Origin of the sequence: Maribellus mangrovi (genome assembly GCF_037646455.1) — a bacterium.
GTDB lineage: Bacteria > Bacteroidota > Bacteroidia > Bacteroidales > Prolixibacteraceae > Draconibacterium > Draconibacterium mangrovi_A.
This window is the reverse complement of the sequence record NZ_JBBIXN010000001.1, coordinates 1,699,739-1,757,409: the sequence shown is the minus strand read 5'-3', so window position 1 is coordinate 1,757,409 and position 57,671 is coordinate 1,699,739. Positions and strand designations below refer to the sequence as shown.

Genomic DNA, 57,671 nt, shown 5'->3' with positions numbered 1-57,671 from the left:
TTGCACAAGACAATTCGGCTGCCGCTGCTCTTTATCCATACAACAACTGGCTTTTTCTCGCTCTTGCCTTAATTTCGTTAACGCTGATATTTGTATTGAACAGATCTCACAAAGCATTGTTTTTTGCATCCATTTATATGCTTAGCATTTTTGCTGCGTGGAAACACGGAATGGCCCGAGAAGACTTTTACCACGTAAAAGGAATGCTGATTTACCTCGTTATTCTCTTTTCTGCTTTCATATTGTTCGAACGAAAAAAATGGCTGGTTACAGCAAGTTTGGCTGCCGTTGCTATTGTGCTTTTTGGACTGAACATGAAGAACAGCAGAAATTACCGGCCTCTTGAATTCCAGGTCTGGCAGGGAAAGCATTTATTCGAATTTGCTACTCATTTTAAAGAATTAAAAGCGCATGCGCACCAAAAAACGGCTGAGAACCTGGTTTCAAACCGGCTGTCGCAAGCTATGTTGGATAGTATTTCTGACGCTACAACTGACATCTACCCCTGGGATTACTCAGTAGCTGCCATTAATAACCTCAACTGGCAACCCCGCCCGGTTATACAAAGTTATGCAGCTTATACTTCGTGGCTCGATCAGCAGAACACCGAACACTGGGCTTCAGAATCGGCACCTAAATTTGTCATTTGGGACAAACAAAAGATTACTGCAGACATTAACAATGGCGATTTTAACAGCATTGACTCCCGTTACCTGTTGAACGACGAACCACAAAGTCTGCTTGCCATGTTGAATCAATACCAACCTTGTTGCTCGGATGAAAAGTTTCTGTTACTAAAAAAACGGGCATCAGCTTTAATATTTCAAAAGAATGAGCTGAAAGAAACGGAAACCACCTGGAACACATGGATTGATGTTCCTAATAATGCGAGCGGTTTGTTGCGTTGCAAACTTCGTTTCAACAAAAGCCTAATACAACAACTTAAAAGCTTTTTTTATAAGGATGAACAGGTTTGGATCTACCTGAAACTTACGAACGGGATGATTCACAAATACCGAATTGTTCCGAAAAACGCTGCAGACGGATTGTGGATCAATCCTTATCTATTCGATTTTAAACACAGTTTTCAGGTTCAGCAAATCATGCTAAAAGCATCTAACCGGAAAATTTTAGCCACCAATTTAAAATTGGAATGGGAAGGTGTAAATTGTGATGAATCTCCAGACGTTTTTACCGACTTTTTCAAAATTCGTAATTCTTCTGATACACTGATTTTTGAATCAGTCAACACTTTTGAGAACCTGCAAACCGAAGACTGGCAAAAACTGACTGATGAGCAACTAACAAAAAACGCCTGGTCAGGTGAGCACGCACATCAACTTATTGACAATGCATATTCTTGCACTTTTAGACTCGAGTTGGATCGTATCCCAAAAAAGAATGTAGTGATAAAGGTCGATGCCTGGGTTTTGGTACCGGGTTATAAAGGCCAATCAAACATTTCACTGGTTATCGATTTCAAAGCTGAAAATGGTCGGAATATTTATCAGTCAAAGAACATTGAGCAGCAAATTATCGATGAGAAAGGCTGGAATCATGTCCTCAGCTCAATTGATATTGACAATGTTAAACCCGGTAGCCGGCTCACTGTTTATTTCTGGAGCCCTGACAAAGAGCCTGTTTATATCGACGATTTTCGCGTGCGATTGAGTAGCTCTTCAAGTCACTGAAATACATCTCGCAACACATTCAGTGATTTTATTTCACCGAGGCTTTCGAAATGAAGCTGGTAATAGTCAACCAGAGTTTGTAACAGCGAATCGCGCAAACTTCTCGATACTTTAAAGGTTTCTAATTCGCTTATTTTTAGAACTGAAAGTTCTACTATTTTTTTAGTAATTTCCTTGTTTGCAAACAAAGGATGTGATGGTTCATAGGGAACCAAAGCTCCTTTTTTAAGGTCGAACCACGCTTCAAAGCTCAGTTTCTGGGTATCGGGTAAAAAGCCAAAATACTCGGTTAGGCGAAACAAAAAATAGATATGAAAATTTTGCCAGCCGGTTTCCATTAAATCGAAATACAGCAGCGCGCTTTTTATAAAGTCGTATAATTCGGGATAACTTTCCTGTTCGTGAATGGTTTTATACAGCATCTCGGCAAGGAAAATGGCTTGCGTTGATTTTGCAACATCAAAGGGAATATTCTGGTAGGTATTCAGGCTTTTAAGTTCTTTTATCCGCTGTATTTCGCGGCTTTGCTTTTGGTACACTTCCAAGTCGAGTAAAAAGAGTGGTTGCAGCAAGCCGGCTTTGTTCTTCGCTTGTCGGCTACGTGAAGCATTTACCATGTAGCTCTGCCGGCCAAATTCCTGTGTAAAAATCGTGGCAATTACACTGCTTTCGCCGTATTTAATATGATGCAGAACAATTCCTTCGGTGGCAGCAAGCATACGATGAGTTTAAATTCTAAAGTTCAATGTTAAAAGTAAGCAAGAGCAGTTGGCAACAGAATTCATAATTCGCACAATTTTGTTTTCGCCTTAAAGCATTGCTTTATTCAAACATAATGGGAATCAATACTTCAATCTTTAATGGATGAACAAGAGCTTTGCAATTTTGGTTTCTTCGCCAAATTTGTCGTTACAGAACACCAGATAAACACCGGTTTTTACCCGGTTGCCATTCAGGTTTCTCCCGTCCCAAACAGCTTGACCGCCCAGTGAAGTTGTTTTATAAACGAGGTTTCCGGCAATATCGGTAACTTTAACATCGGTCTCCGAAATTAAACCGGTAATGGTAACCGGTCCTTCATAGGTTTCGCGGACAGGATTCGGATACACATAAACACCGCTGTAATCGGCTTTCCCTCCAATGGCGTCGCCCTGATAAGAAATCAAACCTTTGTCGGTCCCAAAAAATACTTCGCCACTTTTTTCATCGATGGCAATGGATTTGATGGTATTTGATAAAAGCGGACTGTTTTCTGCCGTAAAGTGCAGCACTTCCTCTTCACCTGATTCCGAGACAAGGTAAACACCCGAATTACTTGTTCCTAACCACTTTCTGTTGGCTCCATCAATGGCTATAGCGGTTACTGTTTCGGTTGAAAGCAAAGGATGATAAATTCCATCATTTAAATCGAGGCCGGGTTGTGAGGCATAGAAATTCTCGCTTTCCCAAATCCTGGATGGACTGCTGTATACAGCCACGCCTTGCGAAGTTCCGATCCAAACAGCTCCTTCTTTATCTTCGGCAATGGAATAGACATCGCTCATACGCGTAAAATATTCATCATTCCCGCTACTGAAATAGGTGGTTACCAAAAGCGATCTTTTATTTCCGCCTGTGCGATCCACGACGTAGGCATCGTTACCACGCGGTATCAGGACCCATTTATCATCATTTTCGGTAACCAGCACCTGCCCAATTGTTTTGTTTGTGACAGTACTCATTGTAAAGGATTCCCAATCACCTGTCATGGTCAGTTTGTGCAAATTATTTCTGGAAACCGCTGTATTTGTAATCCATAGGTTTCCCTCCGAATCGAAATCGAGACCACCTATTCGTACGTAAGGAGCTGTGGGATTATCGGGTAAGGCTGTTTCCAAAGGACTATTCAGATTGGTGTACCTGTTAACCAACTCATCGTTTTTGAACTCGAGTAGTCCGCCTCCCCAGCTACCGGCGTAAAAATGATTATCGTCGGCCGGATCAACTGCGATACATACGATATCTTTAAAACCCGTCATCTCGGGAATTTCATTTTTAGTGAAATTGGTCCAACTCTCTGACGAATATCTTTTAATACGCGGTTCCAAATTGCTGTTATTCCAGGCATCGTTTCTTCCGCCCGGAGCAATATAGAGGTTTGAGTTTGCAATTTCGAGGTCAAAAACTTCGTTATCGAGGGGGCCATTCGGAAAGATCGATTCAAAAGTGTTTCCATCATAACGAATCAGCGCATTATCGTAATCCGCGATCCAGATCATACCGTTATCGGCCACCAATGCACTGCGCGTATTGATGTATGTAATTTCGGTACCTTCCAGGTTGTAAGCATTTATTTTCCCAATCATCGTGTGGCTGTTATCGAACAGGGCCACCTCGCGATTGGCAGTCATGGTCAGGTAAGTTCCGTTCGACTCCATTTCCATAACAATGTTGAGCCCTGAAAAATAAGGCACCCAGCTGTTACTTTCGAGTATAAAAGCTTCATCGCTACTTGATGACCCATTGGAATAATTGGCTATAAATTCGCCGTTATGCACTACAAGTTGTGTAAACGGTTCAGTTGAATGCGGGATGGTATTGTCTTTCACCCAGCTTGTGTAATCGAGCAAATTCGATCCGCTTTCGGGTGCCCACAAAAGACCTTCGGCGGTTGCTGCATAAATGCGGTTATTAAAAAATTCAACGTCGTAAACGGCAAGCGGCAAACCGTCGTCGCCAATAATGTAGGTATCTTTTATTTCATTCCTGTCGAGGTTCACCACTACAATGCCAAAACCACAGGAGAGATAAGCCTCGCTGCCTTTAAAAGTAATGTTGTGGATGGTTTTGCTGGCGGTCATCGATTTCCGCTTAATGTCCGACAGGTTCTGCACATTTCCTTCTCGAATGATATCGATATTGCTGTTGGAGTAGGCCAGCACAAGCAATTGTCCTTCCCGGCTGTAAGCCATGGTTTCAATTCCAAAGTCCGACAATCCGGTAACTTTGTTTACACTGTTGTCTTCCGTATCGAGATAAAAAAGTCCGCCATCGGTGGCACAAAAAATTTCGCTCCCCGAATCGGCAACTTTAATAGCGTTCGAATACGAAAGGTAGTCTTTCCAAGACCCGCCTTCGCGTTGCGCAAACAACTGAAGCCCCAACAAAAAACTTAGCAACAGCACGGTAAAACTTCTCATAAATTCCTTTTATTCAATTTCTTTCAGGTAGTTTACAAGCTTTTCAACCGCATGCCCACGATGACTGATCTTGTTTTTATCCGCCAAACCCATTTCTGCAAACGACTGGTTCAAACCTTCGGGTTGAAATATGGGATCGTAACCAAAACCTGAATTACCTCTTTTTTCTTTTAAGATCTCGCCGCTAACGATGCCTTCAAAACGCTTTTCTTCACCTCTTATTATCAGCGATATCACAGTCCTAAAACGAGCTTTTCGCTGATTTATTTTGGCCATCCTTTCGAGCACTTTTTTCATGTTGGCCTCGGCACTTTTTTCTTTACCTGCATACCTTGCAGAAAAAACACCCGGCTCACCGTTTAACGCTTCAATTTCAAGCCCCGTATCGTCGGCAAAACAATCGTACCCGTACTTATTAAAAATATAAAATGACTTCTGACTGGCATTTCCTTCCAGGGTTGGTTGCTCTTCAGGAATTTCCTCATTGCAGCCAATATCTTTAAGACTTAGAAGGTGAAAATCCTCTCCTAAAATGGCCTGCAGCTCTTTTAATTTATGTTGATTGTTTGTGGCAAAAACAAGATCCATATTTCGAATTTTGTGTAAAAATAACCAAAAGTACGGGCTTGCCGCATTTCAGGATTATTCTTTAGTAATTCCGAATAGTCACTATAAATAACTTTTGTTTTGGGAGAATACAAAGAAAGAATCGAAATTATTACGGTATTAGATTACTCGCAGGTGCAGGTTTCCAGGCAATCGACGATCTGGCTCAGGATCTCGTATTTCAGGTAGTAAAACGTATTCTTGCCTTCGCGCTGCGAGCACAGCACTCCTTTATCCTTCAGAATACCCAAATGATGCGATGTGGTAGATTGTTCAATTTTCAGGTGCTCGTGAATTTCAGTCACTGTAAGTTTTTTACCTCCTTCCAGATGCTTTAATATGGCTATGCGCATAGGATGGGCCATTGCCTTAAGCATGCTCGCCGCAACTTCCAAGCGCTCAACATTTAACTCCTTGACTTCTACCATTGTTCTAGATTTAAAAATGCAAATATATAAATATTTAAGGATAACAAATTAAATGGGTACCAAACATTTTAATATGTGGCCCTGTTAAAGATTTCTTATGAAATGTCTTTTTTTAGGCGAAAATGTTTTATGTTCGCTCAGTCAAGAAGAAAGGAGCACTCCGGTAAATGTCCACAATTAGTAAGATAAAAAAACCCATTGAACAGGATTTAAAAGACTTTGAACCGTACTTTAAAAATTCGCTGCAAAGCGATGTACCGCTTTTGGCTACCATTTTAAATTTTTTGTACCGCACCAAAGGAAAACAGCTACGGCCCATGTTTGTGTTTTTATCGGCCAAACTGCACGGCGATACCAATGAATACACAAAACTGGCTGCCTGTTCGGTTGAATTACTACATACTGCTACTTTGGTTCACGACGATGTAGTGGATGAATCGTACGAACGCCGCGGGTCTTTTTCGGTAAAGGCATTGTGGAAAAATAAGCTGGCTGTTTTAGTGGGCGACTACATCCTTGCCAAAGGATTGCTACTTCAGCTCGAAAATAAAAAATACAACTTTCTTCACCTCATTTCGCGTGCGGTTCAGGATATGAGCGAGGGAGAGATCCTGCAAATGAAGAAAAGCCGAAAGCTGGATATTGATGATGAAACCTACTTTGATATCATCCGTAAAAAAACGGCTTCGCTAATCGCAACCAGCATGGCCATCGGCACTGCATCGACTACCGACGATGAGGAATTGGTGGAAAAAATGTACCGGGTCGGGCAGGATGTTGGAATTGCTTTCCAGATTAAGGATGATATTTTTGACTACCAGGCCAAGGGCATTCTCGGAAAACCAACCGGTAACGATATAAAAGAAAAGAAAATAACACTCCCGCTTTTGCATGTGCTGAATTCAGCCGACCGAAGCGAGCGTAAACGCATTCTTCGTTTGGTGAAACGCCGGAATAAAAACTCAAAGGTTGTAAAAGAACTGATTCAGCTGGTTATTGAGCGTGGCGGACTGGAATACGCCGAAGTACGAATGAATGAATTCAAGAATAAAGCCGTGGCCGCTATCGAAGAATTTCCTCCTTCAGAGGCTCGTGATTCGCTGGTGGAGTTGATGAACTACATTACCACCCGCAAGAAGTAATCAGTAAGAAAGTGATAAATAATACCCGTTGTGTTTGCGCATGTTCAGCACGCGGTTGTCTTCGAAAATCAGGTATTGTCCTTTAATCCCCGCCAGTTCTCCTTCAATTTCAGGCAATTTGTCGAAACTCAGACTTTTTATGGTTATCGGGTACTTTTCAACCGGGTAGTTTATTTGAGTGACTTCATTGGCAGGATCAACATATTTTTTTAATTCACCCGGAAGTAAATCCACTACTTTTTGCTTTTCAGCTGCCAGATCGAAATCCTTTAAAATTTCGTTTTTTAACATGGCCCGCCAGTTGGTTTTATCGGTAAAGTGATTTTTCAGAAACACCTCAATAATACCGGCTATGTGCCGGTTCGGTGTTTTGGCCAGTTTAATGGCATAGCTGGCGCCCTGGTCGATCCAACGGGTAGGGATTTGGTGGACACGTGTTACGCCAACTTTCATTTCGCTCGAAACTGCGAGGTAAACAAAATGGTCGATCAGGTCGTGTTTTTCTGCCCACTCCATATCACGGGCAATACCATAATGCGATTTCGACAACTCGGGCCTTAAAATTGATTCACTGGCTTCGGGCGCCGTTTGCAAACAACTGTAACAAAATCCCTGACCAAACGAGGTTTTGGTTTTCTTCCCACACGAAATACAGTTGATCCGGCCATCAAAATTCATCTTGATTTTTTGACCGATCAATGCATTCATATCCACTAAATTATCGCCCATGGGCAGCTTATATTTTACCGGCTCGCTCAGCTCGGTTTTCATTTTTCGGATGTTGCCTTCGTTGTGCATAAATAATTTTTCTGCCGTGAAAATAGTACAGAACTTGTACGATACAAAGTCTGTATCCTATTTAATCGTCGAAACCCGGTCGTTTAAACTCCATCACTCCCGGAAAAGTTTGCAATAGTTGTTTTTTTATGGTCGACAATTCCACCAGAAATTTCAGAATATCGTCTTCTTTTTCTTTGAAGTCGTTATAAAAAACCGACAAAGCATCCATCGACCGTTCAATGGCGATAATCGCTATTTTTGCTGATCCCAGATTGTCGGAATAAATATTAAACTCATCATTGGGATCGTTTTTACGCTCCTCCAAATCGAGGTGTGCCCGGTGAACTTTGGCACCAATGAAAGAAGAATACCACTGGATCACCTCCATGGCATCTTTGTATTTAATCATTGACGCCTCATCGTTGATCATAACAAGTTTTTCAGCCTGCTCCTTTATAAACGGCTGATTTTCATCTAACCAATTATACATTTTCGTTCCGTATTCTTTGGCCTTTGCTTCCAGGGGAGTTTCAATATGCTCGGGCAGTTCCATATCCTCAACGTCGTCGAGATCAATATTAAGCCGTTCAGCATCTTCCTCAATCATTTCCATGGTAACTTCCCAGGCCACTCGAATTTGCTCCCAAAAGTTTTTGTTTTCCTCATCCGGACTTTTATGGCCCGTTCCTTCTTTCATCTCCTGTTCGTGCAGATAAGTCAGACATTTTTTCGTCATCGTACAACGCTCACACCAGCGGTCGCAATAATTATAGATGCCCGGCACGAGGTTCTCATTATTCGCCAGATCGAGCAATGTTCGTTTGAAGTGTTCTTTTTTCGATTCCATAGAAGATCGACTTGTTGAAGTTATATACACTTAACAAGACAAATCTCGAAAAAGTTGAACGATCGGCTCAAATGACGTTCAAAGTGTTTCGTCGTTTGCGATGCCAGAAATTCCGAGGAACAATAGTTTGGCTGCGTCTTCCATGATTTCGGGAGTGAGCACATCGGTTTTATCCCGCGGATCGTGGTAATAAACCGGGAAAACCGAATTTCTGGTCCAAAGCCCAAAAGTGGGAATGCCAGCATTTTCGAAATTGGATGCATCCGAACGCGGTCGGCCGTAGTTTTTTGTGACTTCGTTGGTTTGCAAACTACGATGAATCCACTTATTGTTTGCCAACTCAAAATGCCGGTAAAGATCAGTATAGGTTTTACCACCTGTCAGAAAGAATCCAGTCCCATTACCAACCATATCCAAATTGATCATCATTCGAGTTTTTTCTACCGGGAAAAGCGGTTGATCGGTATACTGTTTCGAACCATACAAACCACATTCTTCGCCGCCTATCAGGATAAACAAGATTGAACGCTTTGGCTTAACTTCCAACTGTGCAAAGGCTTTGGCTGCAGCCAGAATATCAGCCACTCCCGAAGCATTATCAAGTGCACTGGGAAACATCACATCTCCCATTTGTCCCTGCCCGTCGAGATGGCCGCCCACAATGATCACTTCATCTTTTAAATTTGGATCCGATCCTTCAATCATTCCAACCACATTACAGGCCTTTGCATCGGGATGATATTTGGTTTTGGCCGTGATTTTTACCGTCTGATTTGCAGGAAATGTAAACGAGGGTGTTTCCATCTGCTTAAGTTGCTTTTTCACTGTTGAATAATTTTTCCCCGCGTCAATGAAAATCTGCTCAACGATTTTTGGCTCAACATGGGCATAAATAAATCCATCGAGATGAACCGTATTCGGATTGGCGATTTTGCTGGCATAGATCATTCCGGCAGCACCATGTTTCACTGCATTTCTGAATTTGTAACGGTGATAGGCATAAGGTGTCCATCTTGCGAGTTCAGGATCGTTTTTGGTGTAAGGTGTTCCGGTTTCAAGAATGATGATCTTGCCCTTTACATCCACATTTTTATAGTCGTCGTAGCCCAGTTCAGGTGCGGTAATTCCGTGACCGACGTACACCAGTCCGGCTTCAAGCGTACCACTGTCAGAATTTGATCCGGGCAAATATTCTTCCGGAAACTTAAGTTTTGTAGCTTGGCCCTTGTTGGTGTAAACCACTTCTCCCAATTCAAGTACATCGGAATATTCATTCGGGAAGTACTGAAAATAACTGCCCTTATTGGCCGGTGCAATTCCCCATTCTTCAAATTTTGATGCACACCAGCGTGAGGCGTCCATATACTCTGGCGAACCCGACAAACGTCCTTCGTATTTTTCGGAACTTAATTCTTCAACAAATCCAAGAATTTCGTTGCTGGAAATGGAATGAAAGGTTTCCAGCAATTTTTCATTGTTCGCTTCCTGTGAAATTCCAATTAATGATCCGTTTAGTAATAATAACAGGACTAAAAATATTCGTGATTTCATAATGATTTTTTCGGAAAGGCTAAAATACAACTTTTCAATTTGAACTGAATCCAAATCTAAAAAAGTTGAATGTTAAGTTGGGGACCTATTAATTCATCAAGGATAAAATACGATTCTCGCTTCGCTCCAACTGACTTTTTTCTGCAGCAAAAAAGTCAGCAAAAATGCAGCCGCTGACATGAAAATTGCTAAAAATTAGTGAATTCCGCTAAAAGAAAAGAACTCCACGACACTCGCAACGCTCGGTCAGTGTCAAACAGCTTTTCTTTCTTCACGCTACATTCCCCAAATTTTTAACGCATTTTGCTGTGGGCGGTGAAGCGGGCTGCAAATATGGCAGGTCTAAGAACATATCTTCGTGAATTGGCCTTTTTTTATCAAGCCTGGAATCGAAACCTGGGCATAGAGAGCCCGAGAAGCTCCGAAGATATGAGGAGATCACTCGCGCGAACTTAGTCCGGGAGAAGATGAAAGGTGAAGATAAAAAGCAGCCTTGACTTTTTTGTTTCGTTTTTGTGTCAAAACAAAAATGAATGCTGACGGCAGGATTGGAGAAATCATAATTCATTTGAATCTAATGCTATTCATACTGGCAAGGTAGTATCTAAAATGAAATCTTTTACGTATCAGCAATCAACTAATTATAAAAAAAACAAAAATGAGACTATTAAGAGGGACAATATTTGGCGGCATTGCCTTTTTCTTTCTGGGCTGGCTGGTTTGGGGCATTCTGCTCATGGACTTTTCGATGAACAATTACAACATGGACATTTACCTGGAAGAACATGAAATGGTCTGGTGGGCACTTATTCTTTCCAACCTTGTTTTTGCATTGATGCAAACCTTATTCCTACAATGGGGACAGGCAAAAACATGGATCGACGGCGCGAAAATCGGTACATTATTCGGGCTCTTGTATGCCTTAACTACCGATCTGGGTTTTTATTCCATGACCAATGTGTTGCTAAATCCTTCGGCAATTGTTGTGGACTCACTGGCTTATGCCGTGATCACCGGAATAACCGGAATTATCATTGTGCTGACCTGGGGGAAGACTGATTAAGACAATAAGCTCTTCATAGCAATATTAGAAGCTGTTTTAAAAGACTTTGCTTCGTCATCCTGAACTTGTTTCAGGATGTTCATGTAATTGGAATTCTATTTTTATAGATTCTGAAATGAATTCAGAATGACGTGGTTTCGGACTTTTATCTTGGGTTCCTTCTATTCTTCCTCGTACACCATTTCCACATCGTCGATGATGAGTTCGCTGCCGACGGCACCGGCAAAAACAGCACCGGCATAACTCGATGAAGCAACAAAAGAAATGTGCGTAGGCAACATGTAGGTCGCCGAATCAGCAGCTACAAAATCAACACCCTCAGCGCGCATGTAATCGGGATACGAATCGTCGAGCGGACCATAAACCACCTCTATTTCTTTTTGAACCAGATCCGGCTGGTTCGCATCACTACGGAACCATGCTGTTCCTAATCGCTGAACTGTCCCGCCAAGGCGAACTTCGAGTAAGGCATAAATATCGCAATTATCGTCGTAATCCAATACATTCCCGTTTCGGTCTTTGTTAACCGGTCCCGGAACATAGGAATACTTAAAACGGATTTTATCCGGTCGCCCGGTAAACGGCGTTCCAAAAATAACAGCGGCTTCCGGATCGGTTGGATCCAGTTTATCGGAATCGAAATATCCGGTAAACAACGATCCTGCAGCAATGGGCGTTTTTAGCGGAACACCAGCCAGTCCAAGGTCATATGTTCTCATGTGTGCAGCCAGGTTCGAATTTCCAAGATCATGAGGTGTGGTAGCCGTTTTTCCCAGAATCTGGGTTCCGGGATTTCCGGTCCCCCAAATGGTGGAAGCCGCATCGGTACCGGGTTCGTAATACCCCGAACTGGTTTTGTACCACGCATTCAAATCTCCGTTGGCAAGCTGTGGAGTGGCTGAAGCTACAAATGATTTGATGGTCCAGGAATGAACGCTGCCATCTTCGGCTGACACAATTATCGTGGCATCATCGCTAAGGTCAATTACATCGCCTTCAGTAAGGTTGGCAGTGGCAAACGATGAAAGTGTGAGTTCCTGAATAACCAACGATGTCAATTCAACTCCTCCCGGTATTTCAACGGTCACCATTAAATTGTCAGCATCAATAACGGCATTACCGGCCTGGTTGCTTACTAAAAATTTCTTGATATTTCCGTAAGGCGACAAACCAAAGTGATCTTCCTGAACACAGGCAAACAACAAAACAAGCGAGAATATGTAGGTTATTTTCTTCATCTTTTGCGTTCTTAAGATTACTTGTTTGCTCCGAAATAGTAGGCCAGTCCCAGTTCCAGCGACAGCAGGTTGATGTTGAAATCGACATTCTGACGAAGCTGTTTCGATTCCGGTCCGTCATCGGTGCTGCTTTTGGCCACATTCAGTTGATATCCTAGCACATTGTTCAGCTGCACTTCGAAGGCAAAATTCTCCATGGCAAAAAAGGTGATGCCCGGACTTAATCCCACACCAAAATCAAATTCGGTTTTATAGATCTGTTCAACCTCATCAATGTTTTTAGTGTTTCGGGTGAGCGAGCTGCTTCCCCCCAACGAGAATCCAATTTCCGTGAAAAAACTAAGACGTTCAGTCCTTGTAAGTGGTACTGATGATCGAAATCCGGGTCGTATTGCAAACCCGCGTTTCATGGTTTTAGACAATGCGGTATCCGGATCCTGGAAAATCGTTCCTTCAAAATGATCCTGAAAGTAATTCAGATTAAGAATCACCATTCCGTAATCACCCGTGTAATAGCCTCCCTTTAGCAAAATATCGTAATCCAGCCGCTCGCCATCCACTACCTGCTGAATTAAATAATTCGTGTTGGTGAGTTTTTTATCGGTTATCGAAAACGCCAGCCCCACATAAAAATTCCCGTTTTGAAAAGGATGAAAATTATTGGAATAATAGCTCGAAAGCAGGTCGTACGGGGTGACTTTCTCATCGATCCGGAGCGAATCTTCCTGCGCGAACAAACGGGCCGGAAAGACAAAAATCATAGCAAGCAGCGAGAGTTTAAGCCATCTCATGGATTCAGATTTAGTCTATCAAATATAAAGCAATGATTCCAGAAAAGCTGCAAAACCAAGCTGATTAATACCATTGCCCGGCACAGCTACAGGTCAATTATTTCCTTAATCTGTAATCGTAATTATTACACGTTGATAACTCGTTAAGGATGGAGATCCGGAGTCAGATACTTCACAAATCATATGTATGGTTTCTCCCGGCAATGCGTCGTTTGAGATTGTAATTTTTGTCTTTGGCGTAACGGCATCATTTATTTCCCGGCCTTTGTAAGTACCTGCTTCTTTGTAATTCCACCACCTGAAATCGATTTTATCCTTGTCAGGGTCGGTGGTTGCCGACGCATCCAGCTTTATAGTATCACCAGCTTTTGCTTCGATATTAAGCGGTGTATTTTTTAAGCGAACCAGCGGATGATGATTGGCGGAGGCATAGTCTTTTACACACCAGTCGGCGCGGGCTGCAAAGTAGTTTTGCACATCGTCCATCCATCTCCAGATAGGCTTAAAATAGTTGGTCCGTATGGCTACTTTTTCAGGCGAAGTATCATGCTCCATATTTTTCGACCAACTGTTGCTGAATCCCCATTGGCCTGTAGGATATTGATACGTTGAATCGGGACGCGGATCCATCCAGACATTGTTGCGAACTTTCACATACCGACCACCCCAGCCACCATAATCCGGAGATTCCATGCTTCTGAGTCCGTCCGGTATACTGTGCAAAAACGATGGCGTATCGCCTTCAGCGTTAAAAGCTCCGTTGTTGTTTTCATAAGCATCGCACAAGGCACCATGACCCTCAAGTATATTCTTGGTCATCCACCCGGCGTTAAAGTAGGTTTTAACATCGTCGGGAAGTACTTTTGGCCATATATAAGCCATACAGTCAAACTGGTCGGAAATAATGGTAGGTATATTAAATTGCTCCCAGTTCGGTCGAATGTACTCCTGGTAGGTTTTGTCTTGTTCCCAAATCAAAAATAAGCGCATTTTACCGGCTGCTTCCTCCATTCTCTCAGGATGATCCTCCTGAATAATTTTCAAAGCCCGCGAAATGGTATTGCAACCTCCCCAGGCCTGTATCCACACCGGGCGTGAATCAGTTTTATCTAAAAGAACATTTGTAATTAATTCGGCACCTTCGGTACGGATACTATCTTCGCCAACTCCATTAATATTTCCCACCTTCCACTTACTCAACAAATATTCAGGGCTGGGATAATCAGCATCATGCAGCAAAAGATTTTCATACACTTTTGAATACAGATTTATATAATCGCGAATCCATGAAACCTCGTGAAATGCATTCCAGCCTTCTCCACCTACCCAGTGAAACTGCGAACTGCTGTTTACTATTCCTTCAACATCAAATTCGTTTGTGCTTAAAAGAAACCTCACCATGGAAGCTCTGTCATCTGCTTCGCCATCAGTGGTTACAATTACGCGGGGTTTCCGGTTGCCAAAAACGGATCCCGGCAGACCTGCAATCAACACCGTGAAAAAAATTAAAATCAGTAGCCTTTTCATTACTTTTTTGCTTCAAGTTTTTTGCAGGAACAGTCCATCATGTTGCTGCTTGTATTAATTCTTTTCTTCCCTTAAAATCTTCTCCATTTTACGGCCTTTTGCCAATTCATCCACCAGTTTGTCGAGATATCTCACTTGTCTGGTCAATGCATTATCAATCTCCTCAATTCGGTATCCACAGATCACTCCTTTTATCAAATGAGCGTTTGCATTTAATTCCGCTTTTTGGAAGAAGGTTTCAAAAGTCGCTTTCTCATTAATAAGATCCTGTAATTTCCCCTCATCAAATCCTGTTAACCATTCAATTACCCGGTGAAGCTCTTCTTTTGTTCTCCCCTTCTTCTCCACCTTAGTAATATAATGTGGATAAACGGAGGCAAATGTCATTTGGGCTATTCGTTGATTGTGCTGTGCTGTAACTTTCATATCGTTTATTTTAAAAATTGGTAACGGTGGCGGTATTAAGTCGTTGGGGATTGCGGGCTAATTTACAGTCCAATAACACATAACTTTATGCGTGGCAGAACGCTCGAATAATCATTTAAACCCCAATATCTTATACCGCGTGTTATATGGCGTAATTCATTCATTATTAATTAAATCAATTGTAAAATTAAGGATTCTGTCATTTTTTTCGATGTAATCTTCAATAGTATTCGAAACAAAATAATCAGGCTGTACGCCTCTGTTATTATCAACGCCACAAGGAAAATATGCTTTTTGCCAAGACGTCCATATTTCAAGTCCAGTATTAGGCAAATTAAAAGAATGAACATCGGCAAAGTTTACCGTTACTCCACCTGTTTCTTCACCTACAATCGTTCCTTCTCCATAGCATTTATAAGAAGAGGCAAATCCTTGTCCTGCTGAAAATGTTGCATTATCAATTAACAGATATGTTTTTCCGTCAAATCTTACAGGATTCTCATTTAATTGAATTAGCTTGAATGTTTGTGAATATTTTTTACCCGGAACTTTTTTATCAGCCCCCAATATTCTATCAACTTTGCCTGTTGCTATAAGCTCATTACTCACCTTTCTAATTGATGAATCCACTTCCGCAAAAGGTTGATGGAAAATGTATTGCATTAGCTCACGACCAATTATGGTATGTCCACCTTGGTTACCTCTAATATCGATTATAAGGTTTTTTATCTCATTATTTTGTAGTTCAGTAAAGGTAGAATTAAAAAAATCTTTATATGTTTCTAAATCATGAAAGCTAAAAAAACCGATATAACCAATGTCTGGTGATATTTCTTTATAAAGTAATGTAGGCTTTCTCTCCGTACTTTTCTTATATCCCATAACAAAATTTGATACCAAACCACCATTTACTCTTTTTACTTTGAGCTTCCCTGTTGAGAACTCTTTATATCTAATTTTAAACCTTCTAAAGTTGTTCCAAATGCCGATGTGTGCACGATTGGTTATTAAAAAATTTCTATATGCTTCACTCTCATATGAAGCGAATTGGCTCCATTCATTAATTACCTGAATTACATTTTTGTTATTTATTTCTATTATTTCAGATCCTTTGGGAATTTTATCAAATAGAGTACAATTATCGATTATGAATATTCTATTTTCAATTATTTTAATTTCGTATGGAAAGTTGTTTCTGAAAAATTTTTGCATCCCATTTTCAATGATATTAGCCATTGGCTTTGTATGTGCAGTTCTAAAGAATGAGGTTAATCTTGCACAGGTTGCATAAAAGTGAACATTAGAAATCATTAAAGGTAAATCCTCCTTTATACTCTCATATTGCACTTGAAATGAATCTTTAGAAATCTCTTGATAGATATTAGGATGGATGTTTTCTAATGATTCTATCATAAAATCTAAATCATTAATTGCATTTTTTTTTAATATGGGTTGATCTGATATCGTATAAATAACAAAACCTAAACAAAAAATCATGGTTAATAAATGTCCAAAGATTTTGCTTTTTAAAAATTCAAGAAAGGGAATCCCTTTTCTAAACAGAAATTCAATTGATAATATAATTAAGGTTGGTATTAAAATAACAAGATAGAGTAAAATTATATCTCGAAGTATAATCACTCTACTTACTATCATATAGATGATGATAATTCCAAAAAGAATTGAGGCAATCCAGATTTTTAATTTCAACTTTTTAATTATCATCTTATAGTTTGTTTTTTCCTATGCTCATAGCCAATTTTTTATGCCATATAAAGTATGTGTATGTTGCAATGCAATTTATACCTTATTATGCACCACGCTCGTAACTTGCTGAATAAGTTTGTTTTATCGAAATAAACATAGCTGTTTGGGCATTTAATTTTTGCAAGAGCTAAGTTCACTGTATTTGGTATTTTGGATTTTTATGTTCTCTAAAAATAAACAATATTTCTTTGTGTTGGCATTTTGCCATATGCTGTAAAACCTGAATTTATACCCGTGGCAAGTTGCCATTACTCGTTTTCAGCATGATTTTGGTTCCGGAAAATTGCCATTTAGCACGCAAAGGACAAACCGGTCCGCGGCATCGGGCCATTAATCCGGCAGGGAAAAAACAGGGCTGTGGCAAGTTGCCATGCTGTAAAACAGCTTGTAAGCGGTTGACTTTCTGTTGCTTTTACAATAATTTTAATTATCCAAAAATTAACAGCGTCCAAAAACATTCAAATTTGTTCTTCGATGCTAATGTAAACCATTCAAAAAAAACGATTTATTATGATCCCTATGTTAATGAGTAAAAGCCGCGTTACTGAAGTTGACGCCGTGAGTATGCGCATGACCGGCGCCTACCACAGCACCACATTAAGCTCTGACCCACACCTGAGTGGGATGTTCACCGATTTAGACAACATTTCAAAGGCGCTTACCGCCGCCATTAACCGTTCGAAAGCAGAAAGCGTTCTGGAAGAAAAAGACGAAGAGCGCGACCGGCCTCTTCGTTCATTAAGCTACCTGCTGGCGGGCTACCTGCACCATCCCGATCCGGCTATTCAGGAAACTGCCGAAACCGTCGATCAGGTTTTCGAAAAATATGGCCTGCGCGTTATTAACGAAAGCTATGCTACCGAGTCGTCGCTGATTGCTTCGTTGCTCGACGATCTGTCGAAACAAAAACTTCAGGATGCCATTGCCCAACTGCCAGGTTGTGCCGACACTGTGAGCGCCCTGCAAACGGCACAGGAGGCATTCGAAACTGCACGCATTGCCTACGAACAGGAAAAAGCCGAAGAAAGCACCAAGGCCAATGCCACCAAAGTAAAGGCCGAAGTGCTGAAGCTGATTAATGAAAAAATTGTGGTTTATCTGCGTGCCATGGAAGTAGTTGACGAACCCACTTACGGCAACTTTGCCCGCACCATTGACACCATTATTGACGAGAACAACGAGATCGTAAAAAAACGCGGGAAAAAACCGGAAGAAAAAACTTTAATCCCGTAAAGGGATTGGGGCGTTTATTAACTCATAACTACCGAAAAGGGCATCCACAGGGGTGCCCTTTTTATTTTTTAAGCGGTTTCGAGTCCTTAAGCACATTTTTACTTTCAATGTTAAGGATCCGATCCGTATTCTCGTCAACTTACATGAATCGATACCGTTTATAACATCGTTTAAATATTATCCTCCCACTTCCGTTTCAATTCCAAAGGATTTAAAAACAGATTCGGCTTGTTCGATATCCTCATCAGTGGATTCGGCCATTTCAAATTCATCGTATTCCGAACCGAGTTTATCGTATTTATGTGCCGCAATATTGTGGTAAGGAAGAATACTTACCAGGGGTGTTCCTCCGGGCAGAGTGGCAATAAACTTGGCCATTTTTGTTACTTCCTTTTCTGAGGTATTTACATTGCGGATAAAGGGAACGCGGATGTTGATCGCAGCACCTGATTCGGCCAGCTTCACCAGGTTTTCCAGAATAAGTGTATTGTCTTTTCCGGTCCATTTTTTATGCTGAACAGGATCCATCAGCTTCAGGTCGTAAAGAAACAGATCGGTGTGTTGAGCCACTTCGAGCAATGTTTTTGCAGAAACATGGCCACAGGTATCCACCGCACGGTGCAGTCCTTTTTCGCCACAGGCTCTTAACATTTCAACTAAAAACCCGGGAAACATTAAAGGCTCGCCTCCTGAAAAGGTAACGCCGCCGTCGGAATGATCGATATGAATCCGTTCGCGTTCGATCAGTTGCATGAGTTCCGAAACATCGTACAATTTCCCCGACATTTCTATGGCTTTCGTCGGGCAGGCATCGGCACACAAACCACAAAGCGTGCATTTTTCGTAGTCAGTAACAATTCCGTCCGGCGTTAGTTTCAATGCATCTTCCGGACAAACCTCAATACATTCCTGTGCCCCGATACACTTCGAAGCCGTGTAGAGCTTCTGCGTTTTGGGCAACTGGCTTTCGGGATTGTGGCACCACGCACAACGCAGCGGGCAGCCTTTAAAATAAAGGGCAATGCGAATGCCCGGGCCATCGTTAATGGCGTAACGTTTTATATCGAAAATTAGTGGAGTCATTCAAAAATTGTTTATCAAAAATAGCTTGTATACCCCCCGTTTCCGTCCCGAATACTCGAGACGGAAACGGGGGGTACATTTAACCCTGGCAATTATAAAACTTCATTTTCCGTTCGGTCGATCACCTCCTGTTGCAGATCGGCGTTCATATCGTTAAAATAATCGCTGTAACCGGCCATACGAACCAACAGGTCGCGGTAATCTTCCGGACAGGCCTGCGCAGCTTTCAGGGTTGCAGTATCTACCACATTAAACTGGATATGATGACCACCCAGCGTGAAATAACTGCGAATGAGGTGACCGAGTTTTTCCATGTCTTTTTCGCGCTTCAGCAGGCTGGGCACAAAACGCAGGTTGAGCAATGTTCCTCCCGATTTGGTCTGGTCGAGTTTACCCAGCGAGCGGATCACATTGGTCGGTCCGTGTGTGTCGCAACCGTGCGATGGTGAAGTTCCGTCGGAAATGGATTTCCCCGAGAATCGACCGTTTGGTGTTGCTCCCAGTACCAGTCCAAAATACACATGACAGGTAGTTGAAAGCATGTTCAAATGGAACACTTCGCCCTTTGTATTGGGCTTGCCTTCAATCGCATCCAACAAATCGTTGTAAACTCCCAGAGCAATCGAATCGGCATATTCATCGTCGTTGCCAAAGAAAGGCGTACGGTTCAGTATCCGCTGACGCAGTACCTCCTCGCCCTCGTAGTTTTTCGAAATCGCTCCCAGCAAGGTTTCCATGCTGAAGGTCTTGTCTTCGAAAACATGCTTCTTCATTACCGAAAGACTATCGGTAACGGTTCCCAAACCGGTGCACTGAATGTAGTTGGTATTGTAACGCGGACCGCCGTTGTAGTAGTCTTTTCCTTTCGAAATACAATCTTCGATAACCACCGACAGGAAGGGCGCCGGAGCATATTTGGCAAACATCTGGTCGATGTAGTTACTGACACGAATTTTCTGATCGACTACAAAATTCAGCTGTTTCAGGAAAGCGTCGTACAGCTCTTCGTAGCTATTGAAAGTACGCGGGTCACCGGTTTCAATCCCGGCTACTTTTCCGGTCAGCGGATCGATACCGTTGTTCAGCGTGATCTCCAGAATTTTCGGAACATTCAAATACCCGGTCAGCAGATAGGCTTCTTTTCCAAAAGCTCCCACTTCGATACAACCGCTGCAACCACCTTCGCGGGCATCCTGCAAGGATTTTCCCTGGTTCACCATTTCCTGAATGTAGGTATCGGGATTAAACACCGAAGGATAGCCGTGTCCCTGGCGAATGAGATGCACCGAAGCATTTACAAATTTATCGGGAGTTACTTTTGCAATGTGTACCGAGTTACCGGGTTGTAATATGTGCAGTTCTTCAATAACTTCGAGCATGATGTACGACATTTCGCTCACACCGTTAGTTCCGTCGGGTTTAACTCCACCAATATTGATGTTGGTAAAGTCGTTGTAGGTTCCACTTTCGCGGGCAGTAATTCCCACTTTTGGCGGCGCCGGATGGTTGTTTACTTTTATCCAGAAACAAGAGATCAACTCTTTTGCAGCTTCTCTTGTCAGTGTTCCTTCTTCAATCTCTTTTTCGAAAAAAGGTGTCAGATGCTGATCGAAATGTCCCGGGTTCATGGCATCCCAACCGTTAAGTTCGGTAACCGTTCCAAGATGCACAAACCAGTACATTTGAATGGCTTCCCACACATTTCGGGGAGCATTCGCCGGTACCCAACGACACACTTCTGCAATGCGTTTCAACTCATCGACGCGCTGCGGATCTTTCTCAGTTTTTGCCATCTCATCGGCCAATTCAGCATGTCGCTCGGCAAAAACAATGGCGGCATCGCACGAAATATCCATCGCTTTCAGTTCCTCCAACTTGCCGGTAGCTTCCGGATCATTCAGGAAATCGAGACTATCGATATGTGCTTTAATTTCCTTTTTAAAGTCAAACATTCCTTTGTGGTAGATCTTTCCGTCGAGGGCGGTGTGGCCTGGTGCACGCTGCTCCATAAATTCGGTGAAAACGCCGGCTTCGTAGGCTCTTTTCCACTCGTTGGGCACATGACTGAAAATGCGTTCGCGCATGGTTCGTCCTTCCCAATAAGGAATAACTTCCTGCCCGTAGGTATCAATATCTTCCTGTGGAATGGTGTAACGTTGCTGATCACGTGTATTCAGCACATGAAAATCCTCTACGCTGTGGCAGGTCAGTTCCGGGAAAGTAGGAACCGATTTTGGAGATGGACCGCGTTCACCAACAATGAGTTCATCATCGCCAATATAAATGGTTTTTTGCTTACAGATCTCCAGGAAATTCAGCGCCCGCATTACCGGCTCCGAGTATTTTCCGTAATTCTCTTTGTAGAATTTGGTAGTGATCAGTGCCCGTTCGATAGACAGCGATTCCTGCGTTTCGACACTTAACTTTCGCAAACGCTGGATGCGTTCGTTCATTCCGGGACCAATAGCGTTGGGGTGAGGTGTATAGAAATTACCTTCTGCGCCGGCAGGGCGTTCGGGTTTACTTTTAGTTTTAATTTCAGTAAGCGACATAGCACTAAAAATTAAATGATTGTAATATGTTATACGGATAAATAAATGAGGGGATAACAACGAAGCAGTCTAGGCATACAAGAGCCAGCACTCAAAAAGACACCGGTAGGTGATCTGAAGATTTGTTTTATGCTTTTTATAACTCATTTTTCAACTTCTAAACTGATGTAAAATTAATCAAGATTCTAAAATAATCAAAACTTTATAAAAAACTGACAACCAAATTAATATACCGCTAATTCATACTAAAATGTCGTTAATTATGAACTCTCATTCTTCCCTCATAGTTTCATCCTCTTCAGATGTTACAAGAAGACTTTCATCGATATCCTCCATTTCATGAAAAAAGATCCATACAAAGACTTCTTCCTTAGCCTTATTGATTCTCTCAATCTCCACTTTAACCACATTTATTCCTGTTTTACTGATGATCTCATCACGCAACAGGTCTTTATTATTAAGCATCGTGTAGTTCGACGGCTTGAAAACAAGCATTTTTTTTACGATAAAATTTTTGGGTCTGTATACTTCCATGATTAGTGTTGAGCCGATAATTATGAAATTGGCAACAATTAGTCCAAACCAGGTTTCAACATTAAATTCAACAAGAGCATTTATAATGGCCGAGCCGATGATGATAAACAGATAAGTCAGCTCTTTTAATTCGATTTGTGGCGAACGGAAGCGGATGATGGCAAAAACGGCAAACAGGCCCAGTGCGAAGCCCATTTCAATTCTTACCTGATCGAGAATGGATGCAATCAGAAAAATCATCATTCCCATCAAAGAAAAAACAAAAAGGAATTTCACCCGGTGGTTGTTGGGATAATAAATAAAACGAATGATGATTAACAACGAAATGGTGTTTGTAATCAATCGCAGAAAGAAATCGGGAAAAGTAGCACTCTGTAAAACAAGACCTGCATTTTCCATATTTATAGTTTATTGGTCAAAAATCTGTTTCCCTGCATTCTTTTTTCAGGATTTTCAACATTACCTGAGGAGATGCAGCTTCTTTGTAAAAGCCCTTCACAAAATCCAAAAGACGCCTTTTTTCTTTATTACTTAAAGTGTTGCAATCGTTTATTATTGAATAAATTTTCTCTTTATTCTGAACAAAATGATCAATTGACTCAAGAAGAATTTCGTCGTGGATACTGCAGTATCCTAAATACTCCCGGTCGGTCACCGATTTTATGGAAGTCCACTCCTGAGGATGAGCATAACTGGCATTCACAAATCCCGCAAAATCGAAATCATACGGAACAGGAGTAACCTTCGAACTAATATCATCCAGCAATTTGATATATTTCATGTTGTGACCGCCTTTTATTCGCCAATCAGTGTTTCCAATCAGATACTCAAAAAGCGCTACCCTGGCCATATCTTCATCAACAACTTTGTCAGCATTCACAAAATTTCCATCCACTTCAACCGATTTTGTTCTTTTTATTAAGAGATCGATGGGTTCAATCAAAAAACCTTCCTTTTTATAGGTTCGCCCTTTTTTCCCAGTATCGATATAGTTGATGTTCACTAATTTTACCCGAAAACCCAGATCAGTGAGCTGATTGTATATTTTGTAAGCAAGGTATTCTTTAATTATGTAATCCTGATATGTTTTCAACATAGAACAGTGAGTGACCAATTTCATTTTTTTGATCTCTTTTAAGTCAGTGTTCTTAATCGGATCAGTTTTAAAATTCAAATATATTGGAGGAAAAATGCAATGTCCTCTCCGGAAATTGCCGCGGGCTTTCAACCGAATATTTTTTACAACAGAATCAATATCATTTATATGAACAACAAGTAATGCATCGAGATATTCTCCTTTCTTTTTATCTTTCATAAAAGAGGAAATATCGTACTTTAAAGTCAAATCTATCGGAAGATTGTCATCGAAGATACTGGTTTGCTCAATGGTCTGAACAACCGGTTCCAACAATGAAGTAGTATCGGAAAATTGTGAGTAAACTGCATTAGAAATAAATACTACCAGAAATAAAAGAAGTAGTTTTTTCATCGTTTGGTTTTTTGAAAAATCATCACAATATGCTAATGCTTATAAATTTAATGTTTTTTACTTGTTCTTAATATTTTTCATTCGCCCAATTGAAACGATCAGAAGTAGATATAAACAGCAAATTTTCATCTGAATTAGCTTTTAAATACTTTTATGGAAACTTTATTTTGTAATATTGCGCTATAACATACAATTTGAAAAGATGAAATTCCTTAGAAACCTTACACTTCTTATTTTGATTATCGCCGCCAGCGGATGCAATTCTACTAAACTTATCAATACCTGGTCGAACAAAGAACTCACTCCAAAACATTACGATAAAATTGGTGTTGCGGTACTTTTTAAAGACCGCTCGAATCGCTATATCACAGAAAGGGCAGTTGTTGACCAGCTAAAAAAAAGAGAATTGAAAGCGATGCCAACTTACGACGTTTTTCCGTTTGCCGGCCAGTTTAAGGAATTTACCAAAGACAAAACTCCGGAAGCAATAAACAAGATTATTGTGGATAAGATCAATGAGAATAATTTCGATGGTTTTATGATCATTACCATGTTCGATAAAACTCAGCAGGAACGTTGGGTGAGCGACCGCTCCTTTATGGCAGGTGGCCCTGGTTATTACGGAACACCATACGCCATGGCCGGAACTTATTACGATTATTATTACTATTCCTTAGGTACGGTTTACGACGCTGGTCGTTATGTGAACGAAGTTACCTACTATTTGGAATGCAACCTTTACGATGTTAAATCTGAAAAGCTGATCTGGCGGGCACAATCCAAGTCAGTCAACATTCAATCAGTGAGTGAAGAAGCGGAAAAGCTGGCAGATTTGATTGGCCGCCAGCTTATCACAAAAAAGATTATTACTCCATAAATTTTTCCCGATAAACTTCAACAAAAGCATTTAACGCCTCGATCTTCCGCCTGCCGGCCGACTTCTATTCATAGACGGCTTGGGTGCATTGCGCTGATACGTGTTGTACCTTGTATTTCCCCGGTTTCGGTTGTTATACTCTCTTTCCAGTCCCTGCTGTCTTGTTGTCGGTCGTTGCGTTGGGGGACGTTGCGTTGGCCGCATTGTCGGTTGCTCAGTCGATGGACGCTCTGCAGGGCGTGTTGATGGCCGCGTCGATTTATTAGGCAGGTCAGGCCGGGTGCTGGGGCGTTGATTTTCGCGTGTCCAGTTACCGTTATTATCCCGTCGGTGAATATTCCCGTCACGATCGGTATAAACATTATTTGGCCGGTTCGATGGCCGTGCATTAACTTTTCGGTTTCCACTTGAAGGAACATCACGTCGTACCGAGCTTGTTGCCCGAACTCCGGTCGAACGTCGATTGTATACGTTTCTCGAATCGTGTCTTCCGTGCGAATATCCGGCTCCGTAACCCGCCAGGTAACCGTTTCTGTAGCCGTGATGATAGCCATGATGATAGCCGTGACGATAACCATGACGGTAACCTGCAGGCCCCCAGTATCCGTAACCGCCACCATAAAAAGACATGTTGAACCATCCGTAGCTTACACCCACCGAGAATCCCCAACCGGTATAAGGATTGTAATGTACACCAAAGCCGAAAGTACAGGGGCGCGGGTAATAATAATGCCCGTACCAGGGTCGGTAATAATATCCGGTGCCATAATAAGGTACACCACGGTACCAATACGAATTACAATAGCCGGGTGTATAACCCACATAAACAACATCGGGCGTTGAATCGTAAATGTAAACGTATTTTACATTGTAAACCGGTTCGCTTGGTGGAATATCATTCACTTCAGCAGGTCGCGAATCGCTCACAGTCCACGGACCGTTGGCACTTTTCGACTCAAACCAAATTCCATCATCGACACAATAATAGGTACCATTTATTCGAAGTATAGTACTGGCCGTGTTAACGGCATATTCAACGCCGGTTCCGCTGATGCTTTTAAACTGCGGATCGCCATCGTATTCCACTTTGGTAGAAGCTGTTTTCCGATCGATCACTGCTGTTTGCGGCATCTGTTGTTCGTATTTGGCTTCTTTAGCTTCTTCCGTTCCCGGAACACTCACCCGAACCGTTGCAATGCTTGCATCTTGCGGAATCTTACTGAAATCTTCAGGAACATCATCCGGTTCAATAAACACCCAATCGCCATCGGCCAGTGTTTTTGAGCTAAACCAACGTCCGTTAAGTAATACAAAATGCTTTTGCGAATTGATGTCCATTAAAATGTCGTTCTCCGAATTCTTGACGAATAAAAGCGAGGTACCTTTTATGGCCTCGTATTGCAATTCGCCATCAGAAGTGATCAACTCAGAAGGAACGGTTGAAACGATCACGTCAGGAATGGTTTTATCCGTTTCTCCAACTTCCGGCTCATCTTCTTCTTCAATCATTTGCTTGGCCAGTTTTTCCACATCTTTGGGCACCGAGTTGGTTGCTTTCCAGTTGCCCTCTACCAATTGTTTGTTGGTGTACCAGTATTTTCCACCCTTTATGTAGTAGGTTCCGCCGCTTTTAAGAATCAAATAAGGCGTATTTTGTACATACTGCATCTTTGAATTTTCCACGTCTTTTAACACCGGCTCACCATCGATATAAACCAGCACTGTTGGCGACGAGCGGTAATAGATTTTAGGCGGATCGTTGTTGAGGTCGTCGCTAAGTAACTGTGCGCTTTCAGTATCTTCCAAATCGGCAATAATACGATCAAGCGACATTTCATAATCCATGGAAGTCAGATCATCGATCACCAGCTTTTTCAGGTCATCCAGTTTCGATTCGTCCTCCACATCCGGAAATTTCACCATTGGAATATCCACGGCAATCAATGTTGCGGTCCTGGTTTCCAGATCGGTCAACAATTGAGCATCGAACCAAAGCGCTCCAAAAACCAATTCTTCTTTCGGGCCTTTTACCGACAGAGCCATTCGTCCCGAGAGTATATTCTGATCAAGACTTTCGAGTTGAGGCTGGTATAAAGTGACTACATATTTACCTGATTTTATTTCGCGAGGCCACACCAGTTCAGCCTTTTTAGCCGTAAGCACCGATGTTAACAGAAAAAACAAAATGAAAATTGCTGTATGTTTCATGATGATATTTTTTTTGAACATTCGTTTCCGGGATATTGAAGGTTTACTTTCATGGCTTCAATCTAATAGTCATCTATTCAAATATAACACAATTGCCTCTACCAAAGGTGAAATCAATTACAAAATTCGATAACAAAAAATAGGCCGATCTACTGACCGGCCTTATGAATGTGTCTCTTAATGCCTAAGTTCTTCTATACACAGCGCATTAAGTTTAACACTATAATTTATGAAATTTTTTAGAAATAAAAAATGATTTAAAAGGTGTATGCAACGGTTATTCCATATCGGTAAGAAAGCGTTGTAAACCGGGTCTTTGCATCACTTAAACGAAAATTAAAATCGCTATTAACAAAATCATATAAACTAAAGTTTTTTAGAGCCTCATTCAAGTCATCGTAAAATTCATCTGGAACCGGCTTTTTGTTTTTTAGTTTGTAACTCTGGTTACTCGTACCAGGTCCAAGAATCATAAAATCGATATTGAACCTTTACTTACTGCAAGTTTATATCCCAGCATTAATCCGGTAGATAAAATTTTAACTCCGGCATCAAAATCCAGAATATATTCTTCACCAGCTGAGTTAATATATGTACCCGTCAAATCCGAATGAAAATTAAAATACTTCATATAGGCTCCAAAATAAAATCCGTCTAATTCATACTGTTGCGTTTTATTCAGGTAGTATCTTACATCGGGTATCAATTTGAAACCGGAATAAGTGATATCACCGGTTTTGAGTCGTTCTCTGTCGATACCTGATATTGAAACCAGGCCTTAATTACCTTTGTATGCGCACCTATTCCCACTGAAATGTGAGATGTTAATTTTCGTGCGTAACGAAACTGAAAACTGGCATCTACCTAATCGGTAACAACCAGTCCTATTTCGTTATAACGTTTAACGGAATCGGTTTTCTCTTTTTGTATTCCATTCTTAGCAGCGTATGAGGAACATACGAACATAATCAGTATAGAAAGAAGACCAATATTTTTCATGAATTTTTGTTAGAACGTAAGAAGCAATAAACTAGGAAATGATTGAGTTCGTTGGATTGTCTCACTCTTTTTCTGTTCCTTTAAAAATAGAAATAAATTTAAGTTAATAGCTTGTCTGTATCAATTGAAGCAATTTCAGAAACTGAATAACCTGTTAATTCGATCGGTAATCTAAAAACTAGTCCTTCTCCCCAAAATTAAATGTCGCTCCAAAATAGATACTTAAATTTTTCACCAGGGAAGTGACATTATTTTTCCTTTTTCCTTGTAAAGCTTTTTTGGTTTCCGGATCGTATTCAACATAGTCGGTCAGGTTAATGAATTGCTTCTGATTTTTTTCCATCCCAACGGAGTATTGCAATCCGGCCATAAGATCCTGACCCAAAACGTGTGCTGTTAATCCTCCCGTCAGATGATAACGGTCGATAGTAAATCCTTTTACGGTCTTTTCTTCAATAAAGGGCGAATAATTTAAGTGCTTTCGGTAATTAAAGTCGGTCCTGAATCCGGCCATCAAGGTCATGTTTTCTTTTACTACCCATCGGTATCCCAGTGCAGCATTCAAAACCGGTTTTGCTCCCCACACATAAGTAAGCCATTCGTAGTAAGCATCATTCAGTAAATTATTATGCGTACTCGAGTTATTACTTACTTCACCCTGCACCATTTTATACGGATCCAATCCGAAGAAATATTCCGTTGTAAAATAAACCGATTTGGTGCTTTGGTTATTACGCCAGGTAATACCCGCGGCCACCGAAAACGGATTTTTATAGTTTACTTTCATCCCTTTTTTTTCTGCAAACTCCGATATCAGATAGTCGGCTACCGGCTCACCAGTTTCGGGATTGGTAATGTTGCTCTGACTTTGTTTGTGCATCACCCGTTTCCCATCGGCATACACATTAAGCGAAGGTGTTGTGATATTCAGGCCATAACTCATGTTGTTCCTTTTATACAACAATCCAAATTTCCAAATTAGCCTATAATTGTTGAATTTTAAGTATTCTGCCTGGGTATATTTTGCGGTTTGAAACAAAGGGTTAGAATCGGTAAATTTGTCCGGTGTCCCGGCTTCAATATCCACCATGTACGAATAGCGCAACGAACGGGTGGTGACAAACATGCTGGTTCCTAAAATGAGGTCGGAATTGATTTTATACGATCCTCCTGCACCTACCCAATAATCATTGTAATCATTATCATAACGGTAATTGGCATTGTATCTTTCTTCGCCGGGATTATTATGGAGTACATCGCTGATTTCATCCACTGAATTTATGTCTTCAACCTTGTAGTTTTCATTGCTAAGGAAGGCAACTTCAAGGTTCCATTTCTTATTTTTCCGTGGCTGCAACATGTATGAAATAAACCTGGGGACCACAATAATCCTCATGTTGTTCATGTCTTTTCCATCGCCCCATACATTTTTGGCATTAAATAACTCGAGCGAAAAAAGACTGGCGTTGATGGTCAGTTTCGATTCTGCAATTTCACCAATTCCTGCAGGATTGTAAAAAATAGCAGAAGGACCTGCACCTCCGCCTACAACAGCTCCGGAAAGCAACGACGACTCTTCGTTAAAATTACGCGACCAATAATTACTCGATTGCGCGGAAGCGAAAAAAGAAGAAGCCAGCAAAACGCAGAATAAACTCAGTATTAACAGTTTTACAGTTTTGATTCTAATTCTTACAAACTTCATATGATAAGGCACAGAGGTGAATTTGGTTGAAAAGGTAGCAATTATCTGTTGATTAATCAAGGTGTATAAAAGAAGAAAGGGCAGTTCAACAACTGCCCTTTTACTAATGTTAACCCCCAAACACACATCGTGCTGAACGCACGATGGTACAAATGAACAAAAATGTTTTGAGTTATCAAAACTCTGGGAGAAAATATTTTTAAAAATTCGGTAATTTACTTGCCTCATTACAAGGCTTCTTCACACTTTTTAACACTGGAAAAACATCAAACAACTTTACTAAAAATAACATTGACAAAAAGCCAATGACAACAATAGCATATTTCTATTTTTTGTTTGTATTTTTATCTTTTCTCCACTATGCCTTTGTGAAATGACCTCAAAACTATCATTGAGATATATAATAAATATTTTTAGAGTTTTTGCAGCATGAATTCGACTACTTCAAGTATTCACGATTCTACTCATCAAGTGGCTTATTGTTTTTGATGGCGTCGGTAGCATCATCGGCCATCGCCATAATGGTTTTTACTACATCATCATGCTGATCGGCTACATTTTCGGTTTCTCCCGGATCAGTATCTACATTGTATAAATGAGCGGTCTCCAGATTCCCCGTCCAGTGTTTTCCGGGTAGGATCAGTTTCCAGTTCAGATAACGTACACTCATCAATCTTCCGGTGGCAGTAAAACCGTAAATGGCTTTATGAGGCGATTGGGCACCTTCTTTACCCTCCATCAACGGCAGAATGTCTTTTCCGTCGATCACACGATCAGAAGGGATTTCAGCACCGGCGATTTCAGCAAAAGTTGTAAACAGGTCCATAGCTGCAATCTGTTCGCTACATTCGGTTTCTGCCGGTATATGCCCCGGCCATTTCATAATGCAGGAAACCCGAATACCTCCTTCGTAACGTTCCTGGTATTTCCCTTCACGAAGAATATGTTCACGTTCTTCATCAGTAAAACCAAATTTCCCGTAACAATTCTCCAGTTCCAGGTCACGATGTACCAGTGGCCCATTATCAGAAGTGAACACGATAATGGTATTATCTTCAATTTTAAGACGTTTTAAGGTATTCAAAATGATCCCTACCGAACGGTCGAGGTATTCCACGGCATCGCCGTATGCAGCAGCCTTGCTTTGTCCTTCAAATCCTTTTGGAATAAACCAGGGCGTGTGTGTCTCAATATTGGCATACTGCAGGTAAAAAGGTTCATCTGCAGTAGCTGCACGATAAATAAACTTGCATGCCTCGCGGGTAAAAAGGGCAGGCAATTCAGCCAGATCGTTATTGTCACAACTCTTAATCACCTGCGCTTGCTCAATCAACGGGATCTGAGGATCGCTGATTCCGTTGGGCCGCCAACCCGAATTACCAATGCGTTCCGGACCGTGATCGTTTGGATAAGGTATTCCCAAAAACGCATCAAAACCATGAACGCAAGGCAGGTATTGTGGCAGATGTCCAAGATGCCATTTCCCATACAGACCGGTGGTATAGCCCTGCTCTTTTAAAAGTTCTGCGATGGAAACTTCCAGTTCATCCTCGAGTCCGTGTTTCGAGTGAGGAAACAACACATATAAACCGGTTCCGTTGTTAACACGCGGTGCATACCTTCCTGTAATTGTTGCCGCACGCGATGGTGTGCATGTTCCATGTGGAGCATAAAAATTGGTAAATTTCATACCTTCCTCAGCCATTTTATCGAGGTTAGGCGTGTTGATGTCTTTCGATCCAAAACAACTTAGATCATCATAACCCACATCGTCGGCAATGATGTGGATAATGTTGGGTTTCTTTACTTCCTGTGCCTGAATTTGAAAAACTTTTACTACCAAAAGGGCAGTAAAAATCGTTGTAATAACCTTGATCATAATTCCTTAATTTATCGCTAATATTTTACTTCTCTGAGTTTATAACATCGCCAAGAACTTCCATTTTGAAACGGTCCAATGCGGCAGTTTCATGCTCCTTCAACAGAATCGCTTCCATTTCCCGGACAATCTTCGGATGTTCCTCAGCAACATTGTTTTGTTCCTGAATATCATTATTGAGGTTGTAGAGTTCAATTTTTAAATTGCCTTTTTTGATGTCTTTTCGAATACCCTTCCAATTTCCCATACGAACGGCTTGCTGGCCTCCATACTCGGGATATTCCCAGTACAAATAGGGATGTTTCGTTTGTTCTTCGCCCAATAGTGTGGGCAAAAAGCTGATCCCGTTAGTTTCAGGGATTTCCTGCCCGGATATATCAGCCAATGTTGGCATTACGTCCCAAAAAGCTGAAATATGATCCGATTCCGAACCCGGCTCTATCTTGCCCGGCCATGATGCGATCATGGGAACCCGGAAACCGCCTTCATGTACAAAACCTTTTCCCCAGCCGTACTCGCTTTTAAACGGACCGCCACTATTGAACCAGGGAGAATCGGTGCCCCCATTATAGGTAGGACCGTTATCCGATGTGAAAATTATAAGCGTATTATCGTAAACACCCAATTCCTTAAGCTTTTCGACCAGTTTACCTACGTTCTCATCAAGATAAGAAACCATGGCTGCATAAGTTGAATGCGGGTAGCGTGCCGGAAAATATCCCTTGTTACCCAGATAGGGCTCCTCATTGCCAAATTTGTCCACATAATAATCGACCCATCTTTTGGGTGCCTGCAAAGGCGCATGCGGTATAGGACTTGCCCAGTAGGCAAAGAAAGGGCCATCACTGTTGCGTTCTATAAATCCAATGAGTTCAGAGAACATAATATCGGGCGAATAGGTTTGGAGATAGTAGTTGGCATAACTGGCTTCGTCGTATGGATCTGCACCTTTTGGCAACTTGGTGTTCGGTGCTACCGTATCGTTGCCCAAGAGCAGTTTCTTTTGGTTTTTCCATATGTGCACCGGGTAATAGGTGTGCGCCTGCCGCTGACAATTGTAACCGGTAAAAAAATCGAAACCCATTTTTGTGGGTACACTGTTGGTATGAGGTGCTCCAAGTCCCCATTTACCAACCATTCCGGTGGTGTATCCGGCTTTTTTTAACATACTTGCTACGGTTTCGGTACCATCAGCCAGTGGACGTTGTCCTTCAAGCGTTGAGTCGGTCAACTGTGCTCGATAATTCCAGACATCGCCACGTGAATTCCATTCGTCGTTACCACGAATCTGTGCCTGACCGGGATGTTTCCCTGTCATCAGCATACAACGCGAAGGTGCACAAACAGGAGCTCCAGCATAGTGTTGGCTAAAAACCATTCCTTCGGCAGCCAGTTTATCGATGTTGGGAGTTTCTATATGTTCCTGACCGTAGCATCCCAAATCGCCGTAACCCAGATCGTCGGCGAGTATATAAATAATGTTGGGCTTTACTGAGGTATTTTCATTCTGTTGATTATTAACAGAACAGGCATTTAATACCAGTGCCGGCACCAACAGTAACAACGACATTCTTCGTAACCAATAGTTCTTCATAAAATCAATTTTATGGTTTATTCAGTTTAGTGAAACTACAAATTGTTTTTAAATAAATACAGAAGTTTAGCAAAGTAATATACTTTTTTCACTTTCTAAAGGGATTCTATTTAAAATGTGATTGGCAATATTCTTGTACCAGAAATGTTAACTGATCTGAATTTTAAAATTACTACGATTTACTCAAAGGTATGCGTGATTATTTGTAAAAATTGGATGAATTCATACGTGAAATAAAGAAGGCCGCTGATAATCAGCGACCTTTGTAGTCCCGACGGGAATCACAACTATAAATTTCAATATTTTCAACTTCCACTAAAAAACTCTCCAAAACGCAATATTTATGGCGCTTTTAGAGAATATGTGTTACATGACGTTATGGTATGAGATAGTATGTTATTGTATATAATAGCCATTTGGTTGTCTAAATGTTGGCTAAATTATTATATTTGGGCCTACCTATTTATCCTATAATTAAATATTATGGCATCAATTAAATTCTCACTTCAAAGTAAAAATTCTCCGGCAAACATTTATTTGCGTCTTTCAATCGACAGAAATAAAATATTTAAAAGAAAGACCGGGTATGTAATTAACACAGACGATTGGAGTGCTAAAACAGGTATGCCAAAAAATGGAGGTGACGAAGAGCAAAAGAAACGCCGTGGTGATATTGAAAGAAAATTAGTTTCACTATCCTCAAAACTTATGGAAAATTTGAATGATGCAACAACCTCAGGGGTCTATATAGATAGCAAATGGTTAGAAAAACAGATTGATGACATTCAAAATAAAAAACAGGAAACGGATCTTGATCTTCTTGTTAACTACTTTCAATACTACATTGATAATCTTCCTTTTAAAACACAACGGAACAATACCCAGGGTGTCTCAGAACGAACGACTAAGAAATACCGAACAGTAAAAAAGAAGATTGCACAGTATGAAGAGCACAACAACAAAAAGTTCCAAGTACGTGATGTCAACCTGAGGTTCAGAAACGACCTAATTAAGTATCTAAAAGATGTTGACAAACTATCTATTTCTACCGTTGGCCGATATATCAAATGCGTTAAAACAGTATGTCTGGATGCCAGAGTTAACGAAATTGAAACACACCCGCAACTTTTGGAAATAAAAGGTTTCACCGAAACTATAAATCATCCTTTTTTAAGTTTTGAAGAACTTGATAGCATACAAAACAAACAATTTGAACGGAATGCACTCACAAACGCAAAAGACTGGTTGCTTATTGGATGTTACATAGGACAACGTGTTTCGGACCTTCTGGAATTAACTGACCAAAATATTCAAATGATTGGGGGCTACAAGATGATTGTGTTAACGCAGAAGAAAACGAAAAAAGAAGTTGCAATTCCTATACATGACAAAATCAAGCCAATCCTGGAAAAAAGAAATTGGAATTTTCCACCACCAATAAGTGCACAGAAATTTAACCTTCATATTAAGGACATAGTGAAAGAGGCAGGAATTAAAGAACCAATAAATGGAGGAAAAATGAACAAAAAAACCAGAAGAAAAGACTTTGGTACTTTTGAAAAATGGGAGCTCGTAACCTCTCACATTTGTCGTCGTTCATTTGCAACAAACTTTTATGCAGAAACACCAACAGCCTTGTTAATAAACATTACTGCGCATAGCTCCGAAAAACAATTTTTAGAGTACATTGGCAAACCGGCAAAAGACTTTTCCGTACAACTGGCAGACTATTGGAGCAAGGAAAGTCTAAAGGCTAAGAAACAAACTCAGCTGAATATTCTAAAAAATGCCAACTAATGAAAAAATCCAAGGAGTTGTTTGAAGTAAGTAGAGTTGAAGATTTGCATAATTTTTATAGTGTCGAAAGAAATTTCAAAAGGGCCGTAATGAGGATGGAATGGGCCATTTCTAATTTGGATGATGTATTAAATGGCAAAATTGATAAGGTGGTTGATATAAACTATTCTAAAGAGTTATTTTCTTTTTTTGATTGGATTCGTTACGACAAAACAGCTCAATCTTATTATAACAAATCAGTTTTAAATGGACTTTTTTTGGGGATGTCGTTCTGGTTTGATTTTGATGATATTAAGCCAGAACAGGTTGAGAATGTTGATGCCCGGGAACAGATCAGATCGTTATTAGAAATTTATCCATCAATATATAAGTGGCTAACAGCAAATTATTCAAGGGAAGATGGCAAAAATCAACCTCGATATTTTCTGTATGATCAGATTAAGAAAAATAGTGAGCAATTAAAAAACCTACCAACCATATCCTACCCGGAAATTTTTTCAGAAGGAGGATATGATCTTTTTACATATTTAAATAACAACTACAACTCTGAAAATAAAACGCCTAAGGCAAAATATTCGATGCTATATCATTATTTAAAGTACGAGCAATTTATTGTTGGAAGTCAGTCGGAATATATTCGTTTTATTAAAGATAAATATGGAGTTTCAATCTCAAAAATTCAACGTCTGACTGAAAAATACGATTCAGTTAAATCCATTCTTGGAAAAATGAAGGCAAGTTATTTTGTACTTATAACGAAATAAGAGAATTTGAACAGATTTGGAACAATATTGAACATTTTGGTGTAGAAATGTTGAAATAATGTCAACGTTACTTGCGGCCATAATTGATCAACAAAAAATTATGGCTGAAAAGACAATCCAATTCATTCAAATTTCACCGGATCAGTTGCAAGAGGCGATTGTTGATGGTGTTAAAATCGAACTTCAAAGACTCCAGGAAAACTTCCAACCCAAACATCCTGATGAGTTAATGACCCGTAATGAGGTAAAAGACTTCTTAAAGGTTGACTTATCCACCGTACACAACTGGACAAAGAAAGGAAAACTTAAAAGTTACGGGCTCGGGCATCGTATATATTACAAGCGCAGCGAAGTTGAAAAAGCAATCATCCCTTTGAATAATGATTGACTTCGTGAAAATAGTTATCCAGGATTCAGCACTACAAAAGTCAGTGTGGAAACACCCGGGTCTCGTATTTCACTCAGAGAGAAATCAAAGAGTGCACGATGAGATTCGTACCATCGAAGTAAAAAAATTCTTTGGTTTGTTCTTTAAATTATTTGATAATCGCCTTGAAATAAGCGGAAGTTTGCATAAGTATTTTAATCGTGGAGTTCACAATGCAAACGACTTTTCATATTCTGACAGTATACAGGTTGTTAGGGGATTGGAGCAGATCTTACATCTTAATTTAGCGAAATGTAAAATCGTAAATTTAGAGTATGGATTAAACATACTTCCGGATAGGAATGTAAAAGAAATTGTGAATAATCTGGTCTATCATGGCAAGAATGAATTTAGGTTTATTCCTGACATTCAGTATGCAAAACAGTCAGGGAGTTTTAACGCCCGTTTTAAACTCAATGAATACAAAATTATAAAGGCATATGCAAAAGGTTTTGAAAGGTTTGATGGATTGTGTTATGGAAATTACAATTCCTTTAGGTTTGAGGTAAAGAGTAAGCAGTCAAAGTACATCAATAAACACGGAATTAATACTCTTGCTGATTTAACTAATCCACAGGTATACTTGCACCTGGCAGAAGAATTGAAAAAGGAATGGTCGAATGTACTAATGGTTGAACCCAAATTAAGGATGGTTGGTGGCAATGTTAATAAGTACACATATGTTGACTTTTGGGAGAACTGTTTAAAGGATAGTAATCGAAATAAGTTTCAAAGAGCAAGACATTCTTATCTAAAATTACTTGAAAGTAATAATGCAAATGTATTTAACCACATTCAATCACTGCTGTGTGAAAAACTCAATCAATTCAAAATTCAACTTGAGAATGGTGCAGATTCCACAACAGTTTCTGAATACCTCGGTGCAAATTCGACAGATTCTTTTCAGCAAGTTGATGCAAATTCCAAGACCGAATTGAAAACTGAATATGCAGATTCCACTATTGTAAAGATGGACTTCGCACCGGAACGGTGCTGCCCGGTGACGGGCATTTCACTTTTCATGCAAGATTCTAAAAGTAAATTTCTAACTCCTGTTGGTTTAAAGCGGCTCTATGATAATGATAAAGCAACTTATGAATCACTAAAGTTGCGTTTTTTACCACGAAGTGGAATTTCAGGTCGCCATACAAAACATGAGTGGAATGAATTTAAGCACATTGCTAAACAAATACGTAACCACTATCATAATCCAAAGCGATATCGTACACCTGGAGTAAGAAACCAACTTTCACTTTTTTTAATAAATTAAATTTGAACCGCAATAATTGTTCTTTTTAAAAACACTCCCCCTAAACTTTTGTCTATAACTTGATCATTGGACCCGATCACAAACAATCCTGCATAGCACAAAGGAGTAGTTTCAATCACACACCTTTGAATTGCCCGGTGTATCAAAACAAAATCAATATTATCATTCACCTTACACGGACGAGTGACTGTCAATGTGTTGATGTAATAGTCGAACTGTTCGTCAGTGAAGTCATAAACACCGTCAAACTCCCCGCCATTACTGGTATTGTACCGTACACCATATAATTTAGGCCATACATTAATGAATAACTTGTATGATTCACTTATTTTGTGCCAACTGTTTGATTTAAAGTTATATACATAAGAATACTGATAGTTAGGGTTTGAAACAATCAATTCCTTGTATTCATGGTTATAGCCTAACAGAGCACCACTGAGATACACTTCTGCATCAACTGGTGATATGCTGTCGATTAGATTAACCAATTGCGCCTGATCTATCCGGTATGTATAATTCTCAACAGCCTGTATATCAAGGTTTGGTTTGCCGTATAGCATATTTGTATAATTGGTGACAGTGGTGTCGACAGCTATGTACAAACCAACCTTTATTGTATACAATAACTCGGATTAAAATAATTACGAATTTGTAACCTTACTACATTAATATTCGTAATTGTGATGTTCTTTTTAACCCTTTCTTTCAAACATGAATAGAATTAATAATAAAATATTCTTTAAGTAGCTTATACTTCATTACCCTCTTATATTACTATAACTTAATTTTAAAAGACATGAGCAACAACGAAGAACGAACCATTAAACCTTTTGAGATGGAGAGGATATGTACATCACATCCTAACATCGAGCAACTCACCCTAAAAGAGGTCGAAACTACTGAGAGTGTCTATACACGTACACTCGTTCAGCTTAAGGATGCCTCTTTGCCTGACGTAGTACTATATGATCCAATAGAACAGATGAGTATGGGCGTCGTTTCCTGGGATTTATTTGCAATGTTGAAGTATCGTCAAGATTGGAAGCCTTCTGGATATGGACTTGGTGAACTTCTATACGCAGTTTCACTAATGCCGAATGAAGAGCTTACTCTTGAAATGAAAACCTGGGAAACATCTAAGACACAACAAGACGAGGAAGATACAACAGATGAACGAAACGTTAGCGATATAAAAACCGCTACCTCCAACACAAACGAAGTCACAAGTGGCAATGAGAGTAAAACTCATGAATACGTAGATGCAAAAGCAGGATATAGCGGATTTGGATTTAGCGCTTCTGTCGCAGCCGGTTGGTCCCAAGATGTGAGTACAATGCAAAAAGACTTTGCAAAAACCAGTCAGGACCGATCACAACAGGCAACTAATGAATATCGGGCAACTCATAAAACAAAGATGACGGTTTCTCGGGAGTCAGGCTCAGAGTCTAAAACGACACGGAAGATCAAAAACATTAATCAAGCCCATACGCTAAATGTCAACTATTTTGAAATTCTTCGAGAATATGAAATTAAGCTGACTTTCTATGAAGCGGTACTTGTCCTTTTAGGTGCCGAAGCAAACCTAAATCAAGCAACAGATTATTATACTTGGGATCAACAGCCGCAGCAAAAGATTAAACTGGGAAGTCTGATTCGGGGCATGAACTCGAGAGAATGGATCCAGGCATTCACGGACTATCATGGCGTTAGTCCGGTAAAAATATTAAGGGAATACTGGAGTGCACCACTATATGATGCTGCATTAATTGATGTAGATTGGACCCAGTTTAATATTGTACCGGAAGCAAAGGAGTCATTCAGGGATACAGTACTTCAGTTTGTCAGACCAACACCAGGTTGGGTTGAACCTGATCAAACGGGTGCTTTGCGTTGGGCATACGAAGTGGTACCTGGCCAAGAAAATGCACTTCTGAATTATTTATATGGTTTCTTACCGTTCAGTGTTAAACAGATAGTTGGACAGGCCATGCTTACCGGTCTTGATTATATGGCTGCATATCAAAGTGTTCTAAATCGGTTTGAGGAAGCAACGTTACCATCAATCACCCCTCGTCTTAATCAAATGCCTAAGCCTACCACAGGAGATCGACTTTTATCAAGGACTTTAAAAGGAGCTGCGCCTTTAAAAATAGATAAAACTTCACAGATCCTTGTTACTGGCCCCTTTTATGGCAAGAAATTGGCAGAAGTGAAGGAGTTAATTCCCAACTGGGTTAATGGCATCGTAGAACAACTTGACAGAGTAAAATCTACTGTTGGAGTTATTCAGGTTGACGGTCAAGATACTTGGAAGACAACCCTACCCTCTCAAGCGATATACAGTGACTTAGCGTTGGGTATATGCTCTGGGGCTGAAGATTTCTATGAAGTACAGCGACAATTTGATTTAGAACTTAAGAAATTACAGATCGAAAAGTTACAAGTTGAAGTCGATAAGTTGACATTGGAGAAAACTATGTTGGAACAGGGAAAGAACGTTTCTTCTGTCATCGTATCAAATCCGCCTGAACAGAGCTCTCTTACTCTGGATGTTAATGTTGGTAGCACACCTACTAAAGTTGAGTTTAATAAAACAGAATGATTTCTTCCAAAGTAAAAAGAGATGAGTGAAATTTCAAATGACCTGGCTGTCGATTTATTGTGGTTTTTTGACAGCCAGGCCTGGCAACCAGAATTGTACATAGACGAACAAGTAAACATAGACTCTGCAAATTTGAAATTGGGATGTGCTCTTACTTACATAACAGATGATAAAAATAAAGAGTCTGAACAAGTACGTGATTGGCAGATAAAGACAAGGAATTTAATGAAAGGTTTAGGTTTTTATTCTGGCAAATTCAAATCGCCTGATAAGAAATATTATTTGAAAAAATTACAAGCGAAAAAACTTACTTTAAAGGAACCTAAAGGTCGTGCAGCCCATGTCTTTGTTACCATAGAAGATCCGGGGATTGACGAAGCTCGTCAGACTTACGCAAATGAGGCTCACGCCAGAAAAACGAAAAAACACGGTGGAATTCTTATTAAAATCAAACAAGCCGAAGGATTATCTCAACTTTGGGAAAAATTGAGAAAAGAGTTACGTAACAGACGAGTTATATCTATGCAGTTCTTTGATCACGGCTCCGTTGAACATCAAATGGTAGGTGGCGAATCGTTGACAGCAAATTCAATAATTCCAGATGATATTGGCGCTCGATTTGCTTCAGGAGCAGAGATTAGGCTATATGGGTGCAATACAATGTTAGAGAAAGTTCCGGGTTTTAATGTTAAATCCCTATTAGCTACTAATTTGGGTAATCACCTTCTTGTTAAAGGAGGTACAGTAGTAGGTTTTAGTAAAACTGTCGATTTAGACATCACACATAAGAGACTTATTGAACCTTCCGCAAAATATCGTGTTACACGACCATACAGCTCTTGTCAAGGAACCAACGTTATGGCAGAGATACTTAATTTGATGCAAAAGATGAAAGGTAATCATACTGTGAAGTATGCATTTCTTCCACAACCAGTGAAAGACCATGAAGAGCCTGTAGACTTATTGAAGTATCCAGCAGACTATCCTAATATTGGCTATTACGCATAAACATTCATTAGTCATAATAACCATAGATATCATGGAAAAGGATTAAATATCATTAAAACAAAATACTAATTCTGCGTTCTGGTAGTGCATCTTTCAAATGTAGAGTATTGAATATTCTTTGAAATCTCCTTTTAACCAGGTTAAAGCACACAGTAAATCACTTATGTCATACTCGTATACTCTTCCAACCTTCTGTATAAGAACTATAATGATTGATGTCTTGAATAACAAATACAGTTCAAAACAGGAGATTTACCGAATCAATATTTCTTATAGAAACTACAGGAATCATCAATCTATAAACAAAAAATGCCCGAATGAATTGGCAGACAGCAGTTCAATTCCGCTGAGGCTACCAATCCATCCGAGCACAATACAAAGGTAGGGAAAAATTTTGAAAATTACTCGGCAAAAAGTTCAATAAGGACATTGGTTTAACGGAATAGCAAAATCCCTAACTATCAGAAAGAAAGAATGCCATTTCAGACCTGAAACATACAAGATTTCTAAACTATTTATTTGCGCTATATGAGTTCTTCCATTTGTCTAACAAACTCTGAAGGGGCCACATCAAGGGCAGAACAAATTTGGAATAATGTAGTAATGGTGGGTTGTCTCAATCCTCTCTCCAACATCGAGATATAAGTTCTATCCAGGTCGCACAATTCTGCCAGTTTCTCTTGCGAGAGATGGCGTTTCATCCTTAAATCCCTTAATACTTTGCTGAAAGATTCAATTATCATTATGCAGACCTTAGTCAGCATAAAAGTCCAATTTTCAACAACCTAAAGCCACGGACTATAGTCTGAATTTGTTATATTTGAGAAACAAATATCTTTTGAAATGGGACAGCTACTTGAACTAATGGTAAAATACAAATCAGCAAGTCTGACAGTTGGCATTCTTCTTTTAATTGTACCTATACTTTATGGTTTATCTGAAGGTTACATCTGGACACCAAGTTTCATCTCTAAAAATTGGTTGTCGGAGTGGTTAGCAGTGGGTATTTGGCTTAATTCCCTTTTAGGTATTCTATTTATTTGGAGTGGAATAACAAAAAGGAAGATCCAAAACGATAGCAATGATATATAAAATTCGTGAACCAGAAATTTTGATTTTGAAACCAGATCCGATTCTTTATGGAGGAAGATCCTACGAACTAAAAATTAATGTTATCATGGAAGAGTTTTTAAATAACCCGGTTCAATTAGCTGCTATCTATCGACTGCAAAAGAAGGGGCTTTGGCACAATGGAATCAAGAATCCGATTGGAGAATTAATGTTGACAATTTTCAACGAAAACACACCTGATGAATTAAATTTTAGTTCATCGGTTCGTGATGATCTGGAAAAAATGGTGTACGACTTATCATTGTCATCGGCGAATGAAACAGATAACTTTTTATTTACTACAACTGAGGTAGACAAACAGTCTCAGGAGCGCATTGCATCCGAATTGCTGCTTAATGAGAATGATGAACAATTAAGAAAAATATTAATTGCTGAGGTGCTTTTTGATGCCATGGGAACAAACCTTGAGAACTGGCCACGTGGATCCATTCACGAATCGAATACATATATTACTCCTGAATCTGAAGAAATTTATTTGACCAAGTACGGCCTGATGCTGAAAACACATCTGGAAAGCGAACATCCGGAAATGTACAAGGAACTTCAGGAGAACGGGAATCTGGACCAGTTTTGTCAGGAGAGACAGGACAGGGCAATCGACCTTCGGGAACATCTGGTAGATCAGGGGATGAATTACAGTGAGGCGAACGAGGTAGCAGTAAGTCAACTTCTGGAAATTGCACCAGAAAAGGAAGAGTTATCACGTGAAGAAAGATTTGAAATTTTTTTAGAGACGGTTCGTAAAAAGAAATAAAACAGTTACTTTCTACGAAGTTTTATTCCCACAAAATTAAATCCGGAATCGGTATCTCTCGTCAAAGTATAATGTCTATATCTGTTTGATAATCTATTTGTTGTTGAATGTTTCGGATTTATTCGTATTTTTAGATTTAACAACACTAATGTTAAATTTCTTAATCCAAATCATTATGAAAAGGTTTGAAAAAAATCCTATCGGGATTATTATTCGAGTAATAACTTTCGTGGTTGTAATTTGTATTTTATCCATTCTCTCAATCGACGTTCAGGCTCAAACAGCATTTAATCACAAGGTATATGTAAGAGGTAAAGGTCAACCTGAACAAATCCCTGCGGCTGTTGGACAGGTTATGAAAGACCCGGGAGGAAAGAAGATCTTCAAAATCGTTGAATCATCGAAAGTCGATACCTTCAAGCTACAAAAAGACTATACCCTAACCTTAACAAAATCAAAAACAATAAAAGGACTTAGTTACGAGCTAAAAAAACAGAAACTTATTGAGGATGATTCACCAATGACGTTTAACAAAAAAGGAGTTAAGGCAGAAAGATTTTATTTAATACGTTAGGACAACTCGGGACAACCAGAAAACGAAAAAATCCAATTGAGTTGATGGGTACTGGTGCTGATGCTTCGGATGTAGAGGTGTTAAAAAGGAAAGCTAAAAAGAAACTCGTGACAAATAAGGTAGTATTGCCTCTGATTGATTATGCAAGAAGTAAAGGTAACGAAGAAATGGTGAGGAGTTTATGGAACACATATCTTTGCCAGGAACGTTTGATACTTTCTGAGAACAAAATGCATGGAGTATATTGTAAGAACCGTATTTGCACAGTGTGTAGCGGCAATCGTAAAGCTGATATGATCAACAAATATCTCCCTTTCGTTGAAACTTGGCCTGATCCGTATTTTATAACTCTTACAGCAAAATCATGTCCTGCCAACAAATTATTTCATCGAATGCGAAATACCAAACGTGCATTCAAAATAATTACTGATAGGATTAAAAAAAGGTATCAAAGAGGACAGGGCCCAAAGCTGATTGCAATTAAGTCGCTGGAATGCAATTTCAACCCAACGAAAAGAACATACAATCCACATTTTCACATTCTTGTTTCAACAAGAGAAATGGCAGAGATATTAATGAAAGAATGGTTAAGCACTTGGACATGCAAATATGCTTTGCGAAAAGCTCAAGATATGAGAAAGGTTGAAGATAGAGAACGTGATTTGATAGAGGTAGTTAAATACGGTAGCAAAATACTTACAGAACCAAATCCGAATAGTAAAAACAATAGAAAGAAAATAACCCGGCGAGTTTATATCGCAGCTCTTTATAATATTTTGAAGGCAATGCGGGAATTACGTCTGACAGATACATATGGTTTAGATTTGCCGAAAAACAAAATGAAGAACAAGTCTGAAGTGATTTTTGATTATGAAGAACTGTCGTATGATGCTGAAATAATGGACTGGGTCAATGAATATACTGGCGAACCATTATCAAATTATCAACCAGACCCAGCATTACTACACATCCTAACACAAAATATCGACGTTGTTTTGCACTAAAAATTAAGCTCATTTTTCATGACATTTTGACTTAATTTAACAATAATATGAAACATCAATACTAAGGAAATATATAACACTCAATTATTCAGCACTTTATGCAAATCTTAATTGTCCTGTAAAATTAGTATTGTGTTAAATAGAATTTCAATTTTCAAAAAAGAAATGTTATAACATTGCTCTGTTTACAGTAAATCCTGAGTTTTTTTTAAATTTACCTGAAACTAAAATTAACACTATTGGATAATGAATTAAATCCATTAAATCACCCAAAAACAATAATGTAATCGAATCATTATAAATGAACCTAAATCTATCTTCAATACTCGATAATTTTCATAAAGGCAAAGTTGGAGATTTTCTTAAAGAGAATATCACGGAAGAATCTGACTTAGCAATTGTATCAGCTTACTTTACAATTTACGCTTATCAAAAACTGAAGGAACAACTTGACGGGATTAATTCTCTTAGATTCCTTTTTGGCGAACCGACTTTTATTAATTCAATTGATCCTGGAAAAGCTAATTCAAAAGAGTTTAAGATTGAGGATAATAATTTGGTAATTCCACTTGAAAAGCGGTTTAATCAAAAAGCAATAGCAAAAGAGTGTTCCACTTGGCTTAATGAAAAGGCGGAAATAAAATCCATGGTGAAACCAAATTTTCTTCATGGGAAATTATATCATATTACTCAAAAGACAGGGATTGAAAAAGCAGTAGTTGGTAGTTCAAATTTTACAGTTAATGGGCTTGGACTCGGTGGTAATCCGAATATTGAATTAAATCTTTTGGTTGACAGTGATCGTGACAGGGCTGAGTTAAAAGACTGGTTTGATCAATTATGGAATAATGATTCCGGTCTTGTTGAAGATGTCAAAGAACAAGTACTCAAATATTTGGAGCAACTTTATCAGGAGAATGAACCTGAGTTTATCTATTTCAAAACCCTTTTTCATGTGTTTGAAAATTACCTTGATGAACAAAAGCAGGGAGGGTTTTTAAACGAAAAAACAGGATTTTACGAAAGTGAAATCTGGAATATGTTATACGAATTTCAAAAGGATGGCGTAAAGGGAGCGATCAATAAAATTCTGAAACATAATGGATGTATAATCGCAGATTCTGTTGGTTTAGGTAAGACTTTTGAAGCATTAGCCGTTATGAGATATTTTGAATTGCTTAATTACCGAGTACTCGTTCTCTGCCCAAAGAAGCTATCAGGAAACTGGACGGTTTATCAGGCAAGCCAAGGAAATACCCTGAATCCATTTCACAAAGACAGATTTGGTTATACTGTTTTGTATCACACCGATCTTGGACGTATTACTGGCAGATCAGACGCAAATGGAATTGATCTGGAGCATTTTAACTGGAGCGCCTATGACTTAATTGTGATTGATGAAAGTCATAACTTTAGGGGAAATCCTATGGATAAAACACAGGATGATGGCACTCTGAAAATGAATCGGGCCAAATGGTTGATGGAGAAAATCATTAAATCGGGTGTAAAAACCAAAGTGCTGATGCTTTCTGCAACCCCTGTAAACAATAATCTACGTGATTTAAGGAATCAGATTCATGTTATCACCGAAGGTAGTGATAGCGCTCTTTTTGAATCAACCCAAATTAAAGATATTGGGCAAACTCTTAAAAATGCGCAAACTCAGTTTACGTTATGGTCTGATCAGCAAAGGAATCCCAAAAGACAGGTTAACCAGTTAATTGAAAAACTTGATTCCTCTTTTTTTAAACTACTCGATGAGCTTACCATTGCCAGAAGTCGGAAGCACATTAAAAGCTTCTATGATGTCACTTCTATTGGAAAATTTCCTGTCCGGGAGAAACCGGTTTCCATATATTCAAACATTGATTTGAAAGACCGCTTTTTTACATACGATGCCTTAAATAGAAAAATACTCCAATATAAATTAGCAGTATTTAATCCTTCAGCTTATGTGCTTGAAGAAAAAAAGGGGAAGTATGAGGAAATCGCAAAATCTTCCGGAGTACTTGCCTTTAAACAGGCTGATCGTGAAAGTTTCCTGATCGGGATGATGAAGGTGAACTTTCTAAAAAGGCTTGAGAGTTCTATTGAATCCTTTGAAATTTCGATGGACAGAACCATTCAAAAAATTGAAAAACTTGAAAAGAAAATCATTGATTTTCAAACATCGAAGGTAAAATCCCAAGAAGAAAGTATTGAATCTTTGGAACCGGACGAAGATGAAATGGAAGAAAACTCAGACGAACAGGATCAGTGGCTCGTTGGAAAGAAACTCAAATTTAATCTGGCTGATCTGAACCTTGATGACTGGCTTGCAGATTTGAAAACAGATAAGGAAGCACTAATTGATTTATACAACAATGCCGTTGCTGTTACTCCCGACCGGGATGCCAAACTGAAAGACATTAAGGAACTGATCAGATCGAAAATAACGAAACCACTTAATCCAAGGAATAAGAAAGTCATTGTTTTCACGGCTTTTGCAGATACGGCTGACTACCTGTACGAAAACCTTAAAAACTGGGCATTAAACGAGTTGAAAGTAAATATTGCTATTGTGGGAGGCTCCAACACAAAAACAACTTTTGGGAAGAACGAATACAATCATATTCTGACGAATCTTTCTCCTGTTTCAAAAAACAGGAATAAAATATCCTCCATGCCACAGGATGGGGAAATTGATTTGCTGATTGCCACCGACTGTATTAGCGAAGGGCAAAACCTCCAGGATTGTGATTATCTGATTAATTACGATATTCACTGGAATCCGGTACGTATTATCCAGCGTTTTGGACGTATTGACCGCCTGGGAAGCAAAAATGAAAAAATTCAGTTAGTAAATTTCTGGCCGACAAAAGACCTTGATAATTACATCAACCTGAAAGAACGGGTTGAAGCACGAATGGCTTTGGTTGATGTTACTGCCACTGCCGATGACAATGTTCTTGCCACCGATCAAATCAGCGAGTTGATTGAAGAAGATTTGAAATACCGAAACAAGCAACTGAAAAAGTTAAAAGAAGAAGTACTTGATCTGGAGGAGATGGATGAAAATATTTCGCTAACTGACTTTACGCTCGATGATTTTAGGATTGAATTGTTGAATTTTTTGGAGAAAAACAGGGCTAAACTTGAAAATGCTCCGCTTGGATTGTACGCTGTGGTTCCTTCTCCATCAGAACAGAATGTGCAACATTTGGATATTTCAAAATTTTCGGAATCGGAAAAGGAAATTATTAAACCAGGTGTAGTTTATTGTTTAAGGCAAACCGGCGATACTGAAGGCAATGAAGAAGTAAATCCCTTACAACCGTACTTCCTGGTTTATATTCGTGAAGATGGAACGGTTAGGTACAATTACACCAATGCCAAACACATCCTTGAAATCTATCGCTTGATGTGCCAGGGACGAACAGAGCCCTTTGAAGAGTTGTGTGACTTGTTTAATGAAGAAACACAAAACGGGGGGAAAATGGATAAATATTCCGACTTACTGAAAAGAGCTGTAACTGAAATTGTAAAAGTGTTTAAAAAGAGAACCACTCAAAAGCTGTTTTCCGACCGGGGTGCACTGCTTATTCCTAAATCAAAACAGGTGAACGATTTGGAGAATTTTGAACTGATTACATGGTTGGTTATTAAATAAAGCTGAACCGGTCACAATTTGTGACTACTATAAATTGCTATGACAGATATTATCAAACCGGATTATGAAACGCTGATCTTTACTTTTCGAGGAAGAAAAGTAATGATTGATGCCGATCTTGCCTTGTTATACGAAGTACCGACTAAGGCTCTGAAACAACAGGTTAAAAGAAACATCGAACGTTTTCCGGAAGATTTTATGTTTGAGTTGACAACAACCGAAAAGAATGAACTGGTCACAAATTGTGACCGGTTGGAATCTCTGAAACATTCTTCTGTACTTCCTATGGCATTTACAGAGCAGGGAGTTTCCATGCTATCATCTGTGTTACGATCTGAAAAAGCTATTCAGATGAACATTGGGATTATGAGGGCCTTTGCCCGTTATCGAGCCATTTTAACCGAAAATGAAGAATTGAAAAAGGAAATACAAACACTCGATAATAAATTGAATCAGGCATTTCGTTTTCTACTCGATAAAATTGATGCACTTCAGGAAACAAAAAATCAACCACGGAATCCGGTAGGATTAAAAACCAAAAAGTAACTTCCATGTCAGCTATCGAAACCAAGACATCCATCAGCGATACCATCAAAGCTTTCAGCAAGGGAGATTTAACCCAAAACAGCATGAAGCTTTTTCAAACGCTTGGATATAATACCGAACGGCAACTCCCTTTTGATGAACCAACATTTGCCTATTTCAGGGATGAGTTTTTGCCTGATGAACTCGTATTTAATGAAGAAAAGGCTCTCGTAAACGATTGGAATTATATTGATTTACTGTTTCAACTTTCGGTTCAGGAATTAACAAACCAAATCTCACTTTTTGACACCAAACAGGTTGATAATAAGCGGATTGAATCCTATCTGTTTTTAACAATTGGTCTTTCAGAAAAAACCTATTCCCGTACACAACTATCACAAATTACAAGGGAAATAAACCTGCATTTCCCAATGCCGGTAATGATCTTGTTTTCATACAATGGATTGTTGACCTTATCCATAATAAACAGGCGATTACACAAAAAGGATACTGGTAAAGATGTACTTGAAAAGGTAACGGTAATTAAAGATATTAAAATTGACGATCCTCACCGGGCACACATTGAAATTCTGTTCGATCTTTCTTTTGACGAACTAAAACGAAAATACAACTTTACTAATTTTGTTGAACTTCATAATGCCTGGCAGAAAACGCTTGATACCAAAGAACTGAACAAACGGTTTTATAGCGATTTGTTTAATTGGTACTTATGGGCCATTAAGTCGGTTAATTTCCCGAATGATGTAGATGATGACAAAGATGATCAGGTGTACAATTCCGAAAGTGTTATCCGGCTGCTCACACGTTTGATCTTTGTTTGGTTTATCAAAGAAAAAAATCTTATTCCAAAGGAATTATTTGAGTTGAGTACCCTGAAAAATGTATTAAAAGGATTTAGTCCGAACTCAATGGATAAGTCAGTTTATTACAGAGCCATATTGCAAAACCTGTTTTTTGCCACCTTGAATACCCCAATGGATAAGGATGTGACGAATCCTGATGAAAAAAGACGTTTTGTGAATGTACTGCCAAAGTATAACAATCCCGATTACACCGATCAAACAAAATACAGGTACGAGGATTCTTTTACCAATCCCGATGCTGCACTCAGATTGTTCTCTAATATCCCATTTTTAAATGGTGGTTTATTTGAATGTCTTGATTTTAGAGAAGGGGATCGGGAAATTCGTTATGATGGATTTAGCAGTAATGAAAAGAAACAGGCATTTGTTCCCGATAAACTATTCTTTGCCGAAGAATTTCTTTTAGACCTTAACGATGAGTATGGGACAAGGGATAAAAGATATAAAGCGGAGGGATTAATTAACATTCTGGGCAGCTATAAATTTACGATTACAGAGAACACGCCTCTGGAAGAAGAAATTGCCCTTGATCCTGAATTATTGGGGAAAGTTTTTGAAAATCTTTTAGCGAGTTATAATCCCGAAACGCAAACTACTGCCCGAAAGCAAACCGGTAGCTTTTATACGCCACGTGAGATTGTAAACTACATGGTAGATGAAAGTTTATTGACTTATTTAAAACAAAGACTGGATGATTCAGAAGAAACAGAAAAGAAGCTTCGATACCTGTTTTTGCATAGCATTGATGGTCATCAGTTTGATGAGGAGCAAACTGATTCGTTAATCGGGGCAATTAGCCAGGCAAAGATTCTGGACCCTGCCTGTGGTTCTGGTGCTTTCCCGATGGGTATATTGCACCGCATGGTTGATTTGCTGAATAAACTGGATAAAGACAATAAAAAATGGTTTGCCCTACAAAAACAAAGGGCGATTGATGAAACGGCTGAGGTTTTTGAAAAAGGAGATGTCACCGAACGGGAAATCCGGTTGAAAGAAATAAATAAAGCTTTTGATTTAAGTATCAATTATCCTGACTATGCCCGTAAACTTTTTCTGATTGAAAACTGCATTTATGGTGTGGACATTCAACAAATCGCCATCCAAATATCCAAACTTCGTTTTTTTATTTCCTTGATTGTTGATCAAAAGGTCGATGATTCAAAGCCTAACCGCAATATTCTCAGTATGCCAAACCTGGAAACAAGGTTTGTTGCCGCGAATACTTTGATAGGATTGGATAAACCCCAGCAACTTACGTTAATTGCAGGCGATGTTGATCGTTTAGAAAAAGAACTGGCAACAATTCGACATCAGATATTTTTCACCCGAAAATATCAGGCAAAAAAAGAGTTAAAGAAAAGGGAAGCTGATAAACGTAAGGAATTAGAGAAAGCACTTGAGGATACTGGCTACACCAAAAATATTGCTTCCCAGATGGCAGGATGGAATCCATTTGACCCTATAAATTCTGCACCTTTCTTTGAAACAGAAGCAATGTTTGGATTTGTGAATGGCTTCAACATTGTAATAGGGAATCCGCCTTTTGTCCAATTACAAAAGGAAGGTGGCAAATTGGCAAAGCAATTAGAGAAGCTCAAATATGAAACATTTATAAGGACGGGCGATGTCTATTCCATTTTTTACGAGAAGGGTGTAAAACTATTAAGTGAAAAAGGTGTATTGTGTTTCATCTCTTCAAACAAATGGATGAGAGCAAACTATGGCGCAAGCACCAGGAAATTTTTTGCTGAAAAAACGTACCCTTTATTGCTTATTGATTTTGGGAATATACAAGTATTTGACACAGCAACAGTTGACACAAACATATTGCTTTTACAAAATAGACCAAAAGCAAGAATACATAAGCCTAAAGAGTTAGTTGCAGTACGAATAAGTAGCGATTTCTGTATAAATGCGCAAGGGCTGCATGAGTATGTGGTTAATAGTGGTTATCATCTCACTTCTCTAAGTCACAATGCTTGGATTATTGGTGAAAAAGATATTTATGACATAAAAGATTTTATTGAGAAACAAGGAACACAACTGCGTAATTGGGTAGAAATTAAGTATGGAGTTAAAACGGGTTTTAACGATGCATTCATTATCCCCGGAATTAAGAAACAAAAATTGCTTGATGAAGATCCAAATTGTAAATCAATTTTAAAAAAGGTTTTACGAGGTAAAGATATATCAGCTTGGCATCCTGAATATTCTGATTATTGGTTGATAGGTACTTTTCCAAGTTTAAAAATAAATATTGACAATTATCCATCAATCAGGAAGTTCCTACTTACAATTGGGAAGGAACGACTTGAACAAGATGGTAAAGGCAGGAAAAAAACTGGGAATAAGTGGTTTGAAACACAAGACCAAATTTCATACTGGCAAGATTTTGAAAAACCGAAAATCATTTATCCCAACATGACCAAGTATATGCCGTTTGTTTATGATGAAGAGGATCATTTTTATTCTAATGATAAGAGTTTTATTCTACTTGGTGAAAATCTAAAATACCTGACCTGTTTCTTCAATTCAAAATTATTTAAGTATTGTTTTTCTGATAATTTTCCAGAATTACAGGGTGGAACAAGAGAGTTAAGAAAAGTATTCTTTGATAAAATACCAGTAAAGAAAATTACAGATAGCGAAGAAATTCCATTTGTAAAAATGGTAGACTATTTAGTAGCGCTAAAAAAAGAAAAGTCAGTCGAAAACTCCGATCAGTTAATGCTAATCTACTTTGAGCAGATGGCGAATGCTTTGGTGTTCGAGTTTTATTTTAAAGAAGAATTTGAAAGCAGGAACCTTCAAATAGCAAAATACATTTCTGAAATGCCAGATTTAGACAAAAACAAGGATTTTCTTCCACAGCTCCGAAAAATCTATGTTTTAATAAACGCTGATAATCACCCGATAAAACAGAATTTATTCAGCATGTTGGCCATTCCACAAATTGAGTTGATATTGAACAGCGTTGAGATATGAAACGTATTACAGCCATAGAATTTGTAAACTATAAAGCATTTTATCAGAACGACTCAGAAAATAGAATAGATATTCCTGCTGGTAAGAATGTTCTATTATACGGCGAAAATGGTAGTGGTAAAACAAGTGTTTATGAGGGATTCAAGCAATTTTTTAAAAGTTCGGAGGTAACCGCAAATGAAACTCCTGCAAGACATATTAAAGTTCCAAGAACACGAATTGAAAATGAGGGCCAACCAAATCAAACTGAGGTTCTAAATGAAGTTTCTGTAAAAATAACTTTTACAGATGAAAACGGAAACGAAACTAAAGTATTTGGAACTCCTACTACAGATACTTCCAATACATTTATTGCGCAGTCAAATCTCCTAAACTCCTTTTTTTCTTATAGAGAGTTGTTGAGAACTTATCTCATGGAGAACTCAAGAGACAGAGGAGAGTTTCGTTTAAAGTTTGCTCAGTTAATAATTGAAAATGTTCTCGCGAAACAAAAAAATTTTGTAACCCAGCTTCCGTTTATTAAAACATGGGAAAACCTATTTATTCCAAGGGCGAGATTTAAAGAAAAAAATTTGGAAGAGTTTACTCAAGGACTAAAAAGAGAAATTCATAGAATTAACCTTCTCCTACCGTATCTACTTAAATTTTTTGAAGAAGGTTTTGAAGCCCAAATGGAAGTAACAACAAGCGAAATCAGTTATCAGCATTCTGCGCGAATGGACAGGTTTGGCAAATATCCAACCTGCGAAATTGATTTAAAAGTTTTATTAAATGGAGAAAGCACTGACAATGATGAAGAAAATCATTTGACGGTTTTGAATGAAGCCAGACTTTCAGCTTTAGCAATCTCTATTTATCTCGCTTCGCTTATAAACACGCCACAGAATAACTTTACTTATAAAATACTTTTTCTTGACGATATTTTTATTGGTCTTGATATGAGTAATCGTCTGCCATTACTAAATATAATTCAGAATTTTAAAAAGCCAGTAATTGAACAATTTGTTGATGAAGAACAGGATAATAAGATAGTTGAAAGAATACAATTGGTAGATGGAGTTCCACAAAGTGAAGAATTTCCATTCTTCCAACATTATCAAATATTTATTTCAACTTACGACAGGTTTTGGTTTGAAGTAGCGAAAAGAGAATTTGAAACGAAAGCACCTAATAAGTGGTCTTATTTAGAGATGTTTGCAAACCAAAAAGATGGACTAAATTTCAAAACTCCTATAATTTATACATCAGTTAGTTACTTGCAAAAAGCAAATTATCACTATTCAAAACACGATTATCCATCCTGCGCTAACCACTTGCGAAAAGCACTTGAAGAAAGATTGAAAGTGCTACTTCCAATTAATGAGCATTACGATGAATTTACCGATACCGAAACAGGAATTAAAGAAATTAAAAAACTGAAAACTTTAAATCAGTATCTGGAAAAGTTCATCAAATATTGCGACGAAAATGGGATTGATGCTTCTGAATTAATTGATTTGAAGAACTTGAAGGATTGGTATTTTAATCCCTTTTCTCACGATAATATTGACACACCCATTTTTATACGAGAACTGGATATTGCGAAGTCTTTAGTTGAGAAGATTGAAAAATTTCAATTAAATGTTTTACTTCCGGCTGGTGAACTACTTTATTTCAGTTTTAACAACGGTTCAGGAAAAGTCTGGGCCTATAAAATGGAACTTCAAGAAAATTTCAGATGGATAGTTTCTGACCAAGGAAACATTTTTACCAATCCGAAAATTCATTGCTATGAAAAAACAATTGACGATGTAATAACATCAGTTGAATGGAAAATGAGCGGCAATACTCCATGGACATTAGTGAAATTTTTCACTAATAGATGGCATAAATTTATTGGAAATAATGAGCCAGTTCTAATTGAAAGAATTTGGAATGAAATAAATCAAGAATCAAATGGTCAACCATTGCGAAGTATTTTACCAGTATAATTCAAAATAAAAATAATGAGCGCTTCAGAATGCATTCAAATATGGACTTTGATAATAACCGGAAGTGGCGTACTGATTGCCTTAATAGCATTAATCTGGCAATCTTACCTGACTCGTCAACAAATGAAACTGAACTTCTTTGCCGATTATACAAAAAGATACCAGGAGATTATTTTAAATTTTCCTGAAAACATAAATGAGCCAGACTTTGATTTTGAGGAACTTTCTAAAGAAGTTAGAGAAAAAACGCTCAGATTCATGCGTGCCTACTTTGATTTGAGTAGCGAAGAATACTATCTGAGTCAAGAAGGGAAAATAGACAAAAAGGTATGGAAAGAATGGAAGGGTGGAATTGAATACACGTTTTCAAAATCGGCATTTCAACAAGCCTGGAAGATCGTAAATCTGGATTCAAAATTTTATGGTGAGTTTGTGAGGTGGATTGATAACGATGTTATTAGAATTAAGGATTAAAAAATTTCTCAAAGGCTTCAACTGACTCATTATCTGCGCAGTGAGGCATAATAAGCAAAGCATTATATTATGGACAACAATGATAACATATTAGAAAAGTTTTTAGAAGAGTGGCCTTTGGATAGGATTGAATCAATGACTTTAGACGAGTATACGAATACGAATAAAACCAGTTTTTGTTATTGGGTGGAATCCAAAACGCAGGTGTTAGGAAGTATCTGGGGAGGTTCATCATTCAAATTTGGAATCTTTAAAAGAGCTGATCTGTCAAAGGAAGAAATTAGAAGTGCTTATAAGTCGGATGGTGTGTATGCGTGGGTTGGCAAATACGGACAAACAAAGGAAGTCGCTTTTAAAAAGATAAGGTCCATTCTTGTAAATATCATTGTCTTTTCTCAGAGAAAGGATTTTGAAAAAATAATGGGTTTAGATTTAGGAACTGCATACAAATGGAAAATCGCATTTATGTATTCTGGGAAAAGCCTTCTTCCAATTTATAATAAGAGAATGCTTTCAGATGCGGCAAGGTACCAGGGGATAAAAGAAGAGAAATCATTCTATAAACTTCAGATGAAATTGTTGGAGAATAAGCCAAATGATTTAGATGTATTTGAGTATTCCAATCAGTTGCTTAAACATATTGGAAATATTGATTCCCAAAAGGAAATTAAAGTGTCATTTGATTCTACGAGTAAGGAAAGAGGCCAAAATGAAACCAAATATTGGTTGTATGCACCAGGGCAAAATGCATCCTTATGGCTTGAGTTCTTTGAACAAGGAATAATGGGATTAGGCTGGGATAAACTTGGTGATTTAAATGAGTACCAATCTAAAGAAGAAATTGTTGAAAAATTGCGAGAGATAGAGGAAACTGATAGTTCAAAAAAGAATGATGCAACAGCTAACTATGAGTTCAAAAACGTTATTTCTCCGGGTGATATCATCATTGCTAAAAGGGGCACTAAAGAGTTAGTCGGATACGGGGTAGTAGAATCAGACTATTACTATGATGAAACTCGATCCTTTTTTCAAAAATGCAGAAAGGTAAAGTGGCTTAAAAAAGGAGCCTGGAAAACTGATTTTGTCTTGCATCGGAAAACACTCACGGATATAACAAGATATAAATCAGACTTACCGGATTATGATAGATATTACGATCAGTTATTGGCAATTATTGATGAAGAAATACCTACAATATCGCCAAACAAAGAAGAACTAAACATCCCTAAGAATTTGATTCTCTATGGTCCTCCGGGAACAGGTAAAACTTATGAAATGACACAAAAGTATCTTGGTTTATTCATTGACCATGATGAAAGCAAAACAAAAGAACTTTTCTCGTATGATTTGGTTGCTGACCTTTCTTGGTGGGAAGTAATAACAATGACAATGCTCGACATTATGAAGGGCAAAGTGAATCAGATTGTGGATCATCCACTAATGATTGAAAAAATAAATCAGTCTAAAAACAGCAAACCTCGTAATACTGTATGGTATTGGTTGCAGTTTCATACCAAAGAAGAATGCCCGAATGTTAATGTCTCAAAAAGAAGTGATGTACAGATATTTGAAAAGGATACCAGTTCAATCTGGACGATTGATTTAGATTTAACCAAAGAATCTCTACCTGATTTATACGATCGGTATTTGGATTGGAAGAACTATAATCCAATCAGCAGTATCGTTAGAAGATATGAAATGATAACATTTCATCAATCGTACAGCTATGAGGAATTTATTGAGGGGATTCGCCCAAGTTTTGATGATAGCGATGAACTAAGATATACCATTGAACCGGGTATCTTCTACAGAATAGCTGAAAGGGCAAGAAAGGATAAGGAAAATCCTTATGCCATGTTTATTGATGAAATCAACAGAGGTAACATCTCAAAAATATTTGGTGAACTAATTACACTTATAGAACCGGACAAAAGGGAAGGTGAAGAAAATGAATTGGTGGTGACTTTGCCTTATTCAAAAAGTTTATTTTCAGTTCCTTCAAACCTCTATATTATAGGAACGATGAACACAGCTGACAGAAGTATTGCTCTAATTGATACCGCACTAAGAAGAAGGTTTCATTTTAAAGAAATGATGCCAAAATATGAACTGCTTTCTGAACATATCGAAGGTATAGACATAAGGCAACTGCTGAAGGTAATGAATGAACGGATAGAGTTTCTTTTAGATCGTGACCATACGATAGGACACTCATATTTCATTAATGTAAAATATAAGACCGATTTGTGCAAGATATTCAGAGATAAGGTAATCCCTTTACTTCAGGAATACTTTTACAATAACTGGGAAAAAATACGCCTTGTCACTGGTGACAATAAAAACTGGGGAAAGAGTGAAAAAGAACAGTTGGTTTTGCTAAAAAAACACTATACAGTTGAGGCAGAAAAAAAGTTATTTGGATACGATGTTGAAGAGTACGAAGATGAAATGACGTTTGAAGTAAATCCAAATTTAACTCTCGGCAAATATGATTATATCCCCAAAGAGGCCTTTATTCATATTTATAAGAAACCAGATTAATCGTAAAGGGTGAGGCAAATAAAACAAATTTCAGAGTTCGGGACAATCTGGAACAAGAAAGACTTTGTTAATGATAGTATCCAAGAAACTTTTGATTGTATCTATCTTGATGGTGCATCATTT

General features: G+C 38.9%; 44 protein-coding genes (2 of these 44 running past the window's edge). 22 read left to right on the top strand and 22 right to left on the bottom strand.

The window, feature by feature from the left end:
* Window positions 1-1,691, top strand: the 3' portion of a protein-coding gene (locus tag WFY05_RS06790; RefSeq protein WP_340112011.1) for a hypothetical protein. It extends 685 nt beyond the left edge of the window; 1,691 of the gene's 2,376 nt are visible here — the last part of the coding sequence; its start codon lies beyond the left edge, outside the window; its stop codon occupies window positions 1,689-1,691.
* Here the strand turns inward: WFY05_RS06790 and recO are convergent.
* The 4 genes from recO to WFY05_RS06770 all read right to left on the bottom strand — a co-directional run bounded on the left by recO (window position 1,685) and on the right by WFY05_RS06770 (window position 5,904).
* Window positions 1,685-2,410, bottom strand: a complete 726-nt coding sequence (recO, locus tag WFY05_RS06785) for a DNA repair protein RecO (protein WP_340112010.1) — start codon at window positions 2,408-2,410, stop codon at window positions 1,685-1,687. The genes WFY05_RS06790 and recO overlap by 7 nt on opposite strands.
* Before the next feature lie 138 nt (window positions 2,411-2,548).
* Complete coding sequence (porZ, locus tag WFY05_RS06780; protein WP_340112009.1) at window positions 2,549-4,870, bottom strand: type IX secretion system anionic LPS delivery protein PorZ; 2,322 nt, start codon at window positions 4,868-4,870, stop codon at window positions 2,549-2,551.
* Between the two features lie 9 nt (window positions 4,871-4,879).
* Window positions 4,880-5,458 (bottom strand): non-canonical purine NTP diphosphatase, encoded by a 579-nt coding sequence (locus tag WFY05_RS06775; RefSeq protein ID WP_340112008.1) that lies wholly within the window; start codon window positions 5,456-5,458, stop codon window positions 4,880-4,882.
* Between the two features lie 143 nt (window positions 5,459-5,601).
* Window positions 5,602-5,904: an ArsR/SmtB family transcription factor gene (locus WFY05_RS06770; protein WP_340112007.1), complete on the bottom strand. Its 303-nt coding sequence runs from the start codon at window positions 5,902-5,904 to the stop codon at window positions 5,602-5,604.
* Between the two features lie 167 nt (window positions 5,905-6,071).
* Here WFY05_RS06770 and WFY05_RS06765 point away from each other — a divergent pair, with 167 nt between their 5' ends.
* Window positions 6,072-7,046: a polyprenyl synthetase family protein gene (locus WFY05_RS06765; protein ID WP_340112006.1), complete on the top strand. Its 975-nt coding sequence runs from the start codon at window positions 6,072-6,074 to the stop codon at window positions 7,044-7,046.
* On the opposite strand, the gene WFY05_RS06760 is transcribed toward WFY05_RS06765, so the two are convergent.
* From WFY05_RS06760 to WFY05_RS06750, 3 genes are all read right to left on the bottom strand, one after another.
* Window positions 7,047-7,844 carry a DUF2797 domain-containing protein gene (locus WFY05_RS06760; protein WP_340112005.1) on the bottom strand — a complete coding sequence of 266 codons (798 nt, stop codon included), beginning with the start codon at window positions 7,842-7,844 and terminating at the stop codon, window positions 7,047-7,049. It lies immediately after the preceding gene.
* Window positions 7,845-7,905: 61 nt separating this feature from the next.
* The gene (locus WFY05_RS06755) at window positions 7,906-8,673 is read right to left on the bottom strand and encodes a hypothetical protein (RefSeq protein ID WP_340112004.1); all 768 of its coding nucleotides are present in this window, start codon (window positions 8,671-8,673) and stop codon (window positions 7,906-7,908) included.
* A 78-nt stretch (window positions 8,674-8,751) separates the two neighbouring features.
* Complete coding sequence (locus tag WFY05_RS06750) at window positions 8,752-10,224, bottom strand: M28 family peptidase (RefSeq protein WP_340112003.1); 1,473 nt, start codon at window positions 10,222-10,224, stop codon at window positions 8,752-8,754.
* A gap of 658 nt (window positions 10,225-10,882) precedes the next feature.
* On the opposite strand from WFY05_RS06750, the gene WFY05_RS06745 reads away from it, so the two are divergent.
* Window positions 10,883-11,287 (top strand): hypothetical protein, encoded by a 405-nt coding sequence (locus WFY05_RS06745; protein WP_340112002.1) that lies wholly within the window; start codon window positions 10,883-10,885, stop codon window positions 11,285-11,287.
* Window positions 11,288-11,448: 161 nt separating this feature from the next.
* Here WFY05_RS06745 and WFY05_RS06740 read toward each other — a convergent pair whose 3' ends face one another.
* The 5 genes from WFY05_RS06740 to WFY05_RS06720 all read right to left on the bottom strand — a co-directional run bounded on the left by WFY05_RS06740 (window position 11,449) and on the right by WFY05_RS06720 (window position 16,994).
* Window positions 11,449-12,525 (bottom strand): PCMD domain-containing protein, encoded by a 1,077-nt coding sequence (locus WFY05_RS06740; RefSeq protein ID WP_340112001.1) that lies wholly within the window; start codon window positions 12,523-12,525, stop codon window positions 11,449-11,451.
* A 17-nt stretch (window positions 12,526-12,542) separates the two neighbouring features.
* On the bottom strand, window positions 12,543-13,316 hold the full coding sequence (locus tag WFY05_RS06735) for a hypothetical protein (protein ID WP_340112000.1): 774 nt from the start codon (window positions 13,314-13,316) through the stop codon (window positions 12,543-12,545).
* 105 nt (window positions 13,317-13,421) lie between these two features.
* Window positions 13,422-14,843 carry a DUF1593 domain-containing protein gene (locus tag WFY05_RS06730; RefSeq protein WP_340111999.1) on the bottom strand — a complete coding sequence of 474 codons (1,422 nt, stop codon included), beginning with the start codon at window positions 14,841-14,843 and terminating at the stop codon, window positions 13,422-13,424.
* 54 nt (window positions 14,844-14,897) lie between these two features.
* Window positions 14,898-15,269: a DUF2200 domain-containing protein gene (locus WFY05_RS06725; RefSeq protein ID WP_340111998.1), complete on the bottom strand. Its 372-nt coding sequence runs from the start codon at window positions 15,267-15,269 to the stop codon at window positions 14,898-14,900.
* A gap of 156 nt (window positions 15,270-15,425) precedes the next feature.
* The gene (locus WFY05_RS06720; RefSeq protein WP_340111997.1) at window positions 15,426-16,994 is read right to left on the bottom strand and encodes a S41 family peptidase; all 1,569 of its coding nucleotides are present in this window, start codon (window positions 16,992-16,994) and stop codon (window positions 15,426-15,428) included.
* Between the two features lie 552 nt (window positions 16,995-17,546).
* On the opposite strand from WFY05_RS06720, the gene WFY05_RS06715 reads away from it, so the two are divergent.
* Window positions 17,547-18,269 (top strand): DUF6261 family protein, encoded by a 723-nt coding sequence (locus tag WFY05_RS06715; protein WP_340111996.1) that lies wholly within the window; start codon window positions 17,547-17,549, stop codon window positions 18,267-18,269.
* 177 nt (window positions 18,270-18,446) lie between these two features.
* Here WFY05_RS06715 and WFY05_RS06710 read toward each other — a convergent pair whose 3' ends face one another.
* From WFY05_RS06710 to WFY05_RS06695, 4 genes are all read right to left on the bottom strand, one after another.
* On the bottom strand, window positions 18,447-19,352 hold the full coding sequence (locus WFY05_RS06710; protein ID WP_340111995.1) for a glycyl-radical enzyme activating protein: 906 nt from the start codon (window positions 19,350-19,352) through the stop codon (window positions 18,447-18,449).
* Window positions 19,353-19,444: 92 nt separating this feature from the next.
* Window positions 19,445-21,904, bottom strand: coding sequence for a trans-4-hydroxy-L-proline dehydratase (gene hypD / locus WFY05_RS06705; protein ID WP_340111993.1), 2,460 nt, complete (start codon window positions 21,902-21,904; stop codon window positions 19,445-19,447).
* 270 nt (window positions 21,905-22,174) lie between these two features.
* Window positions 22,175-22,837 (bottom strand): DUF4956 domain-containing protein, encoded by a 663-nt coding sequence (locus WFY05_RS06700; protein ID WP_340111992.1) that lies wholly within the window; start codon window positions 22,835-22,837, stop codon window positions 22,175-22,177.
* Between the two features lie 16 nt (window positions 22,838-22,853).
* The gene (locus WFY05_RS06695; protein ID WP_340111991.1) at window positions 22,854-23,927 is read right to left on the bottom strand and encodes a hypothetical protein; all 1,074 of its coding nucleotides are present in this window, start codon (window positions 23,925-23,927) and stop codon (window positions 22,854-22,856) included.
* Window positions 23,928-24,129: 202 nt separating this feature from the next.
* Here WFY05_RS06695 and WFY05_RS06690 point away from each other — a divergent pair, with 202 nt between their 5' ends.
* Window positions 24,130-24,804, top strand: coding sequence for a hypothetical protein (locus WFY05_RS06690; RefSeq protein WP_340111990.1), 675 nt, complete (start codon window positions 24,130-24,132; stop codon window positions 24,802-24,804).
* 30 nt (window positions 24,805-24,834) lie between these two features.
* On the opposite strand, the gene WFY05_RS06685 is transcribed toward WFY05_RS06690, so the two are convergent.
* From WFY05_RS06685 to WFY05_RS06670, 4 genes are all read right to left on the bottom strand, one after another.
* Window positions 24,835-27,012 (bottom strand): hypothetical protein, encoded by a 2,178-nt coding sequence (locus WFY05_RS06685; RefSeq protein ID WP_340111989.1) that lies wholly within the window; start codon window positions 27,010-27,012, stop codon window positions 24,835-24,837.
* Window positions 27,013-28,189: 1,177 nt separating this feature from the next.
* Window positions 28,190-29,716 (bottom strand): hypothetical protein, encoded by a 1,527-nt coding sequence (locus WFY05_RS06680; protein ID WP_340111988.1) that lies wholly within the window; start codon window positions 29,714-29,716, stop codon window positions 28,190-28,192.
* Between the two features lie 460 nt (window positions 29,717-30,176).
* Window positions 30,177-31,595 carry a sulfatase family protein gene (locus WFY05_RS06675; RefSeq protein WP_340111987.1) on the bottom strand — a complete coding sequence of 473 codons (1,419 nt, stop codon included), beginning with the start codon at window positions 31,593-31,595 and terminating at the stop codon, window positions 30,177-30,179.
* Window positions 31,596-31,620: 25 nt separating this feature from the next.
* Window positions 31,621-33,189 (bottom strand): arylsulfatase, encoded by a 1,569-nt coding sequence (locus WFY05_RS06670; protein WP_340111986.1) that lies wholly within the window; start codon window positions 33,187-33,189, stop codon window positions 31,621-31,623.
* 483 nt (window positions 33,190-33,672) lie between these two features.
* Here WFY05_RS06670 and WFY05_RS06665 point away from each other — a divergent pair, with 483 nt between their 5' ends.
* The 4 genes from WFY05_RS06665 (at window position 33,673) to WFY05_RS06650 (ending at window position 37,447) form a co-directional block, all read left to right on the top strand.
* Window positions 33,673-34,986, top strand: coding sequence for a tyrosine-type recombinase/integrase (locus WFY05_RS06665; protein ID WP_340111985.1), 1,314 nt, complete (start codon window positions 33,673-33,675; stop codon window positions 34,984-34,986).
* A complete protein-coding gene (locus WFY05_RS06660) occupies window positions 34,986-35,750 on the top strand; it encodes a hypothetical protein (protein ID WP_340111984.1) in 765 nt (254 codons plus the stop codon). Before WFY05_RS06665 ends, WFY05_RS06660 begins: the two co-directional genes overlap by 1 nt.
* Window positions 35,751-35,808: 58 nt before the next feature.
* Window positions 35,809-36,138 (top strand): helix-turn-helix domain-containing protein, encoded by a 330-nt coding sequence (locus WFY05_RS06655; protein ID WP_340111983.1) that lies wholly within the window; start codon window positions 35,809-35,811, stop codon window positions 36,136-36,138.
* A 91-nt stretch (window positions 36,139-36,229) separates the two neighbouring features.
* Window positions 36,230-37,447 carry a hypothetical protein gene (locus WFY05_RS06650; protein ID WP_340111982.1) on the top strand — a complete coding sequence of 406 codons (1,218 nt, stop codon included), beginning with the start codon at window positions 36,230-36,232 and terminating at the stop codon, window positions 37,445-37,447.
* On the opposite strand, the gene WFY05_RS06645 is transcribed toward WFY05_RS06650, so the two are convergent.
* Window positions 37,444-38,007 carry a hypothetical protein gene (locus WFY05_RS06645; protein ID WP_340111981.1) on the bottom strand — a complete coding sequence of 188 codons (564 nt, stop codon included), beginning with the start codon at window positions 38,005-38,007 and terminating at the stop codon, window positions 37,444-37,446. The genes WFY05_RS06650 and WFY05_RS06645 overlap by 4 nt on opposite strands.
* A 236-nt stretch (window positions 38,008-38,243) precedes the next feature.
* Between WFY05_RS06645 and WFY05_RS06640 the strand changes: the two genes are divergently transcribed.
* On the top strand, window positions 38,244-40,049 hold the full coding sequence (locus tag WFY05_RS06640; protein ID WP_340111980.1) for a hypothetical protein: 1,806 nt from the start codon (window positions 38,244-38,246) through the stop codon (window positions 40,047-40,049).
* Window positions 40,050-40,070: 21 nt separating this feature from the next.
* Window positions 40,071-41,057, top strand: coding sequence for a hypothetical protein (locus WFY05_RS06635; protein WP_340111979.1), 987 nt, complete (start codon window positions 40,071-40,073; stop codon window positions 41,055-41,057).
* Between the two features lie 524 nt (window positions 41,058-41,581).
* On the opposite strand, the gene WFY05_RS06630 is transcribed toward WFY05_RS06635, so the two are convergent.
* A complete protein-coding gene (locus WFY05_RS06630; RefSeq protein ID WP_340112270.1) occupies window positions 41,582-41,800 on the bottom strand; it encodes a helix-turn-helix domain-containing protein in 219 nt (72 codons plus the stop codon).
* A gap of 100 nt (window positions 41,801-41,900) precedes the next feature.
* Here WFY05_RS06630 and WFY05_RS06625 point away from each other — a divergent pair, with 100 nt between their 5' ends.
* From WFY05_RS06625 to WFY05_RS06575, 11 genes are all read left to right on the top strand, one after another.
* On the top strand, window positions 41,901-42,149 hold the full coding sequence (locus tag WFY05_RS06625) for a hypothetical protein (protein WP_340111978.1): 249 nt from the start codon (window positions 41,901-41,903) through the stop codon (window positions 42,147-42,149).
* Window positions 42,139-42,942 (top strand): hypothetical protein, encoded by an 804-nt coding sequence (locus WFY05_RS06620; protein WP_340111977.1) that lies wholly within the window; start codon window positions 42,139-42,141, stop codon window positions 42,940-42,942. The genes WFY05_RS06625 and WFY05_RS06620 overlap by 11 nt, the downstream gene beginning before the upstream one ends.
* Window positions 42,943-43,117: 175 nt before the next feature.
* Window positions 43,118-43,516: a hypothetical protein gene (locus tag WFY05_RS06615; protein WP_340111976.1), complete on the top strand. Its 399-nt coding sequence runs from the start codon at window positions 43,118-43,120 to the stop codon at window positions 43,514-43,516.
* A 44-nt stretch (window positions 43,517-43,560) separates the two neighbouring features.
* On the top strand, window positions 43,561-44,520 hold the full coding sequence (locus WFY05_RS06610) for a protein rep (protein ID WP_340111975.1): 960 nt from the start codon (window positions 43,561-43,563) through the stop codon (window positions 44,518-44,520).
* A gap of 301 nt (window positions 44,521-44,821) precedes the next feature.
* The gene (locus tag WFY05_RS06605) at window positions 44,822-48,169 is read left to right on the top strand and encodes a helicase-related protein (RefSeq protein WP_340111974.1); all 3,348 of its coding nucleotides are present in this window, start codon (window positions 44,822-44,824) and stop codon (window positions 48,167-48,169) included.
* 39 nt (window positions 48,170-48,208) lie between these two features.
* Window positions 48,209-48,715, top strand: a complete 507-nt coding sequence (locus WFY05_RS06600) for an ORF6N domain-containing protein (protein ID WP_340111973.1) — start codon at window positions 48,209-48,211, stop codon at window positions 48,713-48,715.
* A gap of 5 nt (window positions 48,716-48,720) precedes the next feature.
* The gene (locus tag WFY05_RS06595; RefSeq protein WP_340111971.1) at window positions 48,721-52,563 is read left to right on the top strand and encodes an Eco57I restriction-modification methylase domain-containing protein; all 3,843 of its coding nucleotides are present in this window, start codon (window positions 48,721-48,723) and stop codon (window positions 52,561-52,563) included.
* On the top strand, window positions 52,560-54,533 hold the full coding sequence (locus WFY05_RS06590; RefSeq protein ID WP_340111970.1) for an AAA family ATPase: 1,974 nt from the start codon (window positions 52,560-52,562) through the stop codon (window positions 54,531-54,533). Before WFY05_RS06595 ends, WFY05_RS06590 begins: the two co-directional genes overlap by 4 nt.
* Window positions 54,534-54,548: 15 nt before the next feature.
* Complete coding sequence (locus WFY05_RS06585) at window positions 54,549-55,007, top strand: hypothetical protein (RefSeq protein WP_340111969.1); 459 nt, start codon at window positions 54,549-54,551, stop codon at window positions 55,005-55,007.
* 69 nt (window positions 55,008-55,076) lie between these two features.
* Window positions 55,077-57,548: a DUF8426 domain-containing protein gene (locus tag WFY05_RS06580; RefSeq protein WP_340111968.1), complete on the top strand. Its 2,472-nt coding sequence runs from the start codon at window positions 55,077-55,079 to the stop codon at window positions 57,546-57,548.
* A 9-nt stretch (window positions 57,549-57,557) separates the two neighbouring features.
* Window positions 57,558-57,671: the 5' portion of an McrC family protein gene (locus WFY05_RS06575; RefSeq protein ID WP_340111967.1), read on the top strand. It continues 1,239 nt past the right edge of the window; the window shows 114 of its 1,353 coding nt (coding positions 1-114); the start codon lies at window positions 57,558-57,560; the stop codon falls past the right edge of the window.

Coding starts and splice junctions, on each gene's coding strand:
- recO (WP_340112010.1), bottom strand. CDS start 2,410: ATGCTTGCTGCCACCGAAGGAATTGTTCTGCATCATATTAAATACGGC.
- porZ (WP_340112009.1), bottom strand. CDS start 4,870: ATGAGAAGTTTTACCGTGCTGTTGCTAAGTTTTTTGTTGGGGCTTCAG.
- WFY05_RS06775 (WP_340112008.1), bottom strand. CDS start 5,458: ATGGATCTTGTTTTTGCCACAAACAATCAACATAAATTAAAAGAGCTG.
- WFY05_RS06770 (WP_340112007.1), bottom strand. CDS start 5,904: ATGGTAGAAGTCAAGGAGTTAAATGTTGAGCGCTTGGAAGTTGCGGCG.
- WFY05_RS06765 (WP_340112006.1), top strand. CDS start 6,072: ATGTCCACAATTAGTAAGATAAAAAAACCCATTGAACAGGATTTAAAA.
- WFY05_RS06760 (WP_340112005.1), bottom strand. CDS start 7,844: ATGCACAACGAAGGCAACATCCGAAAAATGAAAACCGAGCTGAGCGAG.
- WFY05_RS06755 (WP_340112004.1), bottom strand. CDS start 8,673: ATGGAATCGAAAAAAGAACACTTCAAACGAACATTGCTCGATCTGGCG.
- WFY05_RS06750 (WP_340112003.1), bottom strand. CDS start 10,224: ATGAAATCACGAATATTTTTAGTCCTGTTATTATTACTAAACGGATCA.
- WFY05_RS06745 (WP_340112002.1), top strand. CDS start 10,883: ATGAGACTATTAAGAGGGACAATATTTGGCGGCATTGCCTTTTTCTTT.
- WFY05_RS06740 (WP_340112001.1), bottom strand. CDS start 12,525: ATGAAGAAAATAACCTACATATTCTCGCTTGTTTTGTTGTTTGCCTGT.
- WFY05_RS06735 (WP_340112000.1), bottom strand. CDS start 13,316: ATGAGATGGCTTAAACTCTCGCTGCTTGCTATGATTTTTGTCTTTCCG.
- WFY05_RS06730 (WP_340111999.1), bottom strand. CDS start 14,843: ATGAAAAGGCTACTGATTTTAATTTTTTTCACGGTGTTGATTGCAGGT.
- WFY05_RS06725 (WP_340111998.1), bottom strand. CDS start 15,269: ATGAAAGTTACAGCACAGCACAATCAACGAATAGCCCAAATGACATTT.
- WFY05_RS06720 (WP_340111997.1), bottom strand. CDS start 16,994: ATGATAATTAAAAAGTTGAAATTAAAAATCTGGATTGCCTCAATTCTT.
- WFY05_RS06715 (WP_340111996.1), top strand. CDS start 17,547: ATGATCCCTATGTTAATGAGTAAAAGCCGCGTTACTGAAGTTGACGCC.
- WFY05_RS06710 (WP_340111995.1), bottom strand. CDS start 19,352: ATGACTCCACTAATTTTCGATATAAAACGTTACGCCATTAACGATGGC.
- hypD (WP_340111993.1), bottom strand. CDS start 21,904: ATGTCGCTTACTGAAATTAAAACTAAAAGTAAACCCGAACGCCCTGCC.
- WFY05_RS06700 (WP_340111992.1), bottom strand. CDS start 22,837: ATGGAAAATGCAGGTCTTGTTTTACAGAGTGCTACTTTTCCCGATTTC.
- WFY05_RS06695 (WP_340111991.1), bottom strand. CDS start 23,927: ATGAAAAAACTACTTCTTTTATTTCTGGTAGTATTTATTTCTAATGCA.
- WFY05_RS06690 (WP_340111990.1), top strand. CDS start 24,130: ATGAAATTCCTTAGAAACCTTACACTTCTTATTTTGATTATCGCCGCC.
- WFY05_RS06685 (WP_340111989.1), bottom strand. CDS start 27,012: ATGAAACATACAGCAATTTTCATTTTGTTTTTTCTGTTAACATCGGTG.
- WFY05_RS06680 (WP_340111988.1), bottom strand. CDS start 29,716: ATGAAGTTTGTAAGAATTAGAATCAAAACTGTAAAACTGTTAATACTG.
- WFY05_RS06675 (WP_340111987.1), bottom strand. CDS start 31,595: ATGATCAAGGTTATTACAACGATTTTTACTGCCCTTTTGGTAGTAAAA.
- WFY05_RS06670 (WP_340111986.1), bottom strand. CDS start 33,189: ATGAAGAACTATTGGTTACGAAGAATGTCGTTGTTACTGTTGGTGCCG.
- WFY05_RS06665 (WP_340111985.1), top strand. CDS start 33,673: ATGGCATCAATTAAATTCTCACTTCAAAGTAAAAATTCTCCGGCAAAC.
- WFY05_RS06660 (WP_340111984.1), top strand. CDS start 34,986: ATGAAAAAATCCAAGGAGTTGTTTGAAGTAAGTAGAGTTGAAGATTTG.
- WFY05_RS06655 (WP_340111983.1), top strand. CDS start 35,809: ATGTCAACGTTACTTGCGGCCATAATTGATCAACAAAAAATTATGGCT.
- WFY05_RS06645 (WP_340111981.1), bottom strand. CDS start 38,007: ATGCTATACGGCAAACCAAACCTTGATATACAGGCTGTTGAGAATTAT.
- WFY05_RS06640 (WP_340111980.1), top strand. CDS start 38,244: ATGAGCAACAACGAAGAACGAACCATTAAACCTTTTGAGATGGAGAGG.
- WFY05_RS06635 (WP_340111979.1), top strand. CDS start 40,071: ATGAGTGAAATTTCAAATGACCTGGCTGTCGATTTATTGTGGTTTTTT.
- WFY05_RS06630 (WP_340112270.1), bottom strand. CDS start 41,800: ATGATAATTGAATCTTTCAGCAAAGTATTAAGGGATTTAAGGATGAAA.
- WFY05_RS06625 (WP_340111978.1), top strand. CDS start 41,901: ATGGGACAGCTACTTGAACTAATGGTAAAATACAAATCAGCAAGTCTG.
- WFY05_RS06620 (WP_340111977.1), top strand. CDS start 42,139: ATGATATATAAAATTCGTGAACCAGAAATTTTGATTTTGAAACCAGAT.
- WFY05_RS06615 (WP_340111976.1), top strand. CDS start 43,118: ATGAAAAGGTTTGAAAAAAATCCTATCGGGATTATTATTCGAGTAATA.
- WFY05_RS06610 (WP_340111975.1), top strand. CDS start 43,561: ATGGGTACTGGTGCTGATGCTTCGGATGTAGAGGTGTTAAAAAGGAAA.
- WFY05_RS06605 (WP_340111974.1), top strand. CDS start 44,822: ATGAACCTAAATCTATCTTCAATACTCGATAATTTTCATAAAGGCAAA.
- WFY05_RS06600 (WP_340111973.1), top strand. CDS start 48,209: ATGACAGATATTATCAAACCGGATTATGAAACGCTGATCTTTACTTTT.
- WFY05_RS06595 (WP_340111971.1), top strand. CDS start 48,721: ATGTCAGCTATCGAAACCAAGACATCCATCAGCGATACCATCAAAGCT.
- WFY05_RS06590 (WP_340111970.1), top strand. CDS start 52,560: ATGAAACGTATTACAGCCATAGAATTTGTAAACTATAAAGCATTTTAT.
- WFY05_RS06585 (WP_340111969.1), top strand. CDS start 54,549: ATGAGCGCTTCAGAATGCATTCAAATATGGACTTTGATAATAACCGGA.
- WFY05_RS06580 (WP_340111968.1), top strand. CDS start 55,077: ATGGACAACAATGATAACATATTAGAAAAGTTTTTAGAAGAGTGGCCT.